Here is a 56,399-nt window from a genome sequence, read left to right as displayed (position 1 = left end):
CGATGAGGCCGCGCCAGGTGTCGACGTACTTGCCGACGCTGGGATTGGGCCAGTGGATGAGGTGGAGGTCGAGGTAGTCGAGGCCGAGCCGGGTCAGGGATTCCTCGGTGCTCGCGATCGCTTCGTCGAAGCCGTGGTGGCGGCCGGGGATCTTCGAGGTGACGAAGAGGTCCTCGCGTGGGGCGCCGGTGTTGACGATGGCGTGACCGACCTCGCGCTCGTTCTCGTAGTTCACCGCGGTGTCGAGGAGGGTGTAGCCGTTGTCGATGCCCGACTCGATCGCGTCGATGCCCTCCTCGCCCTTCATCGCGTAGATGCCGAGCCCGAGCTGCGGGATCGCGCGCCCGTCGTTGAGGTCGAGGGTGGGGATGATGGCTGGGGTGGTGTAGTCAAAGGAGTTGGCCATGGTTCCACCCTATGTCCGCCGAGGCGGCGCTGGCCAGGGGTGTGATGTCGGCTTGGGTGGGGCGTTGGCTTGGGTGGCGATGGCGGGGGCGGCGATGGCGGGGACGGCGCCGAACGCTCGCGGGTTTCCACAACCTTTCTTGGGTTATTGTTGGCGTATGGAGACGAGAGTGCGGGCAGCCGCGCGATGGCCCCTTCGTTGTGTCCGGCGACTATCGCGCTGGCAGATCGCGTTTCTGCTGCCGTGCGTTGGCTTAGTGTTCGCTCTGCTTCTCCACCTCGTGCAGTGGGTGACCTCGTGGATCTCGACGTCGATGGCGCATGCACACGGTGCGGCCGATGCCTGCTCTGATCTGGTCAACGACTTCGGCGCCGATCTGGACTCGGTGGAACTCGTCGATCGCGCTCCATTCGGATATACCTGCCTGGCCGAGATCAACGACGGCAGCTCGACGATGATCGAATACTCCGGAGCCACCTCGGCGATGTTCGTCGTTTCGGCCGGGCTCGCGGCGTTGGGACTCGTTGCCTTCGTCGGTGTGCTGCTCGCGTTCACGGCGTCTCGGCTGATTCGCGGCTCGCGTTCACCACTGACCGAAGGGGCTGCAGGTCGCTGTGGCCTGGTGCTGATCACGGTCGGAGTCTTCGTGCTTCCGCTGATGCTGCTCGGCCAGTACCTGCAGTGGTACGGCGCGTCGAAGTCGGGCGGATCCGGGATCTGTCCGGATGTCATCGGCGGCGATGAAGTTCTCGGTTTCTCGGTCACCGCCGACTATCTGCCGCCGAGCCTGACCTGTTCAGGCGACACCGTCGCCGGTCAGGACTTCTCCGTGACGGAACACGGATTCCCCTTCTACGGTTTTCTTGCGGGGCTGGTTCTGGCGGCGGTGGGGCTGGTTATGCTCTTCGTTGTAAAACCGCTCCTCACACGACGACGCCGCGCGGTTCCCGCCCTTCAATGACATCGATGGCAGCCTGAGCTGCGGCGATGCCTGCGCGTTCACGCGCTTCGACGGTCTGACCGGCGAGGTGGGAGGTGATGACGACGGAGTCCATGGTGCGCAGCGGGTTGTCCTCGGTGATGGGTTCGCGTTCGAGGACGTCGAGTCCGGCACCGGCGATCTGCCCCGAGCGCAGGGCTGCGACCAGGGCGGATTCGTCGACGAGTGAACCGCGGGCGGTGTTGATGAGGACGGCCGTGTCCTTCATGACCGCCAGCACTTCGGCATCAATGATCGGGTCGCCCTTGCCGGCGCGGGAGTGGAGGGTGAGGTAGTCGGCAGTCGTCACTGTCGTGTCGAAGTCGGCGAAGTCGATCCCGGGTGCGGGGTTCTTGTCGGGGTGACCGGTGGAGACCTTCACGCGCATACCGAGGGCGGCGCCGAGTGCGGCGATCGCTCGGCCGCTGGGGCCATAGCCGATGACCCCGAGGGTCTTGCCTCGCAGTTCGGTCCCGGCCTCCCGCGGCCAGCCGCCGTCGGCGACTCCGTTCAGCACAGTCGCGAGGCGACGCGCACAGGCGAGCATGAAGGCGAGCGCCATCTCGGCGACGGCGTGATGGTTGACTTCAGGAGTGTTGCAGACTCGGATGCCGAGTTCGGCCGCAGCGTCGAGGTCGACGTTGTCGTAGCCGACTCCGGCGCGGGCGATGACCTTGAGGTCGGTGGCGGCGGTAAGCATCTCGCGGGTGATCGGCTCACTGGCCGCGATCGCTCCGATAGCTCCGGTGAAGAGGCTCTGTTTCTCGTCGTCTGTGCGTCCGCGTCCTGCCGGCGAGTAGACCGGTTCGAGGCCGTGCTCGCGCAGCATCGAATCGACGGTGTCGCCGGGGTGAAGGTAGTCGGTGGTGATGACGATGCGTGAGCTCATGCCATCGACACTACTGGTCAGCGGGTCGGTGTTGGGGTGAAGTTCCGCATCGTGGTGCCTCACTCCCCCTCGGGCAGGCGCCGGGCCAAGATCGCCGAGGCGGTGTTCCGATATGAATCGACGAGCAGTTCCCGCAGCTCTTCGTCACTCAGCTCTTCGACCTCGAGGCCGATCCAGCCTGAGGGACCGAGGTACATGGGAACGAAGGAATCCGGCTGCTCAAGGACCACCTCGGCGTCCATGGGATCGAGGAGGACGAGGACGGCGTGCGGGTGCTGTTCGATCTCACCGGTCACGTGCTTGGCTGCCCCTCCGTAGTAGGCGAAGACCTTCGTGGTGAAGAAGGCCGACCGACCATGGGAGATCTTCTCCTGCGCCTCGGGCAGGATGAGCGCTATTGTCCGGACCCGCTCGAGCACCGGATCGTCATCGTCGAACATCTGCGGATGCGCCATATTCCTACGATAGTTCCCGTCGCCGAGGTGGTCATCAGTTGGCGCTTCCGCCGCGGTCGGCGAGGGGCAGAGTCGTGTGGTTGCAGGCCTGGTCGGCCGGTTACGGGCAAAGTCGTCGGTGAGCCCGTCAGTGACGCTCTCTGAGTCAGTGCCGAGCGACATACTGAGTGTGTGGATGGTGAGTGTGTGGATGGAAGGAGATGATCGGATGAGCGCATGGTTGGCAGTAGTTGCGGCGGATCATGTCCGGCGCGGCCGTGACTTAGGCATCGTCCAGATCAATCATGGAAAGCGGGCACCGCTGGCCCGGATGGAGCCGGGAGACGTCGTCATCTATTACGCGCCCACGGAATCACGAGGAGACAAGGCGCCCCTGCGTGCTTTCGTCGCCTTCGCGATCGTCAGCGAGGGAGAGATCTGGCAGGCCGATGAGGGTGACTTCAAACCGTATCGACGGCAAGCTGACTACGCGTCGACTCGCGATGTTCCTCTCTCCGGGGTCAAGGATGACCTCAACCTGACGGCGCAGCCGAACTGGGGATATCAGCTGCGTCGCGGCATCGTTGCACTCGACGCCCACGACCTGGAGGTGCTGCGTACAGCGATGGGGGCCTAAGCACCGATGCCCTCCCTTACTTCAGGGCGCCGAGCACCTCGTTGAGCGCCTCGGTGGCGGAGGGGTGGGTGTAAATCGTGTCACGCAGTTCGGTGGCGGTGATGTCGTGGCGCATCGCTAGGGCCACGGTGTTGATGACCTCCTGCGAGTGCACGTGCACGAGTGCCGCGCCGAGGATGTGGTCGGTCTTCGCGTCGACGACGAACTTGACGATCCCGCGCGGGTCGCCTTCGATCTTCGCCCGCGGTGCGGCGGCGATATCCGCCATGAGCTTCGCGCCGACCTTGATCTCGTACCCTTCTTCGCGGGCGGCCTTCTCGGTCAGACCGACGCGGGCGACGGGCGGGGTGAGGAACATCGTGTACGGCACGGAACTGCGGTCCTTCGTCGACCGTTTGCCCTCGCCGAGGAGTTGGTCGGCAAGGATCCGGTTATCGTCGAGGGAGATGTAGGTGAACATCGGTCCGCCTTTGACGTCGCCGAATGCGAAGACGCTGTCGGCCGAGGTGCGCAGGTGGTCGTCGACGGTGATGAAGCCGCGCTCATCGGTGTCGATGCCGGCTTTCTCGAGGTTGAGGTCGGCGGTGGCGGGCTTGCGTCCGACGGCGAGGAGGACCGCGTCGGCGTCGATGGTCTTCTGCTCTCCTCCGACCTCGAAGCTGACGGTCGCCGATTCGGACCCGTCGCCGACTGCGGTCACGGAGGCATTGTTGATGATCGTGACTCCATCATCGGCGAGCGCCTGTGCGACTACCTCGGCGACGTCGTCATCCTCATTCGCCAGCGGACGCGGCCCGCGGTCGAGGACGGTGACTTTTGACCCGAAGTGGGCGAACATCGAGGCGAACTCAAGGCCGATGTAGCCGCCGCCGACGATGACGAGGCGGCCGGGGAACGGGTCGACGTGCTGCAGTGACTCGGAGTCGTGGATGCGGCCGCCGAGTTCGGCACCGTCGATGGGCGGGATATTCGCGACCGATCCGGTGTTGACGACGACGGTGTCGGCGGTGATGGTCATGGTGTCGGCACCGCCGGTGACGCGGACTTCGCGTTCGCCGGTGAATTCTGCTCGGCCGCTCACGAGCAGAACCGAGTCGAGCTCGGCGAGCATCGAGTAGTTCTTCTTCCGCATCGTGCCGGTGAGGGTGTCGCGGCGATTGACGGCTTTGGCGAAGTATTCGTCGGTGTCATCAGCGGCGCGCTTGTTCTCAGCGTCGTGGACGAGGATCTTCGTGGGGATGCAGGCGATGTTGATGCACGAGCCGCCGATCATCATCTCCGACTCCTCGACGACGGCGACCTTCTCACCTGCCCGGGCCATGGTGCCGGCGAGCGTCTTGCCGCCCTTGCCCCAGCCGATGACGAGGAGGTCGACGTGCTCGGTGTGGTCTGTTGAAGTGGTCTGCTGATCGGTCATGCTCGGGTCCTCTCACCTCGGTGTTCGTCACTCTACTCCCGAACACTCACCCCCACCCTCGCCCCTCCCTTGCTACCCGACGGGGGCTCAGCAACCTGGCGCCAGGTTGCTGAGCCGCCGTCGGGTAGCAAATTGGGGTCAGGTGCCGGAGATGAGGGACATCGAACTCGGGTTTCCGCGGGTGGAGTTCATTGTGAAGCTCGCCTTCCAGGGCAGATACCGGTCGTCAGAGGATTCGATGACGTCGCCGGTCGTGGTGAAGGCACGCCTGCGCACGCGCAGCAGCGGGGTTCCCACGGGCACCTCGAGGAGCCTGGCATCGTCATCGTTCGCACCGACCGCATCGATGGTCCGCGATGCTCTATTGATATCGACGCCCTGTTCGATGAGTTCCTGATAGATCGACCCGGAGTCGGTGTCAAAGGCCAGCACGTGACGACCGAACTCCAAGGGATAGTTCAATCGCTCGACCATGGCGGGCACATCGTCCATGAGCCGCAGCCGGAACACCGAGACGATCGGATCGCCGTCGGAGATCCGCAGGCTCGCCGCGAGCGACTTCTCGGCGGGCTCCCGCGCCACCCTCTGCGTGATCTGACCGGGGACGATGTCAGAGGCGTGACACCACTGGGAGAAGGAGATGACGTCGTCGAAGGACTGCGTGAGGACGTTGTCGAGCACGACCGTGCGACGCCCCCGCCCGGAGGAGATCAGCCCTTCCCCGCGCAAGGCGGACATCGCCTGCCGCACCGGTCCGCGTGAGCTGGAGAACTTCCGCGTCAGTTCGGCCTCAGAAGGCAGCTCGTCGCCGGGCTGGAACGAGCCTTCACGGATCGCCGTGCGCAGATAGCGTGCGATCTCGTCGTGCTGCTGACGAGTACGCTGCCTCGGTCCGGTGGTCATGACCTGACTTCTCCTTCGACGGTGCTCATTCGGTGGCACAGATGTCAGCGATCCCTGGTCGTGAAAATGCCTCCTCAGTGAACTCGGTGTGGCTCACTGGGGTCGCAATGTCACATCCGAGTGAACAGACATCAAACTTGTACATACATATCCTCAGCTTAACTGACAACCGCACGAATATGAGGGAATGCCGACAACAGATCTCATCATCACCGGCTCAGGCATCCTCGGCCTCGCCACCGCATTCCTCGCCCACCGACAGGGGCGCAGCGTCCACATCATCGACCGCTCCGACCGCCCGGTGGGATCATCGATCCAGAACTTCGGCCACGCGTGCTTCACCGGCCAGTCCGATTCCGCACAGCCGATCGCCGCAAGGGCACGCGAAGGCTGGCTCGACGCCGCAGCCGCCACGGGACTCTGGGCCGCCGAGACCGGGACCTTCGTCCCGGCGACGACAGAGGCCGAGCTCACCGTCCTCGAACAGTTCGCCGCGCATCGCGGCCCTGAACAGGTGCAGCTGCTCGAACCCGCACAGATCGCCGAGGCGATCGGCAACCCCGGCCTCGCGACAGTCGGCGGCGCCCATCTGCCGCTGGATATGCGCGTCGACCCCCGACAGGCGGCCCCACGAATCGCCGCATGGCTGGCCGAACACGGCGTGGAGTTCACCTGGAACACCCAGGTCACCGAGGTGGCCGACGGTACGGTGTCGACGACACGCGGCGACTTCCACGCCGACGAGGTCGTCGTCTGCCCCGGCTATCAGCTGACCAGCCTCTTCCCCGAGATCGCCGAGGCCCATGAGATCCGGATCTGCTCGCTCGTGATGTCGCTCATCGAAGCCCCGCAGGACTTCCCGACGGGCTTTGCGATGCTCACCGGCACGTCGCTCGCCCGCTACGACGGGTTTGCGGCGATGCCTGGCGCCGAGGCGCTGCGGCGCGATCTGGACGAGCGGGAGCCGGAGTTGCGCGGGTGCATTGCGAACCTCATGGTCACCGATATCCCACAGGGCCTGCTCATCGGAGATTCGCACACCTACGACCTCAGCCCGGAACCGTTCGTCGATGAGAGGATCGGCGGACTGCTGCTCGATCGCGCCACCTCGATGCTCGGCATCGATCAGCCCACGGTTCTGCAGCGGTGGCTGGGCATGTACGCCGACAGCCCGACGACGAACCTCGTCCTCGAACGCCCCGACGAGCGCACGACCGTCGCCGTCGTCGCCTCGGGGATCGGCATGACCCTGTCGTTCGGCATCGCCGACCTCATCCTCTCTCACGCAACAGCCGATATCTGAGGCGACACCCGCTGCGTCCCGATCGCAATCGAATCAAGCATGAAGTTGTCATGTCTAGTCAGTGAACTACCCATACTTGTATAGATATTTGCCATTGGACTCGGCAGGATGAATGCGAACGATCACCTCGATCCCTCACTCATCCTGATCACCGAAAGGCCGCTTCGCCATGACCACGACCTCTCTCTTCCACTCCAAAGCGGTCAGAACACTAACCGCCGGCCTCCTGGCTCTGCCTCTGCTCGCCGCCTGTGGCAGCTCCGAGGGCTCCGGTGACGACACAATCACTTTCGCCGCCGTCCCTGCCGAATCGTCTTCGACGCTTGAGTCCTCCTTCGAGAACGTCACGAAGCTGCTCGAAGAAGAGACCGGCAAGACCGTCGAATTCCAGAATGCCTCGGACTATGCCGCTGTCATCGAAGGCATGCGCGCCGGCCAGATCGACGCCGCCTCCTTCGGCCCCTTCGCTTACGTCATCGCCAAGGATTCGGGCATCAACATCGAGCCCGCCGCGGCCCCGACGAACGACGAAGCCAATGATCCCGCCTATACGTCGCTGGCCTATGTGAAGAAGGGCTCTGACATCAAGGACATGAAGGACCTCAAAGGCAAGAAGGTCTGCTTCGTCGATGCCGCCTCGACCTCCGGCTACCTCGTGCCGATGAAAGGACTCCAGGACGAGGGCATCGACATGGACAAGGACCTCGAACCGGTGATGTCCGGCGGTCACGACGCTTCGCTGCTGTCGCTGAACTCCGGTGACTGCGATGTCGCCTTCGCCCACGACGCCATGCTCACCACTCTTGAGAAGTCCGGCCAGGTCGAGACTGGCAGCCTCGAACCCGTCTGGGAATCCGACCCGATCACCGAAGATCCGATCGCGGTGAACAACGACTCCCTCGACGCCGACACGGCCACGAAGATCACGACCATCCTGCGGGACAAGGCCAACGTGCCGGCCATGGTCGACGCCGGCATCTGCAGCTCTGAAGAGGACTGCGTCCTGCCTGAGGAGATCACTTACGGCTACAAGGAAGTCTCCGATGCCGACTTCGATGCGATCCGCGACATCTGCGACGCGACCAAGGCCGACGCCTGTAAGAACATCGGCTGAGAAGGATGACCATGACTGACTCACACTCCGCATCCCGCCCGACCACACCGGAGCTCCAAAGGGAGATCGACCGCATCTACGCCGTCCAGCTCGACCACGTCACGAAGGACTTCGGCGGCGGAGTGCTCGGCCTCGACGACGTCAATCTCGGTTTTCGGACCGGCAGGATCAGCGTCCTCCTCGGGCTCTCCGGCTCAGGTAAGTCCACCCTGCTGCGTCACATCAACGGCCTGCACACCCCCGCCTCGGGGCGGGTTCGCGTCCTCGGTCAGGACATGGACAAGCTGCGTCGATCAGAGCTGAAGTCCGTACGACGCGACATCGGCGTCATCTTCCAGTCCTTCAACCTCGTCGGCCCGATGTCCGTGCTCGAGAACGTCTGCGCCGGAGCCCTCGGATCACTGCGCGGACCGCGCATCACCCTGATGATGTACCCGAAGGCCGTCCGTCGGGGAGCGCTGGAGAAACTCGACCGGGTCGGCCTGGCCGACCGAGCCTACCAACGCGCCGACACGCTCTCCGGTGGTCAGCAGCAGCGCGTGGCCATCGCCCGCGCACTCATGCAGCAGCCGAAGGTGCTGCTCGCCGATGAACCTGTCGCCTCCCTGGACCCGGTCTCCGCGCACGATGTCATCGACCTGCTGCGGCAGATCTCCGCCGAGGATGACCTCACCGTCATCGCCTCCCTCCACCAGGTGGAGCTGGCCATCGATTTCGCCGACCGCATCATTGGTCTGCGCACCGGCCAGGTCGTCCTCGACCGGGCGACTGCCGGGCTCAGCGCCGAGGAGACCTCCCAGATCTACTCGAGCGTATCCGGAACGGACATCGCCGAGGTGGGAAGCAGCGACGATGCGAATATCGCCCGAGCGCAGATGCCGAAGACCGGCACCGAGGCGGCCGCCCGGGTGGGAGCGTACCGATGAGTCTCGTTGCCGACCGTGCAGCTCCCGCCGTCGTCGCACCGCAGCGTCCCCGTCCCTCGGGGAACTCAACTCTCGCCGCCATCGTGCTCATCTGTCTCGCCGCCGGTGCCTGGTCGGTGTGGTCGCTGGGCATCGACCTGGCCACGATCGCCTCGTCGTTCGATAACGCCGTGGGGTTCTTCTCCCGCATCGTCCCGCTCGACTTCCCGGAGTTCGGTCAGACCGTCTCTCTGGTCGTCGAGACCCTGGCGATCGTGTTCCTGGCGACGCTGCTCTCCGTCGTCCTCTCGATTCCGGTGGCCCTCTTCGCCGCTCGTCCGACCCGGATGGGTCGCGGTTCGCAGTGGACTGCGCGCACGCTCATCGTGTTTGCCCGCGCGATTCCCGACCTCGTGCTCGCCATCGTGTTCCTGCGGATGTTCGGCCTCGGCGCCACAGCAGGCATCATCGCCATGGGCATCCATTCGGTGGGCATGATCGGAAAGCTCTACGCCGATGCCATCGAAGAGCTCGACGACGGACCCCGCGAATCGATCGAGGCCCTCGGCGGCAGCCGCTCTCAGCAGATCCTCACCGCGATCCCGCAGACGCTCATGCCGCAGCTCATCGCCACGGCTCTGCACCGCTTCGACATCAACCTGCGCACCTCGGTGCTGCTGGGCTATGTCGGTGTCGGCGGAATCGGTCTGGCCATCGCGGATTCCCTGCGCACGCTGGACTACCAGCGCGGGATGGCGCTGGCGGTCATCGTGCTCATCCTGTGCATCGTCATCGAACTCGTCTCCGGATCCATCCGGGCCGCACTCATGGCCTCGACCGGTGCCAAGATCAACGGCGGCACCTGGGTCGACCGGATGTTCAACCGGGGTCGGACCCCGGGTGTCGGGGATCTGATCCTCACCCCGCCGTGGAGCGTGGCACGGTTCCGTCGTTTCGCCTCGGCGGCGGTGCTCATCGTCCTCACGATCGCCGCCCTGTGGCGGGTGGACGTGTCATGGTCGGCCCTGGTCGCCGGACTGGCCGACCTGCCGCAGACCGTGAGCCTGTTCTTCCCGCCATCGACCGGCGGGACGCTTGGCAACCTCGTCGAGCAGCTGCTCGTCACCATCCAGATCTCGCTGGCGGCGACGTTCATCGGGGCGATCCTCGCGGTGCCCATCGGCGTCCTCGCCGCCCGCAATGTCGTGGCGAACCGGGCGGTGCACAAGTCGTTCCGGGTCCTCATCGTCGTCGTCCGCGGCATCCCCGAGCTCATCCTTGCGATCATCTTCGTCGTCATCTCCGGACTCGGCGAGGTGGCCGGCACCCTGGCCCTGGCCATCGGTGCGATCGGCCTGCTCTCGAAGCTCATCGCCGACTCCGTCGAGGAGACGGACCTCCAGGTTCAGGAAGCGATGCGGACCACCGGGGCCGGCGAGGCGCAGGTGTTCTTCTCAGCGACCCTGCGGCAGGCGGCACCGGCCTTCGTCGCCCACATCATGTACTTGCTCGACACGAACATCCGCTCGGCCACGCTGCTGGGAGTCGTCGGCGCCGGAGGCATCGGATTCCTCCTGCTCAACGCCTCACGGGTCAACCAGTTCGACGTCCTGACGATGGTGCTCATCCTCATGGTCGCCGTCGTCCTACTCGTCGAGGCACTGTCCATGTGGCTGCGCCGGGCAGTGCGCTGACCAGGCAGCCTGGACCGATTGATCACGTCCGCTCCCCTGGTCAGCGGGCTGAACCGCCCTGACCGCACAAGCGGGCACAATGCCATCCGCCTCCCCGGCGGGCAACACCGGAAGAGAAAGAGAATCGATATGACTGAACTTGCCGTCTTCGACATGGCCGGAACCACCATCGACGAACGTGACGAGGTCTACCGCGTCCTGCGCGAAGCCACCGAACGCGAGGGCGCGGACTACTCCGATGAGGTGTTCCAGAAGTGGATGGGCACGGAGAAGCACTGGGCGATCGAGAATCTGCTCCGCCTCGGCGGGGTCGAGGTCACCGAGGAGGTCCACGAGCGGGCTTGGCAGTGGTTCCGTGCCGAACTGCGGAAGACCTACACACAGAACCCTCCAAGTCCTCTGCCTGGGATCCCGGAGGCTCTGTCGACTCTGCGCGAGCGAGGGATCAAGGTGGGGCTGACCACCGGGTTCTCTCGCGAGATCGCCGATCTCATCTTCTCCACCATGGGGTGGGCCCCGGGTGAGACCTTCGACGTCTCGGTCACCGGCGACGAGGTGCCTGCCGGGCGTCCGGCACCGGATCTCATCAACCGCGTGATGGAGAGCATGGGCGTGACCGACCGGTCGGCCGTCGTCAGCGTCGGGGACACCTCGGCGGATGTGGAATCGGCACTGCGGGCAGAGGTGACAGCCGTCGGTGTCCTCACCGGTCACCTGAGTCGGGAGGACTTCGCTGCCGAGGGCGCACACCTCGTGCTTGACTCCGTGGCGGATCTGCCAGCGGCCCTCGCTGAGCAGGAGTCCGCGGCGGTCGCGAAGTGAGTGCCACCGCTGCTGCCAGTGCGTTGACGACCGAAGCCGAGACGACCCGTCGTTCGCAGCCGTTGGCTCAGATGTGGAACGGAGGTTCGGACTTCGAGCTCCGCACGATCTCGCGGCCGGCCTTGGGTCTCGGTGAGAGTCTCATCCGTCTGACCGCGGCCACGGTGTGCGGATCGGACCGGCACACGGTCAGTGGCCGGCGGTCGGGGGCGTGCCCTTCGGTGCTCGGTCATGAAGGCGTCGGCATCGTCGAGGAGACGAGGGGAGTTGTTCCCGTCGGCACCCGCGTGGCCTTCTCCGTCACCTCGGTCTGTGGGGAATGCCGGAACTGCCGTCGCGGGCTGAGCGCGAAATGCACTTCGGTGCGCAAGGTCGGGCATGAGTCGGCGGAGACCGACTGGCCGCTGTCGGGGACCTATGCCAGTCACATACATCTGCCGGCGGGGGTCGCGATCGTGCCGGTGTCCGATTCCCTGCCTGATGGCGTTGCCGCGACTGCCGGATGTGCGGTCGCCACGGTCATGGCGATGCTCCAGGCCGCTGGTGACCTCACTGGTAGGCGGGTGTTCGTCAACGGCATCGGCATGCTCGGGCTCACCGCGGTCGGGGTCGCGCGATCCCGCGGTGCCGCCGAGGTCATCGCTGCTGACCCGCACCCGCACCGCCGTCGTCTGGCCGAGCAGGCCGGTGCGGCGAAGACCGTCGAGCCGGGGACAGCTGTCGATGACGTCGACGTCGCGCTCGAGCTTTCCGGCGCCGAGGCGGGTGTGCGTTCGTGCCTCGGCTCACTCGGGATCGGTGGGACCGTGGTTCTCGCCGGCAGTGTGACGCCGGGACCTGAGGTGTCGATCGATCCGGAACAGATGGTGCGCGGGTGGCGGACGGTCACCGGGGTGCACAATTTCGAGCCGCATCATCTGGCCGAGGCCGTGGACTTCCTGGCAGGCGACGGTGCTCAGCTGCCGTGGGAGGACATCCTCGCCGGCCCGATCCCCTTGGCGGACCTGCCGACAGAATTCGCCGAGCCGAGCAGGGGCCTCCGCACAGTCGTCACCCCCTAATTGCTACGTGACGGCGGCTCAGCAACCTGGCGCCAGGTTGCTGAGCCGCCGTCGGGTAGTACGGAAGGCGTTGCCGACAGCTGAAATCTAGGTGCCGCACGCCCGATACACTGCTGAACAGTACAGGCAGTGGCCCCGGAAGAAAACGAGCGAGCGATGCAGTTCACTTTGGCACAGATCACCGGCTTCATCGCGGTGGCCGAAAACCTTCATTTCGGACGCGCTGCTGAAGAACTGAATATGACCCAGCCTCCTTTGAGCAGGCAGATTCAGAAGCTGGAGAAATCGATCGGTGTCCACCTCTTCGAACGCAACAATCGCACCGTCACCCTGACGCCAGCGGGCGATGCCTTCCTCGCAGAGGCCTACGGTCTGCTCGCCTCGGTCGAACGGGCCCCCAGGCGAGCTCAAAAGATCGCCGAGGGTTCGTGGGGTCAGATCACCATCGGGTGCACTGCGGTATCGACGTTCGGGGTCCTCGGCGGCCTGGTCTCGACCTTGGCGGAGCAACTCCCCGGCGTGAGCGTCGAGATCGCCGAAATGGTCACAGGCGAACAGGTCAAAGCGCTGTCGGAGGGCAGGATCGACATCGGCCTGGGCCGGGTCGGTCGAATACCCGAGACCATCGACGCGACCCTCATCCTGTCCGAACAGTTGGTTCTGGCAGTTCCCTCCGACCACGAGTTCGCCTCGCGCGAGTCGCTGGAGACGAAGGAGATCGCCGGTCAGCGACTGCTCATGCACGATGCGCTGAAGGCTCGATATTTCTACGATCTCACCGTCCGCTATATCGACGTCGAAGCCAACGAAGTTGCGCATTCGCTCAGCCAGATCCTGACCATCGTCAATCTCGTCGCAGCAGGTCGCGGCATCGCCGTCGTCTCAGAGTCCGCTGCGCGCCTCGGTGTCGAAGGTGTCACCTATGTTCCGCTGCGCGACGCACCGCAAGACGTCGTCGAGCTTCATGCGATCTGGAATCCGGAGTCCCGCAATCCGGCGCTCAAAGAGGTCCTCGCGTTAATTCGCGGAGAGTGAAAACGATACTTTCAAGGCATCAATGCATATCTAAATAATCTTGGACAGGAATCATTCCTCGTTCTTACAGTGGGATCACCATCCCGACTAACAAGGACGTCATTCCGTGGCCAACTACCAGCCTCAAGAACTCGCCGACCACCTCAAGGACGGCCTGCTCTCCTTCCCTGCGACCGCATTCCACTCTGACTTGTCAATCGATTCCGGCGCCTACTCCGACCACATCGCGTGGCAGTCTAGCTTCGACGTCGCAGGTCTCTTCGCCGCAGGCGGAACCGGTGAGGGATTCAGTCTCACTCCCCCGGAAGCGAAGCAGGTCGTGGGCCTGGCGGTCTCGAACTCCCGGCCCGAGGTTCCGGTCCTCGCTTCGGCAGGGGGCGCCACTACGCAGGCCGTGCAGAATGCGATCGATGCCGAGGCAGCCGGGGCAGAGGGCCTGCTCGTTCTCCCTCCCTACCTCACCGAATGCAGCCAAGACGGACTCTTCGAGCACGTATCCGCCATCTGCAGGGCAACGAAGATCGGCGTCATCGTCTACAACCGCGCCAACGCGGTCTACTCGCCCGAGACCGTTGAGCGCCTCGCCGACACCCACGAGAACTTCATCGGATTCAAGGATGCCCTCGGCGACATCGAGCAGCTGACGAAAGTCTATGCCCGCACCGGCGATCGTCTCTTCTACCTCGGTGGGCTCCCGACCGCCGAAGTCTATGCACTGCCGCTGCTGCAGCTGGGAATGAGCACCTACTCGTCGGCCATGTTCAACTTCGCACCCGAATTCGCTCTCGACTTCTACGCCGCAGTCCGCAGGCAGGATCGCGCCGCCGTGACAGAGAAGCTCAACTCCTTCGTCCTGCCCTACTCGAAGATCCGCGAGCGAGTCGCCGGCTACGGCGTCTCCATCGTCAAGGGCGGCCTTAAGGTCATCGGCCGCGACTGCGGACCGGTCCGGCCTCCCCTGCAGAACCTCACCGAAGCAGATCTGCAAGATCTCGAGCAGGTCATGTCCGCTGCCGACATCCGACTCGACCGCGCCGCATCCGCGGTCGCCTGAGCTGTCGAGTCTCCACGCAACCACCACTGAGACAGCCACACACCCACAGATCGGCGCCGATCGGCTTGAGCCGGTCGGCGCCGACATCGCTATCAGGAACAGAGGTCACTCATGACGACGCAGCTCACCACCACGACGACCGACTCGGACGTCGACACAGCAATCTCCGGCTCATCGATTGTCGCTGGTACAGTGACGGCGGGACAGGGACAGACCACCCGCGCGGTCAACCCGGCGACCGGCGAAACGCTGGAGCCCGAATACACCCTCCTCACCGAGGAGCAGGTATCGACCGCTATCTCTGTTGCACACGAAGCCTTCGCCTCGTACCGCACCACCGCACCGGAGATCCGCGCATCATTCCTTGAGAGCATCGCCGCCAACATCGAATCCGACGCACAGCGCATCGTCGATCGCGCCGGCCGGGAAACCGGTCTTCCCGCCGGCCGCCTGAACGGCGAGATCACAAGAACCGCCAACCAGCTGCGCCTGTTCGCGTCCGTCGTCCGGCTCGGAGATGCCCACGGCGTGCGCATCGACCCCGCTCTCCCTGATCGCTCACCATTGCCACGCCCCGATATCCGTCAGCGCAAGGTCCCTCTGGGCCCCGTCGCTGTCTTCGGCGCGAGCAATTTCCCGCTCGCGTTCTCGACGGCAGGCGGAGACACCGCTTCAGCTCTGGCCGCAGGCTGCCCCGTCATCGTCAAGGCCCACAATGCCCACCCCGGAACTAACGAACTGGTCGGTGCCGCCATCACACGCGCCGTCCGTGACAGCGGGCTCCACCCCGGCGTCTTCTCACTCGTCTACGGAGCGGGCGCCGAGGTCGGCCAGCAGCTGGCAGCGGACCACCGGATCACAGCCGTCGGTTTCACCGGATCCAGGACTGCCGGACTCGCACTGTCGGCCACCGCCGCAGCTCGCCCCACGCCGATCCCTGTCTATGCGGAGATGAGTTCGATCAATCCCGTGTTCGTCCTGCCCGGAGCGATTGCCGATGACGTCGCCGAGGTGGCCCAGGGCTTCTTCGGCGCAGTGACCGGGTCCTCCGGTCAGCTGTGCACCTCCCCAGGCATCCTCTTCGTTCCCAATGGCGTCCGCGGAGACGCACTCACAGCTCGCATCGCAGAGGATTTCGCCGCCGCAAAGGGCCAGACGATGCTCACTCCTTCGATCGCGACAGCCTGGCAGCGAGGCGTCGACCAACTTTCAGTTCAGCCGGGAGTCTCGACACTGGCGCAGGGGTCGGACGGAGAGACGCTCAATGCGCCCGGACCTCGTGTGTTCACGACGTCGATCAGGGACTTCGCGTCGAACAGGGATCTGCAGAATGAGATTTTCGGGTCCGCGGCCCTCGTCGTGCGCTACGACTCGACTGATGAGCTGGAACCTGTCGTCGCAGAGCTCGAAGGGCAGCTGACGGCGACGCTGCAGATGGATGAGCGGGACACCGGCGCGGCAGAGCCACTCGTGCGCGCGCTCGAACTCGCCGTCGGGCGCATCATCGTCAACGGCTGGCCGACCGGAGTCGACGTCGGCCATGCGATGATCCACGGTGGACCGTTCCCAGCGACCTCGGCTCCGCAGACCACCTCGGTGGGCGCAACTGCGATCGACCGCTTCCTCCGCCCGGTCGCCTACCAGAACATCCCCGAGCCGATCCTGCCTCCGGTGCTTCAAGAGGCCAATCCCTGGGCTGTGGCCCGGGTGGTCGATGGCCGATACACCACTGCACAGGACGGCGGCTCGGAGGCAACAGCAGCGGCAACCTCGGCAGAGTCCTTCGCAGACAGTGTGCGTCGCCGTCTCGACGCCCTCGGATTCGACCTGCCCGAGGCCAACCCCGCCAGCTATAGTTACAAGACGGTGACCGTCGCCGGCGAGTTGGCATTCGTCTCGGGGCAGATCGCCAAACAGAATGGAAAGGTACCTGTCCAGGGAGTCGTCGGCGAAGATCTGAGCGTTGACGATGGAATTGCGGCAGCTCAGTTGTGCGCGGTGAATCTCATCGCCCAGCTGGAGTCGAACCTCGGCCTCGACAATATCGAGACCATCGCCAAGCTCAACGTCTATGTGGCCAGTCCGGCAGCCTTCAGCAAACACCCCATCGTTGCCGAAGGAGCCTCCAAACTCCTCGTCGACGCTCTCGGGGACGCTGGTCGTCACGCACGCACAGCGCTGGGAGTACCCCGCCTGCCGGCGAACTCACCGGTAGAGATCGAAGCAGTGATCAAGCTCAAGAGTCCAGGTGAAAACCGCCCCAGCTGATCAGCTGCGAAGCTGACAGCACAAAAGGAGAGCGGTCCGGTCGATTCAACGACCGGACCGCTTTTCAAATCCCTGCTGACCTGAAGACAGCTACATCGCACGCTTCTACCATCTTCAATCTACGCAACGGGGCGGACACTCCTTTGTGGGAATGTCCGCCCCATTCAACTTACAAAGCGATGAGCGTCCTGCCGGGTGCGCCGCGAAGTGGAGAGGCCCGCCTCAGCGCTTCGAGAGGATGTAGGTTCGGTCAGACCCGATGTACCAGAGGTCCTCGGTGCCGATCGCCACATCACCGTACCGCCAAGGGATCTCCGCGGCGCCGAAGGATCCGACGTCCAGGACGTGCTTGTAGCCGGGGCGCAGCTCGTTGGCAAACGACTCCTGCTTGCCCATGAGGTGCCCGACGTTGCGCTTGCGGTATTCCGTGTTGAAGTCCACGTCCTCACCGAGCATGCCGATCTCGATCATCCGTTTGAGGTGGGATGCCAGATAGTCCAAGGTCCCCTCGTGAACCTCCTCGCACACGACGCCGGGGCGCAGCTGGCCGATGATTCCCTCGCGGACCACGTCGAAGAAGAACTCATAGGCCTCTTTGGCGCCGTCAGTGCGCGGAAGCGAGCGTGCCATGTCGGAAGTCGCCACAGTGATCCCGTCGAAGGTGATCCGCACACCGGCGTCGAGTTGGATGCACTTCGTGTCATCGTTGATCGGGAAGTCGACGGGAGGTCCGGGGAACAGCATTCTGTTCGAGGAATGCAAGTTGGTGAAGTACGGTTCGATCGCGAATGGAATCACGTTGTCGGTGCGAAATTCGACGATCTTGTCCACGTAGCGCGCGTAGATGTCTAGCTCGGTGAACTCAAGTCCCGCTTCCAAGGACTCCTCCGCCCATTTCAGAGCCTCTTCGATGGCGAAGACGCTGCACCTAGCAGCGACGATCTGGAACCCGAGGTCTTCGTGGTCACGAATGTCGCGCCAGTGACCGAGAGCGGTCGACAGCTCGCTGAGGACGGCGCCTTCGGATTCGAGTTCGAGCGCCAGTCCGGTTGCGATCCATTCCTCCTCAACGCCGATTTGATTACCATTAGCCAGTGCCACAGCTGCCGCACCGAACCCGGCGAAGCGGCCGATCGGAGCACCGGACACGCCGTGTGCGGTCTCCGGAGCGAGAACATAGAGTTTCTCTTCCTGAGTGGACCAAATCGCCAGTTGATCTTCGCTCTGCTGAGTTCCGACGACCTCGCTGAAGTTTGGCGGAGCGGAGATGATGACGGCATCGAGCCCGCGATCCTTCGCCATCGACTGCAGAGCCGAGTACCGAGTATTGGTCCGCGACTGGATCTCCTTGTCCAGTCCGTCAAGGTGTTCGACGTCGGCGATGAGCCGCGTCGCAGTCTCGGCTCCGAGCTCACGCCAGCGGGAGAAGCGTTCAAGAACCGCGGCGGTATCGATCTCATAGGCGACAACCGGAGTCGTGGGCTGTTTGTCGGCGACGACATCGAGGCTCCTCGACAACGTCGAGTAGTGCTTCATGACGACACCGGAGTCGAGACCGACCTGACCCCCTTCTGCGAGCTCCTCAACCAATGTCGAGAGTGATGCTGCGGCCGGTGTATCGGCAACAATTCGAGGATCGATCGTCACCCACGGCGCATAGAATCTCATCCGCTCCTTCGGCACCCCGGCGGACAGGGCGTTTCCCTGCTCCTGCTGACGAACAAGCAGCACCTCGCCGTCAGTCGTGTCGGCGACGATCGGTGCAACCAGGGGACTCGAATCAAGGCGAATCGCAGAGAACAGAAGGCTCTTCTGGGCATCTAGTCCGAACGAGTCTGCCAGACGCGTCTTGTCGGTTGTCAGTTTGATCATTGCGTTTCCAACTCCATATCTTCCTTGAGACGTGCTCGCCTCGTGCAATGTGCCTTGCACCGAAGGATCCCTGCCTGCCGTCCCTGTCGTGCGTTCGTCGGGCCGAACAGGCGGACCGCTCAGCTGATTCCGGCGGTGACGCCGATGTGGGATTCGATTTCCGCCACGTAACTGGCGAAGTTCTCTGAGAATTTGTGCTCTTTCGCGCGGGGACGTTCGATGTCCACTTTGACGTCGGCGACGATCCGCCCCGGACGATCGCCGACGACAACGACTCGATCTGCCAGCCAAACGGCTTCGGAGATGCTGTGAGTGACGAAGAGGACACTGCAGCCCGTGCGGCGCCAGATCCGCTGGATCTCGAAGTTCATCGAATCGCGTGTCATCGCATCGAGCGCGCCGAATGGCTCATCCATGAGGAGGATTTCGGGACGTGAAACCAACGCGCGGCAGATGGCGACGCGCTGTTGCATCCCACCACTGAGTTCGTAGGAGTACCGGGTCGCCTTCTCTCCGAGTCCGACCATGTGCAGCAGTTCCATGGCGTGGTCCTTGGATTCCGATGTGACGGCGTCACGAAATTCCAAGGGCAGGAGGACATTGTCGCGATTATTCCGCCAGGGCAGGAGGACCGGACTCTGGAAAACCATCCCGATGTCCTTGAGCGCGGCGCTGATCTCGCGTCCGCGGATGAGGATCTCACCTTCAGAGGCTTCCTGTAGACCCGAGATTGTGTTGAGCAGCGTGGTCTTCCCGCTGCCGGACTGGCCGACGATAGAGACAAACTCCCCCGGATTGACGTGAAAGTCGAGTCCCTTGAGGACGACGTTCTCCTGCCCGTCTCGCGAGGTGTAGGTCTTGCCGACGTTGTTGACTGAGATCGCATAGTCAGTGGTCATGGTCTTACTCCATTCACTTTGTAGGTGCCGCAACGTCTTCGTCATGGCGAATCGGGTCGATGTAGTCGTTCGAATAGATGTCGTCGACCGTGAGGTCGGTCGAATTCTCGAGACCGAGGAAGTCAGTGGCCACGCTCAGCATCTGCCCAACTCCATCGTCAGTCATCACACCGAACTGATCGTCTGACTTTCCGGTGGCCCAGTTCAATTCGCATTGCGACTTGAGCGCATAAGTCACGGTCTCCGGTTCGTACCCTTGGACTTCCTTCGTGAAGTCCTCTGCAGTCTGTTCCGGGTGGTCGCAGGCCCAGAGAAAGCCCTTCTGCATAGCGCGGTTAAACCGCTCAACTCGCTCGGGATCATTCTTCAGGGAATCATCCGAGACAACGATGCCGTTGCCGTAGAGGTCGATGCCGACGTCAGACCATTTGAGGATGTTCGCCTTCTCACCGAGTGCCATCAGAGCGGGCTCGTCGGAGACGTAGAGCGCTAGGTTCGCATCCCAACGATCGGCCAACAGGCCTGGAATCTTCGATTCGCCGGTGGCGTGGACGACATTGACGTCATCCTGCTTGAGGCCACTGCGTTCAAGCGCGAGCGGCCACATCGCCGTCATGGCACCGGCGCCTTCGGTGGCCACTGTCTTGCCCTTCATATCCTCCCAGGTTTCGATACCCGAACTCTCGAGTGCGATAGTCGCATATGCAGATCGGGCTTGAAGCAGGTTCACCTGCTTAACGTGAGCTCCTTTGCCCTGGCTGAGGATGGTCGCGCCGAAATCGGCCCATCCAGCGTCGACTCTCCCGGTTTCGACGGAAGTCACGGTGTTGGTCGAACCGGAACCCGGCATCAGCGAGACATCGAATCCCTCCTCTTCAAAGAACCCCGCAGCCTCCGCTGCGAAGAACGGTGCGTGCTTCGGCAGATAAGCGACGTCGACCATGAGGTTGAAGTCATCGAGTCCGTCCTTTGGCGTGCATCCTGTCAGAGCGACGACAGACAGCAGGAGCGGCGCAGCAAGCAGTTTCTTCAAGATGTGCATGGTTCCGCCTCTCACTTCGTGTAGTTCTTCCACGGCAGCAGCTTCTTCGAGATGAGGTCGATGATGAAGAAGAGAAGCAATGCGATCGCCGCAAGCACGATGAATGCTGCGAACATCGAGGGGAGGTCGACCTGTGAGTTCGCGAGAAGAATGACGTATCCGAGGCCCTTAGACCCCGCGATGAACTCACCGACCACGGCGCCACCGACGGCCAGCGAGATCGAGATCTTCGCCCCCGTGAAAATCGAAGGAAGCGCATAGATGAAGTCGATTTTCATCATCTTCTTCAGCTTCGAGGCACGATTGATGCGTGCAAGGTCTTGCAACTCGTGCGGCACGGAGTTGAGTCCGTCGAACGTATTGATGACGAGTGGGAAGAATGCGATGGCCATTGCCACGAAAGCCTTCGATTCGAAGCCGAAGCCGAACCAGACGATGAACAGCGGTGCTAGGGCGACTTTCGGAATCGTGTCGATGGCGATGAGCGCCGGATAGAGGAAGGGACGAAGGAAGGAAGCGTAATAGAGCAGCGCACCGCACAGAACGCCCAATGCTGTGCCTAGGGCAAATCCTGCGAGACCTTCCTGAAGGGTGGTGAGAGCGTTGACAGCGAAGTACCCCGGGTTCGTGAACAACTCCTCGAACGCCGAGATCGGACCGACAAGCAGATACTTCGGGAAGTCGAAGATGAAGACGGCGAATTCCCAGATCGCGAACAATCCGACGAGCCCGACAACAGCTTTGATTCCCGCTGTGAATGACTCAGGCTTGAGCCGAGATGCAGTCGGCGGAGCTGACGGCAAAGGGCCGGGCTCCACAGGTCGAACTGCATCGGTATCGATGCGTGGTGCTGTTGTCATCGGCGATCCCTCCATTGGGTTCTGGTCCATGAGCAGGTGTGGCATGGCATTTGTGACGTGGAACAATTGTGATGCGTTCCAGTATTCGCGACTCAACGATGCCTGTCCAAGATTGTTTTCGCATGTTTCGATACCCTGAGGGAATTGCATCAATGAGTATGCGCAAGCAGGAAAACTCGTGAGTTGAATAGAGAAACGCCAGGATACTTGGCTTACTCAAGAACATCCTGGCGCACCATAGCAACGTCGCACGCAACGCGGACCCACCCACTCCCCAGAACTACGTGACGGCGGCTCTGCAACCTGGCGCCAGGTTGCAGAGCCGCCGTCGGGTAGCAATTTAGGAGCGGGCGGTTGTTAGGTCCTCTCGGAAGGCTCGGCCCGCGGCGCCGAGGTCGCCGCATGAGGTGATGAAGCGGAAGCCCTGTTCCTTGCGCAGCGTGGCTTCTGCGCCGTCGCCGCAGTGGATCCCCGGGACGACGCCCGCAGCATTGGCGGCCGCACGGATGCGCACGAGCGCCTCGGAGTGGGCCTCGTTGTGCTGACCCGGCAGCGCACCGACAGCGAATGCGAGGTCCGAAGGGCCGACGTAGACCCCGTCGATGCCGGGCACCGCGCAGATGTCCTCAACGTTGGCCAGGCCGTCCTCGTTCTCGATCATCACGAACAGCAGCGGGCGTTCGGCGGTGGTGTCCTGCACGGCATTGTGCATGATCTCCGCTGTCGGCCCCCATGACCGGTCCCCGCCACGCGAAGGGTAGTCGAGGGCACGCACTGCAGCTTCCGCCTCGGCGACCGACGACACGAGCGGGACGATGATCGCTTCGACACCAGCGTCGGCGAGCGCCCCGATCTCGGTGAACCGGTTCGCCGCGACCCGCGCGGTCACGAGCGCATCCCCGCTGGCACGCACGGCATCCGTCAGCCGCAGCACATCGGTGGGCCGCACCAGCCCGTGCTGCAGATCGATGCAGACATAGTCGAACCCGGCCGCCGACCCGACCTTCGCGAGCTCCGCGCTCGTCGACATCATCCACAGTCCGTTGTAGGTCTCCCCCGCGCGCAGGCGGGCCCGATGGTTCTCAATCGCAGCAGTCATGACTGCATCGAATCACGGAATCCCACCCATCCACCAGGGTGCCCGATATCCGGATGATCCTCGCCGAGGCGGCCCTCCCCTGCGCACGAAACATCGATTCCTTCGCCGAGGTGGCCCTGTCCATGCGTTCGCAGCGTCGGACCGCCTCGGCGAAGGGATTCACTCCGTCGGGCTGTCTTCGAGGAGGGGACCGACCACGCGGTGGCGGGCGATGACGAAGGGATCGCTGTGCCCGACTTCGAGGAGTTCGAGGTCGAGTCGACGTGGCAGCAACGAGCGGCCCTTGCCGAGAACCACGGGAGCCGTGAAGGTGATGATCTCGTCGAGGAATCCCTCATCGGCGAACTGTCCGGCGAGGTCGCCGCCGCCCATCACCCACAGGTCGCGATCGCCGGTGGCGGTGCACATTTCGAAGTAGTGGTCGGAGACCGAGCCCTTCGCGAATCGGATGTCGGGAGTCTTCCCGTCCTTCCCCACCTCAGGCAGGGAGAGTTTGCGGTGGGTCATCACCCAGGCAGGAACCTCATAGGGCCACGGTCCATCGAGGTTGCGCAGCACCCACTCGTAGGTCGTCGCGCCCATGACGACCGCACCGACGCCGTCGATGAACCCGTCATCCGGCGGCTCTCCGGCCTGGCGCAGCAGCCATTCGAGCGAATCATTCGGGTCGGCGATGAACCCGTCGAGCGTGGTCGCGGTGTAGTAGACGGTGCGTGGCACGAGCAGTCTCCTCTCGAGCCTGCGGCGGTCACGCGGATACTGCAGCCCGCCGAGGCTGCGTCGATGTCGGTCTCTCGCATCCTACTTGCCGTCATCCGACCTGCGAGAGTGCCTTTGACATTACCGGCTCGGTGAATCGCAGCCGGCTTGGCGCATGGACCAAACTGGTGTCGGTTCACCGAGGCCATCGTGCCGGTGAAACGGACCTCGGAAAACGTCTGGGACGAATCCGCGGGTGATAAGATAGCCTTATGAACTATGTGGACGAGTATCGCAGCGCGCAGCGCGATGAAGACCTCGCGCGGCTGCGACGCGTGCTCGCTCTCAGAGCCATGATTGCGACAGGAAGCAGCCAGCGACAGATTGCCGCCGATCTCGGCATCTCACAACCTGCTGTCAGTCAACAGCTGAGGTTCGCACCCGACCTCGATGAGGTTCACCCCGAAATGCTTCTTGAAGCGGCCATCCCGATTCTCAAGCAGCTCGCATTCGATCAGGGCTTCGCTCGCCTCGCAGTCTTCGGGTCTGCTGCCCGGGGAGAGGCCCGGCCAGATTCCGATATCGATCTCGTCGTCGACGTCCCGAAGGGGCTCTCTTCGTTCGGGTTCGTCAAGTTCAAGCTGCTCATCGAGGAAGTTCTAGGCAGGGGGATCGATCTGATCGACTACGGTGGGCTGAAACCCGGTCTAGACGATGACATCCGCCGCGAAGCCGTGTTGCTCTGATGGATCGCCGGACAGCAAAGGAGCTCCTCCACATCGAAGCTTGGCTCGTGAGGGCAGAGCAGATCGTGCAACAGGGAGAATCCGCCTATCTCGAGAACGGCCTCCTGCAGGAGGCCGGTGATTCACTGATGATGAAGCTCGGGGAAGCGGCCAAACGAATTTCGTCGATGAAAGCTCCCCCGCCTTCAAGCGTCGAATGGGAAGTGGCCGTCGCCAACCGAAATTTCCTGATCCACCAATACGACGAGAGCAATCGAGCTGTCACCTGGATGACGTTGTCCGATGACCTGCCCGCGTGGCATACCTTGCTTCAGCCGTCATTCGAGAAAGCGCGAACAGTGCTGACTGCTGACTCGGACGAATCCGACTGAAGGCACCGGGTCCGCCCCAAGTTCACTGCACGAGCCTGTACACCAGCTCGGTGAAACTGCAGCAGCTCGGCCCTGAACCAAGCTGCTGCAGTTTCACCAAACTGAAGACCGGCTCCAGGCCCCGCCCCTCAGACCTCCCCGGTCCGCAGCGCCTCGGCGATGTACTCGGCCTGGCGGATGGCGAGCGCCACGATCGTCAGTGTCGGGTTCGCCGCGGCTCCGGTGGTGAAGACCGACCCGTCGGAGACGAAGAGGTTCTTCACGTCATGCGTCCGGCCCCACTTGTCGACGACCCCGTCCTCGGGACGTTCGCTCATCCGCGCGGTGCCGAGGTTGTGCGTCGACGGATACGGCGGGGTGTGGTGCGACGTCTGTGCACCGACCGCCTCGTAGACTCTCTGCCCTGCAGCGTAGGCGTGTTCGCGCATCGCCAGGTCGTTGGCGTGATCGTCGTAGTGGACGTTCGGCACGGGCAGACCGTTCGGGTCCTTGACCGCCGTATTCAGCGTCACCCGGTTCGTCTCCTGCGGCATGTCCTCACCGACGATCCACATTCCTGCGGTGTTGAGGTACCGGTCGAGCAGGGCCGCGAAGTCCGGTCCCCAACCGCCGGGTTCGACGAAGGAGGCCATGAACGCCGGGCCCAGCGAGATCGTCTCCATGTAATACCCGCCCGAGAATCCGCGGTCGGGATCGTGGATCGACTCGTCGGCGATGACTCCGGCCATCGTCTCACCCCGGTACATCCGCACGGGCTTGTCGAAGTGGCCCCACACTGTGCCCGTGAGGTGGCGCATATAGTTCCGCCCCACATGGCCCGAGGAGTTCGCCAGCCCGTCGGGGAAGGACGGTGTGCCGGACAGCAGAAGCAGCCTCGGCGTCTCGATCGAGTTGCCGGCCACGCACACGAGCTTCGCAGCCTGACGGTGCAGGCTGCCGTCCTTGTCGAGGTAGAGGACGGCGTCGGCGCGACCGTTCGCATCGTGTGTGATCTGCACTGCCTGGGACTCGGGTCGAAGGTCGAGGAGACCGGTGTCCGCAGCCCGCGGCAGCTCTCTGACCAGGGTCGACCATTTGGATCTGTTCTTATCGCCCTGGAAGTTGAAGCCGTCCTGGATGGAGGCGGGCCGGCCGTCGTACTCTTCGGCGTTCGTGGCGTACGGGCCGGTGGCGTAGAACTTGTAGCCGACCTCCTTCGCCCCTCCGGCGAAGACCTTGTAGTTGTTGTTCGCCGGCAGCGGTGGGCGCCCGTGGACATGGGTCGATCCCATCGCCTTCTCGGCCCGGTCGTAGTACGGGGCCATCTCCTCGAGCGTGATCGGCCAGTCGAGGAGGTTGGCGCCGTCGATGCGGCCGTAGACGCTGCGGGCCTTGAACTCGTGATTCTTGAAGCGTGGGGTCGCGCCCGACCAGTGGGTCGTCGTCCCGCCCACGGCCTTGACGATCCAGGCCGGCAGGTTCGGGAAGTCGCGGGCGATCCGCCACGATCCCGTCGTCGTCCTCGGATCGAGCCAGGCCATCTGGTTGAAGGCTTCCCATTCGTTGTTGACGTAGTCCTCGTTGCGCAGATACGGCCCGGCCTCGAGCACGACGACGGGAATGCCCTTCGCCGTGAGCTCGTAGGCCAGCGTTCCCCCACCGGCGCCGGAACCGACGATGACGACGGCCTCCTCGTCCGGATCGACGCTGTATCCGGTCACGCTGCGGCCTGCGTTCTGGTTCTGTGCCATCACTTCTTCACCTCACCCATCTCGACGCTCTGCGGCGCGGGCTGATTGGTCGAATCGTCACCTGCGGCGCCGCCGCTGCCGACTCCCGTGGCCCCGTCGCCGAGTTCGGGCAGCGGCTCGTCCTCCGGGTAGACGATCCGCGGTTCGGGCAGCCAATCGAGGTCGTCGAAACCGCGGTTGATGTAGCCGCCCTTGTCGAACGACGGTCCTTCGTAGCCGAGCGTCTCCCACACCTCGGCGTCGTCATAGAGATTGAGCACGGCGGTGCGGCGGACGAAGCCGAAGAATTCGGTGGACTCGACCCGGCGCAGCACCTTGAGCGCGGAAAGGTCATCGAGGCCGCAGAAATCGCCTTCGGAGAGTTGGTCGAGGGACAGCAGGCCCTGGATGAGCGCCACCCGGAACCACGTCTCTTCATCGGCGGCGACGAGGATCTTCTCCGCGGTGCGCACATAGGGCCCATCGGGGAAATCGGCGTGCGGAAACGCCACTCGCAGTACTCGGATGAGGGTCTGCTTCGCCTCATCGGTCATCTCCATCGCATTCAGCGATGGGTATTTTGCAGGGAATGCCATCGGATGCTCCTTTGCTCCACTCCGGCCGACGGCATCGACGCACGCCCGCCACTGACCTGACACGAGCAACCTATGTGATCCGCGACACCATGGACTATCCTCGTTCTCACCACATGAAAAAGTCGATCGCCGAGGCGGCTCCCCGTCCCGCAGCCGTGACCGTTCCCGTCCGGCTGCGTCGGGCGACCCCGGCCCAGCTGGCCCCGACCCGGCCAGCCCCGGCACGGGAGGCCACGGCGCGGGTGTTCACCACCGGAGCGATCGCACAGTCAGGAGACCGCGTGACCAACAGTGCCGTGATCCAACGAACCTTCGCCGTTTTGGAAGCAGTCGCCGCTTCGGGCTGTGCAGCCGCGAAGACCCTGGCAACCCGCCTCGAGATCCCTCTGCCCACCGTCTATCGGCTCCTCAACGAACTCGCCGATTCCGGTTACCTCGTCTATCTCAAGGACTCAAAACACTTCGAGCTCGGTCCCAAGTGCTTCGAGCTCGGGCTGTCGTTCCAGCAGCGCCTCGTCGCTCCGCAACCGATTCGGCAGATCACCGATCAGCTCCACCGCTCGCTGGGCACGGCCGCCTATTTCGCGATCTACCGCGGCTCGGACATCATCCTCACCTACTGCTCCGACTGCGAGAAACACCCGCGACTGCGGCCTCTGCGCTTCGGTTTCCACGAGGCCGCACACGCCACTGCGTTCGGCAAGATCCTCTTGGCCGGAATGCTCGAACCGCAGCGCACCGACTACCTCGAGGCACGCGGAATGAAGGTGCTCACCCCGCAGACGATGATCAGCCGCGACGCCCTCGATCTCCACCTCGCCGAGGTGGCCACCCGTGGAATCGCGTGGGAGCACGAGGAGTTCCTGCCCCGTCAGACCTGCGCGGCTGTTCCGGTGCGCAATGGCACGGGGATGCAGGTCGGGGCGATGGCGATCAGCACTCCGTCATCGAAGATGTCGGGGCGGATGAAGGAGATCGAGTCGACCCTGCGTGAGCATGCGGGCCTGGCGTCGAGCTACCTTCGAGGAGGATCGGTCACCGTCCCTGTCGCCGAGCACGCCTGAGCCGCGACCGCTTTATCGCCACATGAGAAGAACCGTGTCCTCCCGCTGCCGACTCTGCTGAGAATGAACGTGCTCGCTCGCAGTGGAGAACTCAAGGAGGAGAAATGGGCACGAACAACAGCGTCGCGGTGGTCACAGGATCGGGCCGCGGCATCGGACAGGGCATCGCCCAGAGGCTCGGAGCCGATGGCCATCATGTCATCGTCGCTGATCTGCCAAGCATGCAGGACGGGGTGACAGAGACCGTCACCGCGATCGAAAGCGCAGGTGGGAAGGCCATCGATGCCGAGGTGGACGTCACGGACGAGGATTCGCTGAGCCGCCTCGTCGAGGTTGCCGTCGACGCGGGAGGCAAACTCGACGTCTTCGTCGCGAACGCCGGGATCGCCCAAGTGGAACCCCTCATCGACTATTCGAAGGCCGATTTCGAGAAGATCGTCGACGTCAACCTCACCGGCGTCTTCCTCTCGTATCAGGCCGCGGCGAAGCAGATGATCGAGCAGGGCAACGGCGGCAAGATCATCGGCGCAGCCTCGATCGTCGCCTTCCGCCCCTTCGCCCTGCTGTCGCCGTATTCGGCGACGAAATGGGCAGTTCGCGGCCTCACTCAGGGGGCGGCGATGGAGTGGGCCAAGCACGGCATCACCGTCAACGCCTATGGTCCCGGAATCGTCGGCACCGCGATGTGGGATCTCATCGACGAGAAGCTCGCCGCCGAGGAGGGGCTGGCCAAGGGTGAGGCGATCAAGAAGTACGCCGGCGATATCCTTATGGGCCGGGTCTCCGTGCCCGAGGACGTCGCTAACCTCGTGTCGTTCCTCGCCAGCGAGGACTCCGATTACGTCACCGGACAGACCATGCTCGTCGACGGCGGCATGCAGTTCTCGTAACGTCGTCACTGAGGACGAAACCGTCACCGATAAATACACACAGGAAATCACCCGCAGAGAGAAGGAAGAAGAATGATCTTCATCGTCGTGAAGTTCCCCGTCAAGCCCGAGATGGCCGAACAGTGGCCCGAGCTGACCCGAGAGTTCACCGAGGCGACCCGCGCCGAACCGGGCAACAAGTGGTTCGACTGGTCGCGCAGCCTCGATGACCCGAACGAATACGTCCTCGTCGAAGCCTTCGACGACGATGCCGCCGAGGCGCACGTGAAGTCCGACCATTTCCAAGCCGCGATCGCCGCGGGCGGACCGATGCATTCCGCACTGGCAGCGACTCCGAAGATCATCTCCCGTCAGATCGACGGCGATGGTTGGGACGCGATGGGCGAGATGCAGATCGACTGATACTCCCCTGCGCTATAGCTCCCGTCTGCCCACCAGCTCGGTGAACCTGCAGCAGCTTGGCCCCTGGACCGAGCTGCTGCAGATTCACCGAACTGAAAACCGACCTCAGCTTTGGACCCCAGAGTCAACCGTGCGGCAGATACACCTTCTGGCTCTCGACCCATTCGTCGATGACGCTCTCGCGCTCGTCGAACTTCGCTGTCGGGAACGCGAGACCCTTCGTCGGCACGCTCGCGCCGAGTTCGACGAGGAGGGGCCGCAATGTCGTTTCGACGGCCAGGGTGTGCGCCGGGGAGCCGATGGTGAAGACGGGTATCGCCGTCAGCCCGTGCAGGCCGCCGGCGTCGTAGCGGTCGAGGAAAGCTTTGAGCAGGCCGGTGTAGCTGGCCTTGTAGGTCGGAGTGGCGATGACCGCAAAGTCGGCAGTGGCCAGACGTTCGGTGAGCTTGTCGAGGCGGTCGGACTTCCATTCGAAGATCTCATCGGTCACCTCGGCGAGCTCGATGGTTTCGTCGATCTCGGAGCCGGTGATGTCGGCGATCTCGGCGGCGAGGTCTTCGGCCACCTGCCGGGTGCGCGATTTGGGGCTCGGGTTGCCGACGACGACGGCGATGCGTGTGGTCATATGGGGTCCTCCCGCTGGGCGTTGTGCGCGATTGTCCGGTTCCGCGATCGGCGGCACCGTCTTCGCACAACACTATGCCTCGGCCGGTGAGTCGGAACTGGCAGATGACATATCCGTTCTCATCCCATCACCCTTCCTCTGCCATTCCACCGCAGCGCAGCCTTCGTTACGATGAAGGACCACCGATCTTCGGCAGACTTCCAGCGTCCCACCTTCGACCACTGCCAATCATCGACGACCTTCGAGGAGCAGTCATGACCACCTCCGACTCCGGGCGCCCCACCGAAGACCAGGTCCTCGCTGCGCAGGCCGACGCCGTCGACCGCGGCCTGAACATCACCGTCGAGGGCGACACTCAGCACACGGTCCAGACACTGAGCCAGACCTACCCGACCACCGCCGCCGACCTCTGGGACGCCTGCACCGATCCGGCCCGCCTCGAACGCTGGTTCGCACCGGTCAGCGGCGACCTCGAACTCGGCGGCCGTTACCGGATCGAAGGCAATGCCTCGGGCACGGTCGAGGAGTGCGAACCCCTGCAGTCTTACTCGCTGACTTGGGAATTCGCCGGCGGAATCAGCCATGTCACCGTCCGTATCGCCGAGGCGGACGACGGCGCACGACTGACACTCGAGCACTCACACGCGGGAGAGGCGAACGCCGATTTCTGGGTTCGATTCGGCCCCGGCGCCACCGGTGTCGGGTGGGATCTCTCCTTCCTCGGCCTCGCCAACCACCTCGTGGCCGGTACGGGACGGCCGGCAGATGAGAACGAATGGGTCGCCTCGGCGTCGGCTCAGGAATTCGTCCGCACCTCCAGCACCCGCTGGGGCGAGGCTTCGGCGGCCGCAGGCACACCCGTCGATCAGGCGCGGGCCGCGGCCGAACGGACAACCGGTTTCTACCTCGGTCAGCCTCCGGCTGAGTGATCCGACCGCCCGTAGGCGTCCATGAACATATCGATGAGGGCATCGATGACCCCCTCGTCGACGGGCCGTGTCGTGAGCACCCAGCGGTAATACAACGAGCCGGCGAGGACATCGATCGTTGGCTCGAGGTCGACGTCCGACCGGAGTTCGCCCCGATCCTGCGCGAGTCGCACCCGGGCGAGAGTCCGCGACTCGACCGTGGCGAGGAACCGCGCGTGGATGGTTTCGCGCAGCTGCTCGTCGGATTGGGCTGCAGCGATGACCGCACGGTAGATGGGCCCCAAGGGTGGACTCTTCAGCCCCTGCGAGGAGCGGATGAATTGTTCGCGCAGATCATCGCGGATGCTCCCCGTCGTCCGATAGTCGAAGTCGCTGACCCAGACGTGCTCGAGCGTATCGAGCAGCAGCTCGGGCAAGGATGACCAGCGGCGATAGATCGTGTGCTTTCCGACGCCGGCCCTCCACGCGATCGCCTCGATGCTCAGACCGCCGTAGCCGACTTCATCGGCCATTGCCAGTGTGACCTCGAGCAGTTCACGAGTGCGCTCGGCGCCGCGACGGCGCGGGGATTTCGAGGCGTTCGCTGACTGCGAGGGTTGCGGCGGCTGCTGCCGGCGATGGGAATCCGGGGAGGCGTTCATAGTGCGACTCTACTGGATCGGCACAGCTCGTGCCGTTGACTCCGATACGCGCTCGCACTAGAGTGTCGATCTATCGGCACGGTCCGTGTCGCATTCTGATGAGCATTCTTCGCCTTTCACCGCCGAAAGACGGAGGAGAGCGGAGAACAATGTCCATCGCACTCTGGATCATCGCCGGCATCTTTGCCATCGCCTTCACCGCCGGCGGCATCGTCAAACTCACCTGGTCATACGACAGATACGCCGCGAAGCTGCACTGGCCGACGGACTTCAGCCCCGGCAAAGTGAAGTTCATGGGAGTCATCGAAGTCCTCGGAGGGCTCGGGCTCATCCTGCCTGCGCTCGTGGCCCCGCTCGCCTGGCTGGTGCCGGTGGCCGCCTCGGGCATGGCCCTCTATATGTCGGGTGCCGTAACCGAACGCATCCGCCGATCCGAATACAGGGACCTGGCCGGCGACCTGCTGTTCCTGACCGCCATGCTCTTCGTCGCGTGGGGACGCTTCGCGATCAGCCCATTCGGCTGAGCCCTGCCCCGGGTTCAGCGTCCTTAAGTGGTCGTTCTGGTCACGCAGGTCTCAGCAGAACGTGACCGGAATGACCACCCACGGAGAGAAGGGACCTCCTACGCCCCCGCCTGCTTTCGTGCACCCAGCGCCAAACGGGCGATATCGCGCAGCACTTCGAGCTCCTCACTGCCATCGAGCAGCGCCCGCAGCTCGACGGCGGCCTGCGCCAACAAGGTCCGATACGCGCCGGCGACATTCTCTGGTTCCCGAGTCAGCGGATACGACACGCAGAGCGCGAAGACCGTCGCCTCGACGGTGAAGGCCACGCTCGCCGAGGCGACGTCGGGCCTCCGGGCCTGCTTCGTCGAATAGAACTCGATGGGATTCCCGGGCCCGCACAGGGCCAACGCCGCCGACCCACCGTCGGTCAGCGGCAGGATCGTGCCGACGCTGCGTGAGACCCGCAGCTCATGATCGGCCTCGACGTTGCGCACGCACGCCCGATCTTCGCCGACCCGGACCCACAGCTGCACGGACTCGTTCGTCAGCGTCCGCAGATGCTCGAGCACCGAGTTCGTCGTCGCGATATTCCGACGCCCGGGAAACGGACCCAACCTGAGCAGCCCGGCAGAGTCACGGACGATGAACTTGTGTGCCCGCAGGTCCGACAACAGCCGGTAAGTCGTCGACTTCGAGTACCCGAGTCGTCGGCACACCTCGGCGGCGGTCATCGGTACGTCCTGGAGCGCCGTGAGGATCGCGGCACTGCGGTCGATGACGCCGATCTCCGGCGGTGGATCGCCAGCAGGAGTCTTCATGCTGCTGTTCATGACACCGTCACATCGGCGAGCAGCTTCCGCCGGGATACCCACCAGCGGAAGACTACGGGTCCGACGATGCCCAGGACCATGAGGATGATGATCGACAGCGACACCGGCCTGGTGACCAGGGGTGCGAACGAGCCGCCGGAGATCTGGAGCATGCGGCGGAAGTTGTCCTCGAGCAGCGGCACGAGCACAAGCGCGAGGATCGCCGGAGCCAGCGGAATCCCGCCCTTCTCCATGAGGTAGCCGATGACACCGAAGATGCCGAGCATCATCAGCCCGAAGAGGCTGAACTCGATGGCGTAGGCGCCGATGACGACGAGCACGAGGATGGCGGAGAAGAGGATCTCCTTGGGCATCTTCAGCAGTTTGACGAACACTCCGACCAGCGGCAGGTTGAGGATGATGAGCGCAACGTTGCCGATGTACATGCTCGCGATGATCGTCCAGATCAGACCGGTCTCCTCGCGGAAGATCAGCGGTCCCGGTTGCAGACCGTACATCGTGAAGACGAACAGCAGCAGCGCCGTCGTCGCTGAACCCGGGATGCCGAGGCTGAACAACGGAATCATCGCACCGCCGACGCCCGCGTTGTTCGCAGCTTCGGGACCGGCCACACCTTCGATGGCGCCGTGGCCGAATTCGTCCTTCCGCTTCGAGACCCGCTTCTCCATGATGTAGGACATGAAGGACGCGAGCGAGGGTCCGACGCCGGGGAGGACGCCGATGATGAAGCCGAGGACCGATCCACGCGCCCAGGGTCCTGCCGAGCGCTGCCAGTCCTGCTTGGTCATCCACTTGTCTTCACCGAAGCTCTGGATCGTCTCCTTCGCCCCGCGGCCGAGGGCGAGGTTGCGGATCGCCTCAGGAATGGCGAAGAGCGCCATCGCGAAGATCGTGAAGTCGATGCCGTCCGAGAGCAGGTCGATGCCGAAGGTCTGTCGCGGCAGGCCGGTCTGGAAGTCGAGTCCGACGAGCCCGACTGCCAACCCGATGAAGATCGAGATGAGCGCCTTCGTCCGCGACCCCGCCGACATCGTCGAAGCCAACAGCAGCGCGGTGGCCATAAGCAGAAAGTACTCGGTGGCGCCGAAGACACTCGCGAGTTGGACCAGCACCGGCGACAGGAACGTCAGACCGATGATCGCAAGCGTTCCGGCGAGGAACGAGCCGATCGCCGCCGTCGCCAGCGCCGCCTTGCCCCGGCCCTGCCGAGCCATCTCGTAGCCCTCGATCGCCGTCACCGCGCTGGCGACCTCGCCAGGGGTCTTGATGAGTGTCGCGGTGATCGATCCGCCGTACATCGACCCGTAGTAGATGCCGCAGAGCAAGATGAGTCCGTGAACAGGTTCCATCCCGAAGGAGACGGGGATGAGGATCGCGATCGCCGAGATCGGGCCGATGCCCGGCAGCACTCCGACGACCGTGCCCAACAGCACACCGAGGAGGGCGAAGGCGAGACTGACCGGCTCCAACGCCGAGGCGAAACCGCCTCCCAGATCGATGAGAGTGTTCATAACAGCCCCCTCACCCCAGGATCCCGACGGGCAGGTACACTGCGAGCCCGTAGACGAAGGCCACGTAGATGACCACGGCGAAGGCGACGGAGAAGATGAGGTTGCGGATCCATTTATCCGGTGCGTAGATGCTGGTCAGTCCCATGAGGAAGGCTGCCGTGGAGAGCAGGAAGCCGACCGGGATGAGGATCGCCAGGTAGATGAAGAAAAGGACGAACTGGAACACTATCTTCCGCGCCGGCGCCTCCGGTGGCGCCTCGAGCACGACCCCGCCGACGCCACCGTCAGCATCGTCGGAGTCCGACGATTCCCGCACCGAGGCTGCGCTTCTCTGCACATCGCCCCTCACCTCAGCAGACCCGGAGGACCCAGCTCCCACCTCGGCGAGGGTGTTCTTCCGGTGCCGGAAGATGGCCTGACCTGCAAGGAAGAGGCCGAGCACGATGAGTGCGATGCCGACGATCGCGGGGAAGGTGCGCGGGGTGACGATGTTCGCGGTCTCCTGGATGGAGAACGTCGCGATGTAGTAGACCGCGCCGATGACGGCGACGGCGCACCCAGTGAAGAGGTCGGCGCGGTGCGTGCTCATTTGCTGTTGCCCAGGTCGGTCTCCTTGACGCCTTCCTCGACTGTCTTCGCCGCTTCGTCGACGTAGGTCTGAGCGTCGTCTCCGGTGCTGAATTCGGAGGCCCACTGGTTCTTCTCAAGCGTGTCCTGCCAGGTGTCGGACTTGCTCATGTCTTCGAGCGCCTTGGCCCAGTAGTCCACGGCCTCGTCGGGCATCTCGGCGGGGCCGAAGACGCCGCGCCAGTTGCCGAGGGTGACGTCGTAGCCGGCGTCCTTTGCCGTGGGGACGTCGTCGAAGGGTGCGGCGAGGGGCTTTTCGGCGAAGGTGACCAGCGGTGTGATGTCCCCGGCCTCGAGCACGGAGCGGAATTCGCTCATGCCGGCGATCGCGACCTTCGCGTCTCCGTTGAGCATGGCCGTGGTCTGTTCGCCGCCGCCGTCGTAGTTGACGAAGTTGATGTCGGCCGGGTCGATGCCGGCCTCCTTTGCAAACAGCGCGAAGGGCAGGGTGTCATCCCCGGCGGCTGCCACGGTGACCTTCTGCGGGTCGTCCTTGAGCGCCTTGACCAGGGCGTCGAGGTCCTTGAAGTCCCCGTCTTCCGGGGTCACGACCATGAAGTCTTCGACGTAGAGGGTGGCGATGAGGGTCGTGTCCTGCGGGCCGTATTCGCAGAGTCCGCGGGCCTTCATCGTCTGGCTGGCCAGTGAGGTGATGGCGATCTGGTCGTCTTTGCCCTTCTCCTGCTGCATCATCGAGGTGATCCACGAGCAGCCGGTGCCGCCGGGCTTGTTCTGGACGGGCAGCGGACTGGTGACGATGTCGTCCTTCTGCAGCGCCTCGGTCATGGCGCGGGCGGTGGTGTCCCAGCCGGAGCCGGGTTCGGCCGGGGCCGTGACCGTGACCGGCCCCTTCGGGTAGTCCCCGCCTTCGCCCGGGGGCTGTGCCTTGTTGCCGCAGGCGGTGGCGACGAGTGCAACGGTGGCGAGCGCGGCTCCGACCGCGACCGCGCGGTTGCGGCGGTTCAGTCGTGGTCCCTCGCTCGCCGAGGTGGCCCTACGTGTGCGTGTGATCGTCGTTGATCGCATGAGATGTCCCCTTGTGTGTTCAGTTGTGAGTTCAGTTCGCGTCGTGCTTTCAGTTGGTGCCGTGGTGCGATGGTCCTGTGGGCTGCGGTCCGTCAGCCGGTGGACCGGTCGGCACAATGGGGCCGTCGCGGTAGTAGGTGTTGTGGCGGCCCGGTTCGGGCACATCGCTGCGCAGACCGAGCCTGCGCCCGTCGAAGGTCAGCGGCATCAGCGGCACATCGACGCTGTCACCGGTCGGCAACCCGGTGGAGGCGAGCGCTCCGGAGGCGACGAGGTGCGGGTCATCAGTGAGGTCGGCCGGGGTGTTGACCGGAGCGACGGGCAGCCCGCGGCGGGTGCACTTCTCTTCGATCTCGCTCAGGCTGAGCTGCGACAGTGCCGTCTGGAGTTCGCGGTGGATGCGGTCACGCTGGTCGACTCGTCCCTGGTTGGTCAACATGTCCGGATCCGCGGCGAGGCCGGTCAGTCCGAACTCGTCGCAGAGGTCGCGCCACTGCCCGTCGGAGACCGCGGCGACGAAGACCTGATTGTCCTCGGCGTCGCGGAAGATGTCGTAGACGGCCCAGGTGGCCTGCCGGGTCGGCATCGGACGAGGTGGCTCGCCGCTGATCTGCGCCTGCGCCATGTGCGTGCCGACGAGGAACGCGTTGTTCTCGAACAGCGCGGAGTTGATGAGTTTTCCGCGGCCTGTGGTCTCACGCACCCGCAGTGCGGACTGGATGCCGATGACTCCGAACATCCCGCCCATGATGTCGTTGACGCTGGCCCCGGCGCGCAGCGGCTGACCGGGTGGACCGGTCATATAGGCCAATCCGCCGAGCATCTGCACGACCTCGTCGAGGGCGGCCCGGTTCCCGTAGGGGCCGGACAGGAATCCCTTGAGGGAGCAGTAGATGAGTCCGGGATTGCGGGCGGAGAGTTCCTCGAATCCGTAGCCCATCGATTCCATCTTGCCGACGCGGAAGTTCTCGAGGAGGACATCGGCGGAATCGATGAGGTCGAGGACGCGGTCACGGTCGGCCGCCTCGGCGATGTCGAGCTGCACGCTGTGCTTGTTGCGATTGAACGCAGGGAACAGCCCGGATCCGGAGCCGGGCAGGTAGCGGGTTTTGTCGCCGGCTCCGCGTGGTTCGACCTTGATGACCTCGGCGCCGAGGTCGGCGAGCATCATCCCGCAGCTGGGCCCCATGACCATGTGCGAGAACTCGATGACGCGGATGCCTTCGAGCGGGAGAGGCTCGGCGGGCGGTTGGACTTGGGTCGGGTCCGTGGTCGCGTTGCGCATCGCCTCGGTGCTCATGTCAGTCCCTCACCGAGGCAGAGGCGAACCGCCCGTCGAAGACCGCGGGGGTGGCAGGGATGTCGGACAGGCTCGAGGTCAGCTCGTGCCCGACGGCATCGATGAGGGGTGAACGCACCTCGGTGAGGGCCTCGACGTCGACGCCAGTGGCCACGCCTTCGCGGTGGAGGAGATGGACGAGGTCGTCGGTGCCGATGTTGCCGGCCGCTCCCGGTGCGAAGGGGCAGCCGCCGAGTCCGCCCATTGCCGCGTCGAAGTGCGAGATGCCGAGGTCGAGGGCGGCGATGACGTTGGCCATGCCGAAGTTATAGGTGTCGTGGAGGTGGAGGTTGACCGGCTTGTCCGGGAAGGCCTCGAGAACCGCCGAGGTGTTGCGGCGGACGAGCGAGGGACTGGCGTTCCCGATGGTGTCGGCCACCCCGATTCCGTGCGCTCCGGCGTCCACGAAGGGACGGAGAACCTCGACGAGGTGGCCCGCCTCGGTGATCCCGTCGAAGGGGCAGATGAAGCTCACGGCAGTGGTGATGTCGAAGCGCAGCCCCTGTTCACGGGCGAAGTTCGCCGCATCCATGAGGCGGTCGGACGCCTCGGCGATGGAGGCATCGGAATTCGCCTTCGAGTGTCCCTCGGAGGCAGAGAGGACGAGCTTGATGTTCTTCGCGCCGGCATCGACGGCGCGTTGGGCACCCTTGAGGTTGAAGACGAGGGTATAGAACTCGACCCCATCGGCCTCGTGGCGAGACAGGCGACGGAGGAGTTCGTCGGTGTCGGCCATCTGCGGGACCTTCTTCGGATTGACGAAGGATCCGACTTCGATGTGCGTCAGTCCGGCGGCGATGAGCTTCTCGGCGAGCGCGACCTTGATCTCGGTGGGCACGATGGCCTTCTCGATCTGCAGACCGTCGCGCAAAGTGGTGTCGAGGATGTCGACGGAAGTGGGCCGGACCATGGGACTCCTTCTCACATCTTCCCGATGATCGGGAAGGGTCGTTCGTCGTGCGGCGATGCGCGGCTGTTCCCATTGTTACTACAGGTCGGAGGATGTGCGATAGGCAATCTGCCCGGTATGTGAGAACACGAACAGTATTGAGGGGTGCCGTTCCCGTCTAACGGGACTCCTCGGGTCTGGGGTTGTCGGGACTCGACGACGTTGAGGCTCAGCGCATCGGTCGGAACCGCAGGACGGCGTGCCCGGAAGGCAGCTCGCCGCGTCCATCGGGGACGAGATCGACGACCTCGGCGAGACCTGCGAAGACGTAGGGGCCATGCCCGGCGATGATGGGGTGGACGACGAATTCGTAGACGTCGATGAGCCCGAGCTCGGCGAGTCCGCGCGGCAGCGTCACTCCCCCGACGATCAGCCCGGTCTCCGATTCCTCCTTGAGTCGACGAATCGCCGAGGCGAGGTCTCCGCGGATGATCTCGGTGTTCCACTCGGCGGTCTTCCGCGTGGAAGAGACGAGGTATTTGCGGGCCGGATCGATCGCGGCAACGAACGGATCGAGATCCTCCGGCGGGGTCGTGTCACCGTCGGGGCGACGCCATGCGTCTTCCATCATCTCGTAGGTGGTCCGGCCGAAGATCAGACCGTCGGCTCGAGCGAGATTGTGCGCATGGTGCCGGTGCAGCTCCTCGCTGATGAGCCCGACGCGGTGGTCGCAGCAGCCGTCGACGGTGACGTTGATCGAGTACATGAGCTCGCCCATGAGCCCAAGGGTAGACCTATTCGACCGCCACCGACAGGGTCGATTTCAGCTGCCGTCGGCCGACTTCAGCCCTAACCACCCCAGCACTTCCTCGGTGTGTTCGCCCAGATCGGGGCCGAGGTGGTCGATGGCGATGGATTCGCCGCCGATGACCGGGGTGATGCCGGGGAAGGCGACGTCCTCGAGGACTTCTTCGCCGGTGGAGACGTCGTGGTGCTGGATCATTCCGCGGGCGGCCAGCTGCTCGTCGGCGACGAGGTCCTCGGCTGTGTAGATCGGTCCGGCCGGAACGCCGACCTCCTCCAAGACCTCGACCACGTCCTCGACCTCACGTTCGGCGCACCACGCGCCGATCGCCTCGTCGAGTTCCTCGCGCCGCTGCCAACGGCCGGCGTTCGTCTGCAGTTCGGCATCCTCGGCGAGGTCGGGACGGTCGATCGCCGTCATCAGACGGCCGAAGATTCCATCGCCGTTGCCGGCGATGACTACGGATTTCCCACCGGCGCAGAGGTAGCCGTTCGAGGGTGCGATGCCCTCCATCCGACCCCCGGTGCGGGTGCGGATCTCACCGAAGGCGGAGTGGTCGGGGACGAGGGATTCCATCATGGAGAACATCGCCTCGTTGAGCGCCACATCGACGGTCCGCTCGGACAGCGGACCCTCCCCTTCGAATCCGTGCGCGGACCCGACGACCGCCTCGGCGGCTCCGGCGATCTTCTGTCGCTGTCGGTCGAAGAGCATCATCACGGCACCGAACGCGGCCTGCATGCCGGCGATCGAATCGCCGATCGAGATGCCCACGCGCACGGGTGGGCGGTCGGGGTCGCCGACGAGCTCGCGGAAACCGGAGTATCCCTCGGCCACGGCTGCGAACCCGGGGCGGGCCGACATCGGGCCGGTCTGCCCGAACGCGGAGATCCGCACGAGCACGAGGTCCGGGTTGGCGGCTTCGAGGACGTCCGGGCCGAGCCCCCACTTCTCAAGGGTGCCGGGGCGGAAGTTCTCCAGCAGGATGTCCGAGCGACGTACGAGCTCGAGCACCGCCTCACGACCTTCGTCGCTGCGCAGGTCGAGGACGACGGACTTCTTGTTGCGGTTGATGGTGCGGTAAAGCATGGAGGTGTCGCCGGCCTTGAGCCGCCAATTGCGCAGCTCGTCGCCGGTGCCGGGACGTTCGACCTTGATCACCTCGGCGCCGAAGTCGGCGAGCATCCGCCCGGCAGTGGGCGCGGCGATGTAATTGCCGAGTTCGAGGACTCGCACACCGTCAAGGGGAAGTCGGTGCGTGCTCATGTCGATGCTCCTTATCAGGCGACGGTCCGGCGCGGCGCGGCTGCGCTCCGACCATCATGGTTCTCGTCCGTGACTGCTAGTTCCATCGTGCCAGGAGTTTCTCCCAGAGGCCGGGATATCGGTGCCGTCGCCGTCGATCTCACTGAAGCGCTCACCTGAGCTGAGTGCCGAGGGCGAACTCTATCGCGGATATCGCGCTTTGCGCACCGCCCTCTCCATTGAGAGTCATGTGAAGTTTTGGCATCAGTTGAACATCACCTGAGACTTGAGCGAACTTCGCGCAATTTTCCTTGTCGGCTGTTGCCTCATCCCAGCTGTTCTCCAAGACTGGAGGAGCAGTCGCAGCCAGCGACGTTACGTTACTGAAAAGGAGTTTCACCGTGGGAATCGGAGATTTCGCAGACAAGGCCAAGGACGCCGTCAACTCTGAACAGGGACAGAATGTAGCCAATCAGGGCCTCGACAAAGCGGCAGACGCAGCCAACAGCGCGACCGGAGGAAAGTTCTCCGACCAGGTTGACCAGGGCCGCCAGGCAGCGGGCGATTTCGTCGGCGGAGGAGACAACCAGGGCGGCCAACAGGGCGGCCAGGGTGGACCCGGCGGCCAGCCAGGCAACCAGGGCGGCCAGCAGGGCGGACCCGGGGGCCAGCAGAGCGGCGGACAGCAGCCCAACGCTGACCAGGCCAATCAGCCTCAGGGCGGCCAGCAGGGCAATCAGGGCGGCCAGCAGAACCAGGGCGGAGCTCCCGGTCAAGGTGGCCAGGGCGGAAACGGCCAGCAGGGCGGCGCACCCGGCGGCCAGCAGGGCGGAGCCGGTCAGCAGGGCGGTTTCGGCCAGCAGCGCTGAACCTCGGTTCAGCCACAGTTAACTGACGAGGGGCAGTGCACCAACAGTGGAGCACTGCCCCTCGTTCTGTGCCACGAGATTCAACGACGTCCGATCCTGCCAGCCTTCCTCCGGGTGTTCTCACGTGCGAAAACTGCCGCGGGCATCGAACAGGGCGACGGGGCCCATCAGTCCGTGGCGGCCACAACCTGCCGGTGCCGCCCGAGCCCCTCGATCTCGAGCTCGACAACATCACCGTCGGCCAGGTACGGGTACTTTCCGGACATTGCCACGCCCTGCGGGGTGCCGGTGAGGATGACGTCTCCCGGCTCGAAGGCCATCGCCTGGCTGAGCTGGAAGACGATCTCTCCGACGGAGAAGATCAGGTCGCTCGTCGTCGAGTCCTGCCTGGCCTCACCGTTGACCCAACTGCGCAGTCGCAGGTCACCGGGGTCCACCTCGGCGGCGGGGCTGATCCACGGGCCGAGCGGGGTGAATCCGGGCAGGTTCTTGCCCTTCGACCACTGACCGCCGGACTCCTCGATCTGCAGGCGACGTTCCGAGAGATCGTTGGCGAGCACGTAGCCGGCCACATGGTCGAGTCCCTCCTCCGCCGAGGCGACCCTGAAGGTTTGCGTACCGATGACCACTCCGAGCTCGACCTCCCAATCGGCCTTCGTCGCAGACGGCGGCAGCTCGATCAGGTCGGTGGGACCGGAGATCGTCGAGGGCATCTTGAAGAAGATGACGGGACGCTCGGGTGGTTCCGCACCGGCCTCTCTGGCATGTGCGGCGTAGTTCATGCCCACGCACACGATCGCAGACGGCCTGGTCAGCGGTGCGCCGAGGCGCATTTCGCCCGCTCGGTCGAGTTCTGCGAGCTCCCCGGCCTCGAGCGCCGTGCGAGTTCGGTCGATGCCATCTGAGGCAAAGAAATTCGGGTCGATCTCATCGGTCAGCGGACGCAGGTCGAAGTAGACCCCGTCGTGGCGGACCGCCGGAATCTCGTGTCCAATCGGTCCCAGTCGCAGCAGTTCCATGCGGTTCCTCTCTACTAGCTCCCGGCCACGTCATTGTGACCTGCCGACACGCTAACGAACTCACCAGCACTAATTTTGAACTGTTCAAGTATTGGACACTCTCCGAATGGCGATCCGCTCACTGAAAATCGTCACAAGCCGCCACAGCCGGACCCGACCCTCAAGCATCCCTCACCGTTCGCAGCACAACACCGCGCTCCTGCGGGAGGTTGAGCCGCTACCGGTGAGGGATGCGCTGCGGACTGTAGGACGTGCCGTCAACGCGAGGATTCTCCGCTGATGGTGAGGGATGCTTAGCCGCCGCACCACCGCGCCGCCATATCGTATGCTTCACCGCCAGACCGCTTCGCCGCCCGGCCGGTGCGCCGCCAGTCCGAATACGCCGCCGGGCCACCCCGCCGCCAGGCCGGGTGCGCCAACGGCTGCGGATCACACGCCGGGCTGCCGGGTGTAGTCGGCCTTCGCCCGCCGGGGCACGACCACGACCGGCACCGGAGAGTGCTGAAGGATCCGCATCGCATGACTGCCCAACGACACCCGCTTGAGCGCGCCGAGCCCCGAGGAGCCGAGCATCATCACCTCGGGGTGTTCCCACTCGACGGCCCCGAGCGCCGAGGCCCAGTTCGCGCCGGTACCCACGACGACATCGGTCTCTCCCGGCTTGATGTGCAGCTGCTCGATCGAGCACAGGATCTCGTCCGTGTCACGCTGGACGACCTTCGCCCACTCGTCGACGACGCTCGACTCCATATCGAAGGGAACATTCGCGGACGCGACCACCCGTGAACGCGGGGCAAACGAGGCGATGCGGAACGGCACATCCGACTGCGCCGAGACCATGGCCGCACCGAGGATGAGGTCCGCCGAGGTGGACGACCCCGAATACGCGGCCGTGATCCTCTTCAGCCGCGCCCCCTCCGAGGCAGTGAAACCAGCCGGAGCCATCGCCACGGGCAGGCGTGCACTGTGGAGCAGTCCGTTCGAGACCGATCCCAGGGCGATCCTGCCCTCACTGCCGTCAGCGGCCGGACCGACGACGAGGCGATAGGCCTCCGCCTTCTCGCACATCTCGAGCAGCCCCCGGCGCGAGGACCGGGATTCGTGCAGCACGATTTCGGACTCGATGTCGGCGGGAATGAGCGTGCGCACTTCGTCGAGGGCCACCTCGGCGACCTTCCGAAATCTCTTCGCGTACTGACCCTCGAAGTGCACGGGAGCCATCGGGAAGGCAGACGAGTCGACAGCGGTCGCGACGATCCGGCGCTTGTAAGTGCGGGCGAGGACGATGCCGAGCTCGATGGCCGCCCGGTTGTCCTGACCTGGTGCGATCCCGACGACGATGCTCATTTCTCTCCTCCTGTGGAATCGGAATCAGTGCGTCCCGCCTCGGCGAGCCGCTTGCCCAGCACCGAGGACTTGCGGCCGAAGACGAAGTACAGACCGAGGATGAAGGCAGTCCAGATGACGAAGACGACGATAGTGATCAGCTGCAAGCTCGAGATGATCCAGAAGCAGCCGATGATCGAGAGCACCGGCAGGACGGGATAGAACGGGACTCTGAAGCCGCGCTCTAAGTTCGGTTCGCGCACGCGGAGGATGATCACGGCCAGGGACACGACGACGAAGGCGACGAGGGTGCCGATCGAGGTCATCTCGGCGAGGAAGTTCAGCGGGATGAACCCGGCGAGGATCGCGACGACGACGCTGACGGCGATCGTGCCCTTGACCGGGGTGAGCGTGCGGGGATTGACCTCGCGGAAGAGCTTGGGCATCATGCCGTCGCCGGCCATCGTGAACAGGATGCGCGATTGGCCGTAGATGGAGACCAACGTGACGGAGAAGATCGAGATCACGGCGCCGGCGGCGACGATCGTGCCGGGCCACTGGGAACCGACGATGCTCTCGAGGATGGCCGACAGACCCGCCGTCTGCCCCTCGAACTCCTCCCACGGCTGGGCGGACAGGGCGGCGACGGCAACGAGGACGTAGACGGAGGTGACGATGATGAGGGCGGAGATGAGGGCGCGGGGCATCGTCTTCTTCGGGTTCTTCGTCTCGTCACCGGCGGTGGCGACGGCGTCCATGCCGACGTAGCTGAAGAAGATCAGCCCGGAGCCGGCGACGACGCCGGAGATGCCGAAGGGCGCGAAATCAGCGAAGTTGTTCGAGTCCCAGCCGGTCACGCCGACGCAGACGAAGAAGATGAGCACGCCGACCTTCAGGCACACCATGATCGCGTTGACGACGATGGATTCGCCGGTGCCGCGGACCAACAGGAAGCAGCACATCGCGAGCAGGAGGATCGCCGGCAGGTTGACGATGCCGCCTTCCTCGGGGGCGTAGGCCAGGGCGTGCGGGATCTGGAAGCCGAAGAGGTTGAACAGCAGCTGGTTGACGTACTGCGACCAGCCGACGGCGACCGCGGCGCCGGCGACTCCGTACTCGAGGAGGAGGCAGGCGGCCACGCCCATCGCCGGCAGCTCGCCGAGCGTCGCGTAGGCGTAGGAGTACGAGGACCCGGAGACCGGAACGGATCCGGCGAGCTCGGCATAGCAGATGACCGCGAGGCCAGCGACGACCCCGGCGATGACGAATGACCAGATCACCGCGGGGCCGGCCACGGGCACGGATTCGGAGAGGATGAAGAAGATTCCGGTGCCGATCGTCGATCCGACGCCGACCATCGTCAGCGAGAAGAGGCCGATCGTGCGTTTGAGGTCGGTCTCGACATCTTCCTTCTGCCGCGGGACCGGTTTGATCCGGAACAGCTGCTGTCGCAGGGTGGGCATCTTCGTCTCCAGACTTCGTCGTCTCTCGTGGGAGGCGGACCCTGTCGACGCACGTCGGTGCGACCGGTGTCGGGTCTGCCGTTATGGCGAGAATACGACAGACTCGGCGCGCGGGGCCGTGATCGGCTGATTTTCTTCGGTGCGGAATCCGTCGCCCCTCGCCGCGGCGGCCCTGCCCTCCCGTGCATCACCGCAGTTGAGACCGCGTGCCATCGTGCCGCTGATTCTTTATTCAACAGAATGGTTGACTACATTGAAGGACATCACTAGGCTTTAGCCAACCGATTGGTTGAATAATAGGTTTCGATACGGATGCCCGGGAGGTCGCAGTGTCAGATCAGCTGTCCAAGGTCTTCGCGGCATTGGCCGATCCGACCAGGCGAGACATGGTGGCTCGGCTCAGCGTTGCCGATGCGACGGTCAACGAGCTCGCCGAGCCCTACGAGGTGAGCCTCCAGGCCGTATCGAAACATCTCAAGGTGCTTGAGGACTCAGGACTGGTCTCCCGCACCCGCGACGCCCAACGCAGACCAGTCCACCTCGAAGACAATGTGTTCGATCTGATGACGAAATGGATCGAAAGGTACCAGCAGCAGGCCGAACAGCGCTATCAGCGACTCGACGCCGTCCTCACACAGATGGACGCTGACGCGCCGGCGAATGCCACGCCCGAATCAGTCGGCAACGCGGACCCGGGTGCCGCCTCGGCGGGCGGAACCGCCACCTCAACACAACAACAGTCAAGCAAGGGAGCATGACATGACCACCACCGATACCACAGCCGATTACTCGACACTTAAGCTCGACGTCCCCGAGGGCGTGCAGACCGTGTCGATCACCCGCGACTTCGCGGCCACACCGGACAAGGTGTTCCGGGCCCACATCGACCCCGAACTCTTCGTTCGCTGGTGCGGGCCGGACACGATCACGAACACAGTCCGCGAGTGGAATCCGACCACCGGCGGGAACTGGAGCTACGTCTCGACCGATGACCGCGGCGAGTACGGGTTCTTCGGATCCTTCCACGAGGTGCGGGAAGACGAGCGCATCGTCCAGACCTTCACCTTCGAGGGCTTCCCGGACGCGGTCAACCTCGAGATCCTCACGCTCACCGACCTCGGCGACGGACGGACGAGACTGCAGTCGACGTCGGTCTTCGACTCACTCGAATCCCGCGACGGCATGGTCGCCTCGGGCATGGAGCACGGCATCGTCGAGGGCTACAACAAACTCGACCGCCTCCTCACCTCCCAGTAACCCCAATTACTACGTGACGGCGGTTCAGCAACGTGGCGCGAGGTTGCTGAGCCGCCGTCAGGTGCTTCTGGAGGTGCTTTGGCGTCGCAGCACAGACTTCGCAGAAGTCTTGTAGGCACCGGGCGACAATTCAACTACACCAAGCTGCCTGCAACGACAAAAGCAACTACCAGAACCCATCACGCCCGACTCAGTATGCCGATAATTCATACTTCAACTACTATTGATTTATGGCCCGACACTTGCGCGCATGCGCTTCACTACTCGCAGTCTCTTTCCTATTGGCATCGTGCGGTTCCAGCGAAACTCAGGAGAGCTCCGGCAATGGATCAAACCAGTCCGATGCCACCTCAGCAGAACAAGACGCAGTGGAATCAGCGATGGAGATCTGCCCCTCAGCTGACAAAGCTGAAGATGTCGTCATCTACTTCTCTACCCCCGTTGGCACAAGGGACGAACTCGAACCATCAGTTTTCGCCCTCACTTTCACCAACGCTCTAGACGAAGTCGTCACTTTCGTCGAGGAAGATTCCGAGTCCACGCCCTGCACCGGATTCGACGAGATCTATGACTTAGTAAAGACCTGGTCGGATTTGACCGTGGAGATCACGGGCGCACGAGAGTCTGTCATTCCAACAGATGAGGAACTGCAGGAGATCGCCGATGCAGGAAATACATGGCTTTCTGTAGTCGAGCGCGACGAACTCAACTTCTCACTCAACCCCGGCCCTGAAGACATCGGCAGGTAGTCCTTAGCAATTTCAACCGAGATTGCCGTCTACGCTGGAAACATCTTGATGAGAAGGTGCCCCATAGCGCCGCCAGGGCCCATTGTCTTGGAAGTTGAGCACCTATCTTCGAAGCACCTGACGGCGGTTCAGCAACGTGGCGCCAGGTTGCTGGGCCGCCGTCAGGTAGTTCTGGGGTGTTCGTCGGACATCATGGCGAAGTAGGAATCGCGGCTGCGGCGCACGTGCCGGGCCATCACCTCGGCGGCCTTCGCCTCCTGGCCGGCGTCGATGGCCGCGATGATCTCCCGGTGTTCGGGCCAGGCCTGGGGGCCGCGGCGCATGAGGTTGAGCGAGTACAGCCACTCGATCTTGCCGGAGATCTGCCGCAGCAGACTGATGAATGACAGGCTGCCGCTGAGTTCGGCGACAGCGAAATGGAAGCGCATGTTGAGCACCGCGAGGTCCTCGAAACGCTCCTGCCCGATGGCAGCGTCCCCGGCGTCGAGGATCTCGCTGATCTCCTTGCGCAGTTCCCGCCATCTGCCATCGGGAGTGTCGCTGGCATTGAGCGCGGCCGCACGCTTGGCCGCACGTTTCGCGGTCGCCGACTCGAGCACGATGCGGATCTCGAAGAGATCTTCGGCATCTTCGACGGGCGAGGGCGCGACGATCGAGCCGCTGTACTTCCGTGACTCAACCAGCCCTTCGGCCTCGAGGGATCGCAGGGCCTCGCGGATCGGAATCCGGGAGACCTCGTACTGCTCAGCCAGCGCGACTTCCCGCAGCTTCGCACCGGGAGCATGGACCCCGGCGATGATGTCGGCGCGGATTCGCGCACCGACCTCCCGCTCATGCGAATCGGACATGCTCACCTCCCCGCCGCATAGCCCTGGGCCCCGCGCGGATTCGCGCCGGCACTCAGCCGCCCGGTATCCGGGTCCCTGGTCACGCACGACAGCCGCCCGAGCTCCCATCCCCCGGCGCGCGTAACGTTGTGACCGCGGTTGATGAGCCCTTCGATGACCTCCTCGCCGAGGCGGTCCTCGACGACGGCTCCTCCCGGAACCCAGGTGCGTGGCCAGAACGACCCCGCCAGTGACGTCGTGTGCAGGGCCGGGGCGTCGATGGCTTCCTGTGCCCGGTATCCGCCGACGAGCATGCGCAGGATGAGCAGCAACTGCCACTGTTCCTGCTGGTCACCGCCGGGCGAGCCGAGAGCAATCACCGGCTGCCCGTCTTTGGAGATAAGCGTCGGCGTCAACGTCGTGCGCGGTCGCTTGCCCGGCTTCAGCACCGAAGGCGCCTCTTCATCGAGCCACATCATCTGCAGGCGGGTGCCGAGGCAAAACCCGAGTTCCGGCACGGTCGGCGAGGACTGCAGCCACCCGCCGGACGGAGTCGCCGAAATTATGTTACCCCACCGGTCGACGACGTCGATGTGGCAGGTGTCGCCGTTGTTCGTGCCGTTCTTCTGCACGGTCGGCTCGCCGATCCCAGCCTTGATGAGCGCTTCTCTGTCACCCTCCTCGGGGATCAGCGGAATCGTGAAGATGGCTGCGGCACCGTCGCGACCTGCCCCGGGACGGAAATCAGACGACGCTTCTTCGGTGATGAGGCTGCGTCGGCTGGCGGCGTAGTCTTCACTGAGCAGCCAGTCGAGGTCGACTTCGGTGTCGCCGTAGTAGGTGTCACGATCGGCCATCGCGAGCTTGAGGGCCTCGAGGATGGTGTGCGCGCCGAGCTCGGTCGACGGATCGAGGCGGTCGTTGCCAAAGCTGTCAAGGATCTTCAGCGTCTGCAGCAGCACCGGACCTTGGCCCCAAGCCCCGATCTTCGCGATTTGGTGCCCGCGGAAGTCGATGGTGACGGGGTCCTCGAAACCGGCTTCGAATCCGGCGATGTCCTCGACGGTGATCACCCCGGCGTGGTCACCGCCGGTCGAGTGCCGGTGTGGAGTGGTGACGGACCGGGTGATCGCCTCGGCGACGAACCCGGACTTCCATTCCCGCCTGGCCGCGCGGATGCGCTCCTCGCGCGATGACAGACCGTCACCCGCGGCGATGAGGCGGCGCAGCACCTCGGCGTATGGGTGGTTGAACACGAGTTCACCAGGCTCGGGGACTCGACCTTCGGGCATCCACTGGGCCGCGGAGCTCGGCCAGTGCTCGGTGAAGAGTTCACGGACCTTTGCGATCGTGCCGGCGGTTCGAGCGAGGATCGGGTGACCGTTGTCCGCATAGTCGATAGCGAAGTCGAGGACGTCGGACAGCTCCCACGTGCCGTGATGTTCGAGCAGGTTGAGCCAGGAGTCGACGGCTCCGGGAACTGCGGCGGCCAGCGCTCCCGCGCCGGGAACCATGTCGAGCCCTTCACAGCGATAGTGCTCGATCGTCGCTGCTGCCGGGGCGGGGCCCTGACCCATCATCACCTGCGGACGGTCGGGCGACTCGGCGGTGGCGAAGATGCCGGTCATGTCTCCACCGGGACCGTTGAGGTGAGGTTCGACGACGTGGAGGACGAAGGCACCCGCGACTGCCGCGTCGAAGGCGTTCCCGCCGCGTTCGAGCACCGCCTGCGAGACCGCGGTGGCCAGCCAGTGCGTCGATGCGGCCATCCCGAAGTGCCCCTCGAGTGTGGGTCGAGTGGTGAAGGCCGGGGGCGGAGTGTAAGGCATGGGCAAAGTCCTTCGGCGGTGGTCAGCTGATCGTCGTTCGGCGTGCAGGTCTCAGTCAGCAGTCGATACCGACGATACCCGGACAACTCCGACCAGCCCTCGATTGCAGGCCGACCGTCTCCTGATTACAGTTTTGTATACAAACTACACCTCATGGCGACATTCCGGCACTGATGCCGGCTCCCCTCGCCCGGAAAGGACGCCCATGACCCGCCGACTCGACCTGGCCATGCTGCTGTTGCTGACATTCTCGACCGGGATGGTCGACGCGATCGGCTACCTCGGCTTCGACAAGGTCTTCACCGGGAACATGACCGGCAACGTCGTCATCCTCGGCATGGGTCTGACCGGCGCCGAGGGCATTCCCGTCCTCCGCCCCGCCCTCGCCCTGGTTTTCTTCATGGTCGGCGCGGCACTGTCGGGCCGGATCCTCGGCGACATCGGTGAGGCCTGGCATCACCAGACGACCGTGATCTTCGGCATCGTCGCCGCAGGCTGCGCGGCGCTGTCGCTCTACGTAGCAATCGTGCCCGACCCGGAGATCGGGTTGGCCGGCACGATCTTCACCTCCGCGCTCTCGGCCCTCATGGGCGCGCAGGCGGCCGCGGCGAGGAAGATGAAGATCGCCGATGTCACCACCGTGGTCGTGACCTCGACGATCGTCGGCCTCGCCTCGGACTCCCGGCTAGCCGGCGGCGACAGCGTCCGCTGGGTCCGCCGGCTGTTGGCCGTCGTCCTCATCCTCATCGGCGCGCTGGCGGGAGCGGCGACCCTCCTGCTCAATCAGTGGATCGGCATCGCCATCGTCGCCGTCATGATCGCCGCCGCAGCCATCATCGGACACCTCGGGGAGAAGAAGCGAACCCGCGCCGAGGCGGCCGACACCGTCCCAGCGAACGTCTGAGGAATCCGACCCCACCGACCCTCTTCATCGAGACAACGGTCGAGCGCCGAGACCACTGTGTGCACACAGTGGTCTCGGCGCTCGACCGTTGTCTCGGTGCGGCAGAACCAGGCCCAGCAGAGGACAGCCCAGCAGCTGCCGGGTCAGCCTCACCGCACGCCGAGTTTCTTCCACACGACAAGGATCGCCGCCACGCTCAGCGCACCGGCGAGCAACACCCAGTAGGCCGGCGCCTTCGCATCGCCGGTGACGCCGATGAGCCAGGCTGCGACCAGCGGAGTCAGTCCACCGAAGACCGCGACGCCGACGTTGTAGCCCAGGGACAGCCCTGTCCCGCGCACTTCGGTCGGGAAGATGTCGCCCATGACGCTGGCAAGCGGCCCGTAGTACGCGGCCTTGAGCAGTGAGAAGATGACGACCGCGATGATGAGCACTGTCAGCGCATTGGCTGCGACAACCCAGGTGAACAGCACCCAGGTGAGCACCATGACGGCGAGCGCTGCAGGGATCATGAAGGTCAGCCGTCCGACCTTGTCGCAGAAGTAGCCGGCGACCGGGGTGAACAAGAGCAGCACGATCCCGGACACGAGAGTCGCCCAGAATCCTGCCGAACTCGTCATGCCGAGGTTGTCGACGGCATAGGTCGGAACATAGGTGATGAAGTAGTTGAGGCAGGTCGAGACCGCGATCGCACCGATCGCCAACACCACGGCCAGCTTGTGGTGACGCAGCACGCCCCCGATGGCCGCTGCTTCCTTTGGTTTCTCGGCCCGTGCGGCAATGAACTCAGGGGATTCCGGCACATGCCGACGAATGTAGAGGCCGACCGGTCCGACGAGGAGTCCGACGATGAACGGCAGGCGGAAGCCCCAGGTCTCGAGCTGCTCCTGCGTCAGTGTCGTCGTCACGGCGACGCCGATGACGGAGGCGAGGATCGTCGACATCGCCTGCGAGGTGAACTGCCAGCTCGCGGCGAAGCCTCGGCGATTGGGCAGGTGTTCGACCATGAGCGAGGTCGCCGAACCGAATTCTCCACCGGCGGCGAAGCCCTGAACGAGCCGGGCCAGCAGAATGAGCAGCGGTGCGGCCAGTCCGATGACGTGTGCCGGAGGCATGAGCACGATCATCAGGGTGCCTGCGAACATCAGCCAGATCGTCAGCGTCAGTGCGGGCTTGCGGCCCCTGCGGTCGGCGAAGCTGCCGAGCACGATCGCTCCCACCGGGCGGATGAAGAACGACAGCGCGAACGTACCCAACGCCAGCATCACCGACACGGCATGGCTCTCTGACGGAAAGAATGCCACAGAGATGTAGACGGAGAAGTAAGCGTAGACCGAGATGTCGTACCACTCGAGGGCGTTGCCGACCGAGGCCGCGGTAATGACCTTCCAGGACTTCACCGGCGGCTTCTCTGCCGTGTTCTGCGCGGACAGCTGTTCTGTCATGGCTGGGCTCCTTCGCCTGCTGTGTTGTGGTCAGTGATGTTGCCTGACGAAATCAGGGGCACGATCACTTCGAGTTGAAACGTACTCACTTCGAGGTGAACCAGTCATCGGGGCTCGCCCGCATGTCCCAGAAGATCCCCGTCATGATCTCCGCGCCCTGCCTGAGCACCGAGAGCAGCGCGTGTTCGTCCGGCGCATGCTGATGGCAGCCCGGGTATGAATGCGGCACCCACACGGTCGGCAGTCCGAGCACCTCGGCGAAGACGTCGTTCGGAATCGTCCCCCCGAGATTGGGTTCTACCGCGGCCTCGAGCCCGGTCGTCGCCCGGATCGATTCCGCGGCGGCGGTCACGACCCGTGAGTCGGGGTCGAGCCGGGTCGCCGGCATGCAGTGCTCGAATTCGACCGCGACTCCCCTGATGCCCTGCTCCTCAAGGAAGGCCTGGACCCGGTTCTCGAAATCGCTGACGTCGGTGCCGACGACGTAGCGCAGCTGCATACTCGCCGAGGCGGTTCCCGGGATCGCATTGACCACCTGAGCCGGGTCGCCCGCATCGAGGGCGAGGACCTCGAGAACGTTGAAGGCGAAGACCCGCTCGGCTGGGCTCAGTCCCGGTTCGCCCCAGCTCGGGTCGGTCTCTGGCGCACCGTCCTCGACGACCTCGGGCAGCTTCGCGACTGCTTCGAGCACCGAGCCGGGAGGATCGGTCGGGCGCAGCGCCGGGATCCTGATGACTCCGTTGCCGTCGACGAGGGCGTTGATCGCCGCGGCGATGACGGTGGCCGGGTTGCGCAGGCGGCCGCCCCAGTTGCCCGAATGGTGGCTGTCGTCGCGTTCGTGGGCGACGAGGCGGAAGTTCAGGGCCCCGCGGGAACCGAGGAAGAGGGTAGGCGCTTCGGCGGCGATCCGGGGGCCGTCGGAGGCGAGGAAGAGGTCGGCGTCGAGTTCGGCGGCGTGTGCGGCGGCGAACGACCGCAGCCCCTTCGACCCGGCCTCCTCGGCGGTTTCCATGAGCACCTTGACGTTGAACCCGAGTCCGCCATCCCGGACGCCGAGGCCATCGAGGACGGTGCGCAGCGCCACGGTGTTGACACTGTGCTGGCCCTTATTGTCGGCGGTGCCGCGACCGTACAAGTGATCGCCGTCGCGGGTGAGCACCCAGGGGTCGAGGCCCTCGGCCCACTGTGAGGCGTGCGCGAACTGCACATCCCCGTGCCCGTAGAGTAGGACCGTGGGCAGGTCCGGGGCCTCGATGCGGGAGGCGATGAGCAGCGGGTGCTCGCCGGATTCCGGGTTGTCATAGATGGTCGAGTCGAATCCGAGTTCATCGAGTTCGGGAATGATCTCTTCGGACAGATACGCCGAGGCGGCAGGTCCGCTGCCGGGCGCCTGACTTTCCGTGCGGCGCGCGACCCTTCGGGAGAGGCGGTCGATGAAGGTCGCACTGTCGACGAACTCCCCAGCTTGTCGGGTCAGGTCGGCGCGGATCAAGGTGGAGTCTGCCGCGTCGTCGCGGACGGTGGTGTCATGGCTCATGTCTGCCAGCATCGCCGAGGCACCGCCACCATGACAGCCGATTATGTCCACTCCCGGGTGCGATTCCCGCACCGAAGTGGTGCATTTCCTGCACCACCGACGTAGCCTGTTCTCGCGACGCCGTACCTTGTTGTCGCGACGATTCGCCTGCCCACGCGATATGGCTTTTCGCTCCTGCCCACCGCAGTCACCCCGACCGAAGGACACGACGATGACCGATCTCCGGAGTCTCAAGACGCTACTCGCCGTCGTCGAGTACGGGTCGATCCACCTGGCCGCCCGGTCGATCTTCATCTCCCATTCCACGGCAAGCCGCCAGATCAGAGCCTTGGAGGAGCATTATGGGACGACGCTGTTCGAAAGGTCGAGCTCCGGCGTGTTCCCCACGGCTCAGTGCCTTGCCGTCGCCGATTTCGCCCGTCGGACCATCGCCGAATCAGAGCTGCTCGCCGATTCCTTCGGTGAGTACTCCGGCTCGATCGAAACGGTAACGATCGTGACGAGCACGGGGCTCGGTCAGACGGTCGTCGCCGATGCGATCAACCGCCTGATGCGCACGACCGACCGGGTGCAGATCAGCATCATCGACCGCGGCTCGGTCGAAGCGCTCCAGGTGCTGCGCAACCGGCAGGCCGATCTCTGCGTGAACTTCTCGGTGTCGAATCATGAGCTCGGCACTTTGCCCGGAGTGCGCAAGGTCGCCGAGGTGGAGGCGGCGAACTTCGCGATCCTGGATGACGACCATCCGCTGGCCGAGCGGTCCAGCCTCTTCATCAGCGATATGACCGATTTTCCTGTGGGCACCCTGCCGGCCGGAAACACCGCGCGAATGCGCATCGAACAGGCCGTGCGGGCGCAGGGACAGGTCTTCTCCCCCACGCTGGAGGCGACCTGTCCGGTCCTCATGGTGCGCTCTCTGGTCGGCACGTCGATGATCGCGATGATGGCAGGACGGACGATTCCGACGAATCTCAATGCCATCGGCTGCAAGGCGATTCCGATCATCGATCCGGACATCGAGTCGCGCTACATCCAGGTCCTCGAAGCCGATCCGCGCCGCGAATCCCACGGCCTCGACCTCGTGGCGGAGGCCCTGCAGAGCAGCCTCTGAAGAGCTCCCTCGCTGTCACCGGACTTCCAACTCCCTGCGCCCCAGGCACGCTTACTCAGCGGGGATCTCCGGAAGCAGACGTGGACCCGAACCGCTCGATCCGAGCTCGTCGTCCGGATTGAGCACTCGGCAGCTGCGCAGGGAGACGCAGCCACAGCCGATGCACTCGACGAGTTCGCTCTCCATCCTCTCGATCTCCCTGCGGCGGGCCTCCAACTTGCCTCGCCAGCGCTCACTGATGCGACGCCAATCGGTCTTCCCCGGCATCCGATCGTCCGGGAGATCATCGAACACGTCGGCCACCTCGGCGAGGGGGATTCCCATCCGTTTGGCCACCTGGATCACCGAGATCCGTCGCAGCACGTGGCGGGCGTAACGGCGCTGACCGCCCGCGGTGCGTTCGGAGACGATCAGTCCCTGTCTTTCGTAGAAGTGCAGAGCGGAAACGGCGACCCCTGTCCGTGCGGCCACATCGCCCACGGACAGCAGGTCGGTCGGGGACGGTTTCATGTCGCTCACGGAGGTTCTCACTCTCAGTTGACCTGAAGTTTGGTTGAGGTTTTAGGCTAGCCGATATGAGAGACGAACACGAGAGCACCTCTCCTGAGCATCCCTTGGACGCAGCAGCTGTCGATGCCCCCGAAGCACCGCTGTCAGGAGGCTGGCGCGAACTCTTCAGCGCCGAACATGCGAGCGCTTCACTCGTCCTCGCCGGCGGTATCGCCGTGTTCGCAATGAACACATTCGTCACCGCGGCACTGCTGCCTTCGACGATCGCCGACATCGGCGGCAGTCAGTACTTCGCGTGGGTGACGACGGCATTCCTGGTCGCCTCGGTGCTCGCGTCGATGCTCGTCGCCCGCGTGCTCGGAACGATGGGAGCGGCATGGGCCTACCTGCTCGCGTTCGTCCTCTTCGCCGCCGGGTCACTCGGCGCTGCACTCGCCCCCTCGATGGAACTGCTCGTCACCTCACGGATCGTCCAAGGCCTCGGCGGCGGTCTGCTCGCCGGGCTCGGCTACTCGGTCATCCGAGATGCTCTGCCGAGGCGCCTGTGGACTCGGGCGACGGGCCTGGTCTCGGCGATGTGGGGACTCGGCACGCTCATCGGTCCGGCTGTCGGCGGAGCATTCGCTCAGATCGGTTTCTGGCGTGGGGCGTTCGGACTGCTGGCCCTGGTCTCTGTCGTCCTCGGCCTGATGGCGGTGCGCAGTCTGCCCCGGGAAACACCCGGTGAGCGGAACTTCGGTCGAGTGCCGATCCCCTCACTGACGCTGCTCGTACTGGCTGCCGCTGCCTTCAGCATTGCCGCGGTGGTGCCCACGGGATGGCCGACGACCGCGGCCCTTGTCGCCGGGGCAGTTCTCATCGCAGCATTCATCGGCATCGACCGCGTCGCCGGTTCACCCGTTCTCCCCCGGATCACCTACCAGCGGGGCAATCCCCTCAAATGGATCTACCTCGTTCTCGGCATACTCAGCTCCGCAGCGATGCTGGAGATCTTCCTGCCGAAGTTCGGGCAGGACCTCATCGGCATGTCCCCGCTGCTGGCCGCCATCTTCGGGGTGACAATCTCGGTGGGATGGAGTTTCGTCCAGCTCTACAGCGCCAGCATCGACGATCCGCGCACTGGTCGGAGATTCATGATTCTCGGCCCCGTGCTCATGACAGCGGGGTTGGTCGCGTATACCGCGACGCAGTTCGTCGACGCCGATTGGATCGCGTGGGTCTGGGCCGGCAGCCTCGTCCTCGCGGGGTCGGGAATCGGCATCGCCTTCCCACACCTCAATGTCGCGGCGATGAGTGCCAGCGATGATCCCGTCGAAGGATCCAAGGCGGCTGCAGGACTCGGTACGGCCGAGCTCATCAGCAATACGATCGCCTCGGCGCTCGTCGGAGTGCTCGTTGCCGTCGGCGGTC

General features: G+C 64.4%; 56 protein-coding genes (2 of these 56 cut by a window edge). 25 read left to right on the top strand and 31 right to left on the bottom strand.

Annotated elements, in window-relative coordinates; all coding sequences use genetic code 11:
- Positions 1–406 carry the 5' end (the start) of an aldo/keto reductase gene (locus EB835_RS08685; protein WP_135809067.1) on the bottom strand. It extends 455 nt beyond the left edge of the window, so 406 of the gene's 861 nt are visible here — the first part of the coding sequence; its start codon is at positions 404–406; its stop codon lies beyond the left edge, outside the window.
- Between EB835_RS08685 and EB835_RS08680 the strand changes: the two genes are divergently transcribed.
- Positions 405–1,367 (top strand): hypothetical protein, encoded by a 963-nt coding sequence (locus EB835_RS08680; protein WP_135809066.1) that lies wholly within the window; start codon positions 405–407, stop codon positions 1,365–1,367. The two genes, EB835_RS08685 and EB835_RS08680, sit on opposite strands and share 2 nt — an antisense overlap.
- Here EB835_RS08680 and EB835_RS08675 read toward each other — a convergent pair.
- Both EB835_RS08675 and EB835_RS08670 read right to left on the bottom strand, forming a co-directional pair.
- On the bottom strand, positions 1,330–2,274 hold the full coding sequence (locus EB835_RS08675; protein WP_135809065.1) for an NAD(P)-dependent oxidoreductase: 945 nt from the start codon (positions 2,272–2,274) through the stop codon (positions 1,330–1,332). The genes EB835_RS08680 and EB835_RS08675 overlap by 38 nt on opposite strands.
- Positions 2,275–2,333: 59 nt before the next feature.
- Complete coding sequence (locus tag EB835_RS08670) at positions 2,334–2,729, bottom strand: MmcQ/YjbR family DNA-binding protein (RefSeq protein WP_168216676.1); 396 nt, start codon at positions 2,727–2,729, stop codon at positions 2,334–2,336.
- 208 nt (positions 2,730–2,937) lie between these two features.
- Here EB835_RS08670 and EB835_RS08665 point away from each other — a divergent pair, with 208 nt between their 5' ends.
- Positions 2,938–3,345 carry an EVE domain-containing protein gene (locus EB835_RS08665; protein ID WP_135809064.1) on the top strand — a complete coding sequence of 136 codons (408 nt, stop codon included), beginning with the start codon at positions 2,938–2,940 and terminating at the stop codon, positions 3,343–3,345.
- A gap of 16 nt (positions 3,346–3,361) precedes the next feature.
- On the opposite strand, the gene EB835_RS08660 is transcribed toward EB835_RS08665, so the two are convergent.
- Positions 3,362–4,762 carry an FAD-dependent oxidoreductase gene (locus EB835_RS08660; protein ID WP_135809063.1) on the bottom strand — a complete coding sequence of 467 codons (1,401 nt, stop codon included), beginning with the start codon at positions 4,760–4,762 and terminating at the stop codon, positions 3,362–3,364.
- Positions 4,763–4,900: 138 nt separating this feature from the next.
- On the bottom strand, positions 4,901–5,665 hold the full coding sequence (locus EB835_RS08655) for a GntR family transcriptional regulator (RefSeq protein ID WP_135809062.1): 765 nt from the start codon (positions 5,663–5,665) through the stop codon (positions 4,901–4,903).
- A 187-nt stretch (positions 5,666–5,852) separates the two neighbouring features.
- Here EB835_RS08655 and EB835_RS08650 point away from each other — a divergent pair, with 187 nt between their 5' ends.
- From EB835_RS08650 to EB835_RS08610, 9 genes are all read left to right on the top strand, one after another.
- A complete protein-coding gene (locus tag EB835_RS08650) occupies positions 5,853–6,968 on the top strand; it encodes a TIGR03364 family FAD-dependent oxidoreductase (RefSeq protein ID WP_135809061.1) in 1,116 nt (371 codons plus the stop codon).
- A gap of 169 nt (positions 6,969–7,137) precedes the next feature.
- Complete coding sequence (locus tag EB835_RS08645) at positions 7,138–8,082, top strand: phosphate/phosphite/phosphonate ABC transporter substrate-binding protein (RefSeq protein WP_135809060.1); 945 nt, start codon at positions 7,138–7,140, stop codon at positions 8,080–8,082.
- 11 nt (positions 8,083–8,093) lie between these two features.
- A complete protein-coding gene (gene phnC, locus EB835_RS08640; RefSeq protein WP_135809059.1) occupies positions 8,094–9,008 on the top strand; it encodes a phosphonate ABC transporter ATP-binding protein in 915 nt (304 codons plus the stop codon).
- On the top strand, positions 9,005–10,681 hold the full coding sequence (gene phnE / locus EB835_RS08635) for a phosphonate ABC transporter, permease protein PhnE (RefSeq protein ID WP_135809058.1): 1,677 nt from the start codon (positions 9,005–9,007) through the stop codon (positions 10,679–10,681). Before phnC ends, phnE begins: the two co-directional genes overlap by 4 nt.
- A 129-nt stretch (positions 10,682–10,810) precedes the next feature.
- Positions 10,811–11,503: a phosphonatase-like hydrolase gene (locus EB835_RS08630; protein ID WP_135809057.1), complete on the top strand. Its 693-nt coding sequence runs from the start codon at positions 10,811–10,813 to the stop codon at positions 11,501–11,503.
- Positions 11,500–12,564, top strand: coding sequence for an alcohol dehydrogenase catalytic domain-containing protein (locus EB835_RS08625; RefSeq protein ID WP_240688643.1), 1,065 nt, complete (start codon positions 11,500–11,502; stop codon positions 12,562–12,564). Before EB835_RS08630 ends, EB835_RS08625 begins: the two co-directional genes overlap by 4 nt.
- Positions 12,565–12,693: 129 nt before the next feature.
- Positions 12,694–13,599 carry a LysR family transcriptional regulator gene (locus EB835_RS08620; RefSeq protein ID WP_240688642.1) on the top strand — a complete coding sequence of 302 codons (906 nt, stop codon included), beginning with the start codon at positions 12,694–12,696 and terminating at the stop codon, positions 13,597–13,599.
- A gap of 106 nt (positions 13,600–13,705) precedes the next feature.
- Entirely contained in the window at positions 13,706–14,653 is a 948-nt protein-coding gene (kdgD, locus tag EB835_RS08615) for a 5-dehydro-4-deoxyglucarate dehydratase (RefSeq protein ID WP_135809056.1), read from the top strand.
- A gap of 111 nt (positions 14,654–14,764) precedes the next feature.
- Positions 14,765–16,921 carry an aldehyde dehydrogenase family protein gene (locus EB835_RS08610; protein ID WP_135809055.1) on the top strand — a complete coding sequence of 719 codons (2,157 nt, stop codon included), beginning with the start codon at positions 14,765–14,767 and terminating at the stop codon, positions 16,919–16,921.
- Positions 16,922–17,143: 222 nt separating this feature from the next.
- Here the strand turns inward: EB835_RS08610 and EB835_RS08605 are convergent, their stop codons facing one another.
- From EB835_RS08605 to EB835_RS08580, 6 genes are all read right to left on the bottom strand, one after another.
- Positions 17,144–18,793, bottom strand: coding sequence for a M24 family metallopeptidase (locus EB835_RS08605; protein WP_135809054.1), 1,650 nt, complete (start codon positions 18,791–18,793; stop codon positions 17,144–17,146).
- A gap of 119 nt (positions 18,794–18,912) precedes the next feature.
- Positions 18,913–19,692 (bottom strand): ABC transporter ATP-binding protein, encoded by a 780-nt coding sequence (locus EB835_RS08600; RefSeq protein WP_135809053.1) that lies wholly within the window; start codon positions 19,690–19,692, stop codon positions 18,913–18,915.
- 13 nt (positions 19,693–19,705) lie between these two features.
- The gene (locus EB835_RS08595) at positions 19,706–20,734 is read right to left on the bottom strand and encodes an ABC transporter substrate-binding protein (RefSeq protein ID WP_135809052.1); all 1,029 of its coding nucleotides are present in this window, start codon (positions 20,732–20,734) and stop codon (positions 19,706–19,708) included.
- Positions 20,735–20,745: 11 nt separating this feature from the next.
- A complete protein-coding gene (locus tag EB835_RS08590; RefSeq protein WP_135809051.1) occupies positions 20,746–21,594 on the bottom strand; it encodes an ABC transporter permease in 849 nt (282 codons plus the stop codon).
- 340 nt (positions 21,595–21,934) lie between these two features.
- Complete coding sequence (locus EB835_RS08585; RefSeq protein ID WP_168216675.1) at positions 21,935–22,693, bottom strand: HpcH/HpaI aldolase family protein; 759 nt, start codon at positions 22,691–22,693, stop codon at positions 21,935–21,937.
- Between the two features lie 159 nt (positions 22,694–22,852).
- Entirely contained in the window at positions 22,853–23,413 is a 561-nt protein-coding gene (locus tag EB835_RS08580; protein ID WP_135809050.1) for a dihydrofolate reductase family protein, read from the bottom strand.
- A 251-nt stretch (positions 23,414–23,664) separates the two neighbouring features.
- On the opposite strand from EB835_RS08580, the gene EB835_RS08575 reads away from it, so the two are divergent.
- Positions 23,665–24,138 carry a nucleotidyltransferase domain-containing protein gene (locus tag EB835_RS08575; RefSeq protein ID WP_135809049.1) on the top strand — a complete coding sequence of 158 codons (474 nt, stop codon included), beginning with the start codon at positions 23,665–23,667 and terminating at the stop codon, positions 24,136–24,138.
- Between the two features lie 47 nt (positions 24,139–24,185).
- Positions 24,186–24,509: a HepT-like ribonuclease domain-containing protein gene (locus EB835_RS08570; RefSeq protein WP_168216674.1), complete on the top strand. Its 324-nt coding sequence runs from the start codon at positions 24,186–24,188 to the stop codon at positions 24,507–24,509.
- 128 nt (positions 24,510–24,637) lie between these two features.
- Here the strand turns inward: EB835_RS08570 and EB835_RS08565 are convergent, their stop codons facing one another.
- Both EB835_RS08565 and EB835_RS08560 read right to left on the bottom strand, forming a co-directional pair.
- On the bottom strand, positions 24,638–26,239 hold the full coding sequence (locus EB835_RS08565) for a GMC family oxidoreductase (RefSeq protein WP_135809047.1): 1,602 nt from the start codon (positions 26,237–26,239) through the stop codon (positions 24,638–24,640).
- On the bottom strand, positions 26,239–26,814 hold the full coding sequence (locus EB835_RS08560) for a hypothetical protein (RefSeq protein WP_135809046.1): 576 nt from the start codon (positions 26,812–26,814) through the stop codon (positions 26,239–26,241). The genes EB835_RS08565 and EB835_RS08560 overlap by 1 nt, the downstream gene beginning before the upstream one ends.
- A 113-nt stretch (positions 26,815–26,927) precedes the next feature.
- On the opposite strand from EB835_RS08560, the gene EB835_RS08555 reads away from it, so the two are divergent.
- The 3 genes from EB835_RS08555 (at position 26,928) to EB835_RS08545 (ending at position 29,170) form a co-directional block, all read left to right on the top strand.
- Positions 26,928–27,878: an IclR family transcriptional regulator gene (locus EB835_RS08555; protein WP_168216673.1), complete on the top strand. Its 951-nt coding sequence runs from the start codon at positions 26,928–26,930 to the stop codon at positions 27,876–27,878.
- A gap of 104 nt (positions 27,879–27,982) precedes the next feature.
- Complete coding sequence (locus EB835_RS08550) at positions 27,983–28,768, top strand: SDR family oxidoreductase (protein ID WP_135809044.1); 786 nt, start codon at positions 27,983–27,985, stop codon at positions 28,766–28,768.
- Between the two features lie 72 nt (positions 28,769–28,840).
- Positions 28,841–29,170, top strand: coding sequence for a putative quinol monooxygenase (locus EB835_RS08545; RefSeq protein WP_135809043.1), 330 nt, complete (start codon positions 28,841–28,843; stop codon positions 29,168–29,170).
- A 124-nt stretch (positions 29,171–29,294) separates the two neighbouring features.
- On the opposite strand, the gene EB835_RS08540 is transcribed toward EB835_RS08545, so the two are convergent.
- On the bottom strand, positions 29,295–29,795 hold the full coding sequence (locus EB835_RS08540) for an NADPH-dependent FMN reductase (RefSeq protein WP_135809042.1): 501 nt from the start codon (positions 29,793–29,795) through the stop codon (positions 29,295–29,297).
- A gap of 254 nt (positions 29,796–30,049) precedes the next feature.
- Here EB835_RS08540 and EB835_RS08535 point away from each other — a divergent pair, with 254 nt between their 5' ends.
- Complete coding sequence (locus EB835_RS08535; RefSeq protein ID WP_135809041.1) at positions 30,050–30,724, top strand: SRPBCC family protein; 675 nt, start codon at positions 30,050–30,052, stop codon at positions 30,722–30,724.
- Here the strand turns inward: EB835_RS08535 and EB835_RS08530 are convergent.
- On the bottom strand, positions 30,706–31,365 hold the full coding sequence (locus tag EB835_RS08530; RefSeq protein ID WP_135809040.1) for a TetR/AcrR family transcriptional regulator: 660 nt from the start codon (positions 31,363–31,365) through the stop codon (positions 30,706–30,708). The genes EB835_RS08535 and EB835_RS08530 overlap by 19 nt on opposite strands.
- 149 nt (positions 31,366–31,514) lie before the next feature.
- Here EB835_RS08530 and EB835_RS08525 point away from each other — a divergent pair, with 149 nt between their 5' ends.
- Positions 31,515–31,889 carry a DoxX family protein gene (locus EB835_RS08525; RefSeq protein ID WP_135809039.1) on the top strand — a complete coding sequence of 125 codons (375 nt, stop codon included), beginning with the start codon at positions 31,515–31,517 and terminating at the stop codon, positions 31,887–31,889.
- Positions 31,890–31,987: 98 nt separating this feature from the next.
- On the opposite strand, the gene EB835_RS08520 is transcribed toward EB835_RS08525, so the two are convergent.
- From EB835_RS08520 to EB835_RS08485, 8 genes are all read right to left on the bottom strand, one after another.
- The gene (locus EB835_RS08520; RefSeq protein WP_240688641.1) at positions 31,988–32,689 is read right to left on the bottom strand and encodes a helix-turn-helix domain-containing protein; all 702 of its coding nucleotides are present in this window, start codon (positions 32,687–32,689) and stop codon (positions 31,988–31,990) included.
- 8 nt (positions 32,690–32,697) lie between these two features.
- Positions 32,698–34,212: a tripartite tricarboxylate transporter permease gene (locus tag EB835_RS08515; protein ID WP_135809037.1), complete on the bottom strand. Its 1,515-nt coding sequence runs from the start codon at positions 34,210–34,212 to the stop codon at positions 32,698–32,700.
- Positions 34,213–34,222: 10 nt separating this feature from the next.
- Positions 34,223–34,801, bottom strand: a complete 579-nt coding sequence (locus EB835_RS08510) for a tripartite tricarboxylate transporter TctB family protein (protein ID WP_135809036.1) — start codon at positions 34,799–34,801, stop codon at positions 34,223–34,225.
- Entirely contained in the window at positions 34,798–35,865 is a 1,068-nt protein-coding gene (locus EB835_RS08505) for a tripartite tricarboxylate transporter substrate binding protein (protein WP_135809035.1), read from the bottom strand. Before EB835_RS08505 ends, EB835_RS08510 begins: the two co-directional genes overlap by 4 nt.
- Positions 35,866–35,914: 49 nt before the next feature.
- Positions 35,915–37,165, bottom strand: a complete 1,251-nt coding sequence (locus EB835_RS08500; RefSeq protein ID WP_240688640.1) for a CaiB/BaiF CoA transferase family protein — start codon at positions 37,163–37,165, stop codon at positions 35,915–35,917.
- Position 37,166: 1 nt separating this feature from the next.
- Positions 37,167–38,114: a hydroxymethylglutaryl-CoA lyase gene (locus EB835_RS08495; protein WP_135809034.1), complete on the bottom strand. Its 948-nt coding sequence runs from the start codon at positions 38,112–38,114 to the stop codon at positions 37,167–37,169.
- A gap of 208 nt (positions 38,115–38,322) precedes the next feature.
- Positions 38,323–38,871 carry a dihydrofolate reductase family protein gene (locus EB835_RS08490; protein WP_135809033.1) on the bottom strand — a complete coding sequence of 183 codons (549 nt, stop codon included), beginning with the start codon at positions 38,869–38,871 and terminating at the stop codon, positions 38,323–38,325.
- Between the two features lie 45 nt (positions 38,872–38,916).
- The gene (locus EB835_RS08485) at positions 38,917–40,164 is read right to left on the bottom strand and encodes a CaiB/BaiF CoA transferase family protein (protein ID WP_135809032.1); all 1,248 of its coding nucleotides are present in this window, start codon (positions 40,162–40,164) and stop codon (positions 38,917–38,919) included.
- Between the two features lie 380 nt (positions 40,165–40,544).
- Here EB835_RS08485 and EB835_RS08480 point away from each other — a divergent pair, with 380 nt between their 5' ends.
- Positions 40,545–41,012, top strand: coding sequence for an antitoxin (locus EB835_RS08480; protein WP_168216672.1), 468 nt, complete (start codon positions 40,545–40,547; stop codon positions 41,010–41,012).
- 167 nt (positions 41,013–41,179) lie between these two features.
- On the opposite strand, the gene EB835_RS08475 is transcribed toward EB835_RS08480, so the two are convergent.
- The 3 genes from EB835_RS08475 to EB835_RS08465 form a co-directional block, all read right to left on the bottom strand.
- Positions 41,180–42,031: a fumarylacetoacetate hydrolase family protein gene (locus EB835_RS08475; protein WP_135809030.1), complete on the bottom strand. Its 852-nt coding sequence runs from the start codon at positions 42,029–42,031 to the stop codon at positions 41,180–41,182.
- 429 nt (positions 42,032–42,460) lie between these two features.
- The gene (locus tag EB835_RS08470) at positions 42,461–43,378 is read right to left on the bottom strand and encodes a universal stress protein (RefSeq protein WP_135809029.1); all 918 of its coding nucleotides are present in this window, start codon (positions 43,376–43,378) and stop codon (positions 42,461–42,463) included.
- Positions 43,375–44,820: an APC family permease gene (locus EB835_RS08465; RefSeq protein WP_135809028.1), complete on the bottom strand. Its 1,446-nt coding sequence runs from the start codon at positions 44,818–44,820 to the stop codon at positions 43,375–43,377. The genes EB835_RS08470 and EB835_RS08465 overlap by 4 nt, the downstream gene beginning before the upstream one ends.
- Before the next feature lie 329 nt (positions 44,821–45,149).
- Here EB835_RS08465 and EB835_RS08460 point away from each other — a divergent pair, with 329 nt between their 5' ends.
- From EB835_RS08460 to EB835_RS08450, 3 genes are all read left to right on the top strand, one after another.
- Complete coding sequence (locus EB835_RS08460; RefSeq protein ID WP_135809027.1) at positions 45,150–45,578, top strand: ArsR/SmtB family transcription factor; 429 nt, start codon at positions 45,150–45,152, stop codon at positions 45,576–45,578.
- A 1-nt stretch (position 45,579) separates the two neighbouring features.
- Positions 45,580–46,077, top strand: coding sequence for an SRPBCC family protein (locus EB835_RS08455; protein WP_135809026.1), 498 nt, complete (start codon positions 45,580–45,582; stop codon positions 46,075–46,077).
- 368 nt (positions 46,078–46,445) lie between these two features.
- A complete protein-coding gene (locus tag EB835_RS08450; RefSeq protein WP_135809025.1) occupies positions 46,446–46,826 on the top strand; it encodes a hypothetical protein in 381 nt (126 codons plus the stop codon).
- 161 nt (positions 46,827–46,987) lie between these two features.
- On the opposite strand, the gene EB835_RS08445 is transcribed toward EB835_RS08450, so the two are convergent.
- Together EB835_RS08445 and EB835_RS08440 are read right to left on the bottom strand one after the other, a co-directional pair.
- Positions 46,988–47,674 (bottom strand): GntR family transcriptional regulator, encoded by a 687-nt coding sequence (locus EB835_RS08445; protein ID WP_135809024.1) that lies wholly within the window; start codon positions 47,672–47,674, stop codon positions 46,988–46,990.
- Between the two features lie 2 nt (positions 47,675–47,676).
- The gene (locus EB835_RS08440) at positions 47,677–49,482 is read right to left on the bottom strand and encodes a gamma-glutamyltransferase family protein (RefSeq protein WP_135809023.1); all 1,806 of its coding nucleotides are present in this window, start codon (positions 49,480–49,482) and stop codon (positions 47,677–47,679) included.
- Between the two features lie 205 nt (positions 49,483–49,687).
- Here EB835_RS08440 and EB835_RS08435 point away from each other — a divergent pair, with 205 nt between their 5' ends.
- Positions 49,688–50,386 (top strand): YoaK family protein, encoded by a 699-nt coding sequence (locus EB835_RS08435; RefSeq protein WP_135809022.1) that lies wholly within the window; start codon positions 49,688–49,690, stop codon positions 50,384–50,386.
- Between the two features lie 149 nt (positions 50,387–50,535).
- On the opposite strand, the gene EB835_RS08430 is transcribed toward EB835_RS08435, so the two are convergent.
- Both EB835_RS08430 and EB835_RS08425 read right to left on the bottom strand, forming a co-directional pair.
- Positions 50,536–51,831 (bottom strand): MFS transporter, encoded by a 1,296-nt coding sequence (locus EB835_RS08430; protein ID WP_135809021.1) that lies wholly within the window; start codon positions 51,829–51,831, stop codon positions 50,536–50,538.
- Positions 51,832–51,916: 85 nt separating this feature from the next.
- Positions 51,917–53,368 (bottom strand): M20/M25/M40 family metallo-hydrolase, encoded by a 1,452-nt coding sequence (locus tag EB835_RS08425; protein WP_135809020.1) that lies wholly within the window; start codon positions 53,366–53,368, stop codon positions 51,917–51,919.
- 211 nt (positions 53,369–53,579) lie between these two features.
- Here EB835_RS08425 and EB835_RS08420 point away from each other — a divergent pair, with 211 nt between their 5' ends.
- Positions 53,580–54,479: a LysR family transcriptional regulator gene (locus tag EB835_RS08420; RefSeq protein WP_168216671.1), complete on the top strand. Its 900-nt coding sequence runs from the start codon at positions 53,580–53,582 to the stop codon at positions 54,477–54,479.
- 51 nt (positions 54,480–54,530) lie between these two features.
- Here EB835_RS08420 and soxR read toward each other — a convergent pair whose 3' ends face one another.
- Positions 54,531–54,989, bottom strand: coding sequence for a redox-sensitive transcriptional activator SoxR (gene soxR / locus EB835_RS08415; protein ID WP_135809107.1), 459 nt, complete (start codon positions 54,987–54,989; stop codon positions 54,531–54,533).
- A 65-nt stretch (positions 54,990–55,054) separates the two neighbouring features.
- Between soxR and EB835_RS08410 the strand changes: the two genes are divergently transcribed.
- Positions 55,055–56,399, top strand: the 5' portion of a protein-coding gene (locus EB835_RS08410; protein ID WP_135809018.1) for an MFS transporter. 104 nt of this gene lie beyond the right edge of the window; the window shows 1,345 of its 1,449 coding nt (coding positions 1–1,345); the start codon lies at positions 55,055–55,057; the stop codon falls past the right edge of the window.

Origin of the sequence: Brevibacterium sp. S22 (genome assembly GCF_004745485.1) — a bacterium.
Lineage (GTDB): Bacteria > Actinomycetota > Actinomycetes > Actinomycetales > Brevibacteriaceae > Brevibacterium.
Note: the sequence above shows the minus strand (reverse complement) of the source record. Positions and strands in the feature narration are given on the sequence as shown.

Coding starts and splice junctions, on each gene's coding strand:
- EB835_RS08680 (WP_135809066.1), top strand. CDS start 405: ATGGTTCCACCCTATGTCCGCCGAGGCGGCGCTGGCCAGGGGTGTGAT.
- EB835_RS08675 (WP_135809065.1), bottom strand. CDS start 2,274: ATGAGCTCACGCATCGTCATCACCACCGACTACCTTCACCCCGGCGAC.
- EB835_RS08670 (WP_168216676.1), bottom strand. CDS start 2,729: ATGGCGCATCCGCAGATGTTCGACGATGACGATCCGGTGCTCGAGCGG.
- EB835_RS08665 (WP_135809064.1), top strand. CDS start 2,938: ATGAGCGCATGGTTGGCAGTAGTTGCGGCGGATCATGTCCGGCGCGGC.
- EB835_RS08660 (WP_135809063.1), bottom strand. CDS start 4,762: ATGACCGATCAGCAGACCACTTCAACAGACCACACCGAGCACGTCGAC.
- EB835_RS08655 (WP_135809062.1), bottom strand. CDS start 5,665: ATGACCACCGGACCGAGGCAGCGTACTCGTCAGCAGCACGACGAGATC.
- EB835_RS08650 (WP_135809061.1), top strand. CDS start 5,853: ATGCCGACAACAGATCTCATCATCACCGGCTCAGGCATCCTCGGCCTC.
- EB835_RS08645 (WP_135809060.1), top strand. CDS start 7,138: ATGACCACGACCTCTCTCTTCCACTCCAAAGCGGTCAGAACACTAACC.
- phnC (WP_135809059.1), top strand. CDS start 8,094: ATGACTGACTCACACTCCGCATCCCGCCCGACCACACCGGAGCTCCAA.
- phnE (WP_135809058.1), top strand. CDS start 9,005: ATGAGTCTCGTTGCCGACCGTGCAGCTCCCGCCGTCGTCGCACCGCAG.
- EB835_RS08630 (WP_135809057.1), top strand. CDS start 10,811: ATGACTGAACTTGCCGTCTTCGACATGGCCGGAACCACCATCGACGAA.
- EB835_RS08610 (WP_135809055.1), top strand. CDS start 14,765: ATGACGACGCAGCTCACCACCACGACGACCGACTCGGACGTCGACACA.
- EB835_RS08605 (WP_135809054.1), bottom strand. CDS start 18,793: ATGATCAAACTGACAACCGACAAGACGCGTCTGGCAGACTCGTTCGGA.
- EB835_RS08600 (WP_135809053.1), bottom strand. CDS start 19,692: ATGACCACTGACTATGCGATCTCAGTCAACAACGTCGGCAAGACCTAC.
- EB835_RS08595 (WP_135809052.1), bottom strand. CDS start 20,734: ATGCACATCTTGAAGAAACTGCTTGCTGCGCCGCTCCTGCTGTCTGTC.
- EB835_RS08590 (WP_135809051.1), bottom strand. CDS start 21,594: ATGACAACAGCACCACGCATCGATACCGATGCAGTTCGACCTGTGGAG.
- EB835_RS08585 (WP_168216675.1), bottom strand. CDS start 22,693: ATGACTGCTGCGATTGAGAACCATCGGGCCCGCCTGCGCGCGGGGGAG.
- EB835_RS08575 (WP_135809049.1), top strand. CDS start 23,665: ATGAACTATGTGGACGAGTATCGCAGCGCGCAGCGCGATGAAGACCTC.
- EB835_RS08565 (WP_135809047.1), bottom strand. CDS start 26,239: ATGGCACAGAACCAGAACGCAGGCCGCAGCGTGACCGGATACAGCGTC.
- EB835_RS08560 (WP_135809046.1), bottom strand. CDS start 26,814: ATGGCATTCCCTGCAAAATACCCATCGCTGAATGCGATGGAGATGACC.
- EB835_RS08555 (WP_168216673.1), top strand. CDS start 26,928: ATGAAAAAGTCGATCGCCGAGGCGGCTCCCCGTCCCGCAGCCGTGACC.
- EB835_RS08550 (WP_135809044.1), top strand. CDS start 27,983: ATGGGCACGAACAACAGCGTCGCGGTGGTCACAGGATCGGGCCGCGGC.
- EB835_RS08545 (WP_135809043.1), top strand. CDS start 28,841: ATGATCTTCATCGTCGTGAAGTTCCCCGTCAAGCCCGAGATGGCCGAA.
- EB835_RS08540 (WP_135809042.1), bottom strand. CDS start 29,795: ATGACCACACGCATCGCCGTCGTCGTCGGCAACCCGAGCCCCAAATCG.
- EB835_RS08535 (WP_135809041.1), top strand. CDS start 30,050: ATGACCACCTCCGACTCCGGGCGCCCCACCGAAGACCAGGTCCTCGCT.
- EB835_RS08530 (WP_135809040.1), bottom strand. CDS start 31,365: ATGAACGCCTCCCCGGATTCCCATCGCCGGCAGCAGCCGCCGCAACCC.
- EB835_RS08525 (WP_135809039.1), top strand. CDS start 31,515: ATGTCCATCGCACTCTGGATCATCGCCGGCATCTTTGCCATCGCCTTC.
- EB835_RS08520 (WP_240688641.1), bottom strand. CDS start 32,689: ATGAAGACTCCTGCTGGCGATCCACCGCCGGAGATCGGCGTCATCGAC.
- EB835_RS08515 (WP_135809037.1), bottom strand. CDS start 34,212: ATGAACACTCTCATCGATCTGGGAGGCGGTTTCGCCTCGGCGTTGGAG.
- EB835_RS08510 (WP_135809036.1), bottom strand. CDS start 34,801: ATGAGCACGCACCGCGCCGACCTCTTCACTGGGTGCGCCGTCGCCGTC.
- EB835_RS08505 (WP_135809035.1), bottom strand. CDS start 35,865: ATGCGATCAACGACGATCACACGCACACGTAGGGCCACCTCGGCGAGC.
- EB835_RS08500 (WP_240688640.1), bottom strand. CDS start 37,165: ATGAGCACCGAGGCGATGCGCAACGCGACCACGGACCCGACCCAAGTC.
- EB835_RS08495 (WP_135809034.1), bottom strand. CDS start 38,114: ATGGTCCGGCCCACTTCCGTCGACATCCTCGACACCACTTTGCGCGAC.
- EB835_RS08490 (WP_135809033.1), bottom strand. CDS start 38,871: ATGGGCGAGCTCATGTACTCGATCAACGTCACCGTCGACGGCTGCTGC.
- EB835_RS08485 (WP_135809032.1), bottom strand. CDS start 40,164: ATGAGCACGCACCGACTTCCCCTTGACGGTGTGCGAGTCCTCGAACTC.
- EB835_RS08475 (WP_135809030.1), bottom strand. CDS start 42,031: ATGGAACTGCTGCGACTGGGACCGATTGGACACGAGATTCCGGCGGTC.
- EB835_RS08470 (WP_135809029.1), bottom strand. CDS start 43,378: ATGAGCATCGTCGTCGGGATCGCACCAGGTCAGGACAACCGGGCGGCC.
- EB835_RS08465 (WP_135809028.1), bottom strand. CDS start 44,820: ATGCCCACCCTGCGACAGCAGCTGTTCCGGATCAAACCGGTCCCGCGG.
- EB835_RS08455 (WP_135809026.1), top strand. CDS start 45,580: ATGACCACCACCGATACCACAGCCGATTACTCGACACTTAAGCTCGAC.
- EB835_RS08445 (WP_135809024.1), bottom strand. CDS start 47,674: ATGTCCGATTCGCATGAGCGGGAGGTCGGTGCGCGAATCCGCGCCGAC.
- EB835_RS08440 (WP_135809023.1), bottom strand. CDS start 49,482: ATGCCTTACACTCCGCCCCCGGCCTTCACCACTCGACCCACACTCGAG.
- EB835_RS08435 (WP_135809022.1), top strand. CDS start 49,688: ATGACCCGCCGACTCGACCTGGCCATGCTGCTGTTGCTGACATTCTCG.
- EB835_RS08430 (WP_135809021.1), bottom strand. CDS start 51,831: ATGACAGAACAGCTGTCCGCGCAGAACACGGCAGAGAAGCCGCCGGTG.
- EB835_RS08425 (WP_135809020.1), bottom strand. CDS start 53,368: ATGAGCCATGACACCACCGTCCGCGACGACGCGGCAGACTCCACCTTG.
- EB835_RS08420 (WP_168216671.1), top strand. CDS start 53,580: ATGACCGATCTCCGGAGTCTCAAGACGCTACTCGCCGTCGTCGAGTAC.
- soxR (WP_135809107.1), bottom strand. CDS start 54,989: ATGAAACCGTCCCCGACCGACCTGCTGTCCGTGGGCGATGTGGCCGCA.